Raw genomic sequence first — 54,991 nt, 5'->3', positions numbered from 1 at the left:
CGAGCGGATCGGGCGGATCGCCGGGCCGGACGCGTACTACGTCGCGGGCGTCGGCCAGCACCAGATGTGGGCCGCGCAGTTCATCAAGTACGAGCGGCCCGGCGCGTTCCTGAACTCCGGGGGCGCCGGGACGATGGGGTACTCCGTCCCGGCCGCGATGGGCGCCAAGGTCGGCGCGCCCGACTCGACGGTCTGGGCGATCGACGGCGACGGCTGCTTCCAGATGACCAACCAGGAGCTCGCGACCTGCGCGATCGAGGGCATCCCGGTCAAGGTCGCCGTGATCAACAACGGCAACCTCGGGATGGTCCGGCAGTGGCAGACGCTCTTCTACAACGAGCGCTACTCCAACACCAATCTTCACTCGGCCAAGCGGATCCCCGACTTCGTGAAGCTCGCCGAGGCGTACGGTTGCGTCGGCCTGCGCTGCGAGAAGGCCGAGGACGTGGACGAGGTCATCGCCAAGGCCATGGAGATCAACGACGCCCCCGTCGTGATCGACTTCGTCGTGCACCAGGACGCCATGGTCTGGCCGATGGTCGCGGCCGGCACCGCCAACGACGACATCAAGATCGCCCGGGACATGGCGCCCGACTGGGAGAACGGAGACTGACCCCGATGAGCCTGCACACCCTCTCGGTGCTGGTGGAGAACAAGCCCGGCATCCTGGCTCGGGTCGCGGCGCTGTTCTCCCGGCGCGGCTTCAACATCGAGTCCCTCGCGGTGGGCACCACCGAGCATCCGGAGATCTCCCGGATGACGATCGTGGTGAACGTCGCCGACCTGCCGCTGGAGCAGGTCACCAAGCAGCTCAACAAGCTGGTCAACGTGCTGAAGATCGTCGAGCTTGACCCCTCGGCGTCCGTCCAGCGCGAGCTCATCCTGGTCAAGGTGCGCGCCGACGCCGAGACCCGCTCGCAGGTCCTGGAGACCGTGTCGCTGTTCCGCGCCAAGGTGGTGGACGTCGCGCCCGACGCCGTCACGATCGAGGCGACCGGCAACCGCGACAAGCTGGACGCGTTCATCAGGATCCTGGAGCCGTTCGGCATCAAGGAGCTGGTGCAGTCGGGCATGGTGGCCGTCGGCCGCGGCGCCCGGTCCATCACCGACCGCTCGCTGCGCGCCATCGAGCGCAGCGCCTGACCCGCGACCCGGGCCGTCCGCGCGGGCGGCACAACCACACCAACGAAAGGCAACAGCACTGTGGCTGAGATGTTCTACGACGACGCCGCCGACCTGAGCGTGATCCAGGGCCGGCACGTGGCGATCATCGGCTACGGCAGCCAGGGGCACGCGCACGCGCTCTCGCTGCGCGACTCCGGCGTCGACGTGCGGGTCGGGCTCCGCGAGGGGTCGGCCAGCCGGGAGAAGGCGGAGGCCGAGGGCCTGCGCGTGGTCACCCCGGCGGAGGCCGCCGAGGAGGCCGACCTGATCATGCTGCTGGCCCCGGACCACCACCACCGGGAGATCTTCGAGAAGGACATCAAGCCCGCCCTCGTCGAGGGCGACGCGCTGTTCTTCGGCCACGGCTTCAGCATCCGGTACGACCTCGTCCAGCCGCCGGAGGGCGTGGACGTGGCCATGGTCGCGCCGAAGGGCCCGGGGCACCTCGTGCGCCGCCAGTTCGTCGCCGGGCGCGGCGTGCCGGTGATCGTGGCCGTGGAGAAGGACCCGTCCGGCAACGCCTGGCCGCTGGTGCTGTCCTACGCCAAGGCCATCGGCGGCCTGCGCGCGGGCGGCATCAAGACGACCTTCACCGAGGAGACCGAGACCGACCTGTTCGGCGAGCAGTCGGTGCTGTGCGGCGGCGTCTCCGAGCTGATCAAGACCGGGTTCGAGGTGCTGACCGAGGCCGGCTACCAGCCGGAGGTCGCCTACTTCGAGGTCCTGCACGAGATGAAGCTGATCGTCGACCTCATGTACGAGGGCGGCATCTCGAAGATGTACTGGTCGGTGTCCGACAACGCCGAGTACGGCGGCTACAGCCGCGGCCCGCGCGTCATCACGCCGGAGACCAAGGCCGCGATGAAGAAGATCCTCGGCGAGATCCAGTCCGGCGAGTACGCCAAGGAGCTGGTGGACGAGTTCGAGGGCGGCCAGAAGCAGTTCACGCAGTACCGCGAGGAGCTGGCCCAGCACCCGATCGAGAAGACGGGCGCCGAGCTGCGCCCGATGATGAGCTGGCTCAACGACTGAGCCGTTCCGCGAAGGCGCGGGGAGCCGGTGGCCCCCGCGCCTTCGCATTTCCGAGGACGGCGCCGCCCTGGCCCTCCCCGAGGTATGTCCCGCTGGGACGCAGGGGCCTTTCGGATGCGATGCGCCTCCTCTCATCTGCGACTTCCTCCTGGATGCATACTCGGTATTGCCTTAACCATACTCCGTATGCATACTTGGTAGGTATGTCGATCCGTCATGGCCTGCTGGCACTTCTGTCCCAGGGGCCCCGCTACGGCTACCAGCTGCGCGCCGAGTTCGAGTCGTCCACCGGCGCCACCTGGCCGCTCAACATCGGCCAGGTCTACTCCACGCTCTCGCGCCTCGAACGCGACGAGCTCGTCACCCGCGTCGGCGCCGACGACGAGGGCCGGTTCGTCTACCGGATCACCCCGGCGGGCGAGGAGGACGTGCGGCGGTGGTTCGCCACCCCGATCGCCCGCACCGACCGGCCCCGCGACGAACTGGCGATCAAGCTGGCGATGGCCGTCACCACACCGGGCGTCGACGTCGCGCACGTCGTCCAGACCCAGCGCACCGCCACGCTGCGCGCCCTCCAGGACCTCACCCGCCTCAAGGCCGACGCCCCCGCCGTCCCGGCGGACCAGGGCGACCGCGCCTGGCGGCTGGTCCTGGAATCCATGATTTTCCAGGCGGAGGCCGAGGTGCGCTGGCTGGACCACTGCGAGGCCTTCGTCGCCCGCGCCGAGCCCGCCGCCCCGTCCGTCCCGCCGGCCGCCGCCGACCCGTCCGCCCCCGCCGAGGCGCCCGCTCCGGCCGACCGGAAGGCGCGCCGATGAGCCTGCTGGAGATGCGCGAGGTCTCCCGCGACCACGGCGCCGGGCCGTCCCTCGTCCACGCGCTGCGCGGGGTGACGCTGGACGTCGCGGCGGGCGAGTTCGTCGCCGTGATGGGCCCGTCCGGCTCCGGCAAGTCGACCCTGCTGGCGCTCGCCGGCGGGCTCGACAGCCCGACCTCGGGACGGATCCTGATGGACGGCGCCGACCTCGGCGGCCTCGGCCGGGCCGGGCGGGCGGCGCTGCGCCGCCGCGGCGTCGGCTACGTCTTCCAGGACCTCAACCTCATCCCGAGCCTCACCGCGGCCGAGAACGTCATGCTGCCGCGCGAGCTGGACGGCGTCCGCGCCCGCACGGCCCGCCGCGAGGCGCGGGAGGCGCTCGAGGAGGTCGGCGTCGCCGAGCTGGCCGACCGGTTCCCCGACGAGATGTCCGGCGGCCAGCAGCAGCGCGTCGCGATCGCCCGCGCGCTGGTCGGCGAGCGGCGCCTGGTCCTCACCGACGAGCCCACGGGGGCGCTCGACAGCCACACCGGCGAGGACGTCCTGCGCGTCCTGCGGGGCCGCTGCGACGCCGGCGCGTCCTGCCTCATGGTCACCCACGAGTCCCGGCACGCCGCCTGGGCCGACCGGGTCGTGTTCCTGCGCGACGGCCGGATCGTGGACGCCACGCCCCGTACGCCCGGCCCCGAGAGCCTCCTCCAGGAGAAACTGTGAACCGCTACGCCTTCGCGCTGCGCATGGCCCGCCAGGACGCGCTGCGCTCCAAGGGCCGCACGGCGCTCGTACTGTCCATGATCGGCCTGCCGATCGGCGCCGTCGTCGCGCTGGCCGTGCTGTACCGGACCGCCGACGCGAGGTTCGAGGGGGAGCCCGGCGGCGCGAGCGGCGCCGAGTCGGCCGTACTGTCGATGATCTTCGCGATGGTCGTGCTGGAGGTCGTCCTGCTCGCCGGGCCGGCGTTCCTGGTGGACGTCCGGCGGCGGCGCCGCGACCTCGCGCTCGTCGCCGCGTCGGGTGGCGCCGGCCGGCACCTGCGCGCCGTCGTCCTGGCGAGCGGCCTGCTCCTCGGCGGGATCGCCGCGGTGGCCGGGGCCGGGCTCGGCCTCGCCGCGGCCGCCGTCGTGCGCGCCGCCTCAGGCGACGGCGACTTCGGCCCGTACACCGTGCCGTGGGCCGTGGTCGCCGCGACGATGCTGCTCGGCGCGGGCAGCGGGGTGCTCGCCGCGCTGGTGCCCGCGCGCCAGGCCGGCCGGATGGACGTGGTCGCCGCCCTCGCCGGACGCCGCGAACCGCCGGGACCGGCGCGGCGCGGCCTGCCGATCGCCGGCGGCGTCCTCGTCCTCGCGGGCGTGACGGCGTCCCTGGAGGGCGTCCGGCAGCTGCGCGAGTTCGGCGCCGCGCTCGGCGCCGCGGCGATCATCGTCGGCCTCGTGCTCGCCTGCCCGTGGATCGTCGGGGCCACCGGGCGGCTCGCGCCCCGGCTCCCGCTGCCGCTGCGCCTCGCCGTCCGGGACGGCGCCCGCAACCGGGCCCGCACCGCACCGGCGGTCGCCGCGATCATGGCGGCCGTGGCGGCGGTCACCGCGCTGGCCATCGGGGGCGCCAGCGACTACCGGCAGCGGCAGGTGGAGTACCAGGCCGAGCTGCCCCGCGGCTCGGCGCTGATCCGGATGCCGCAGGGCCACAACGAGGAGGCCGCCGCGGCCGCCGTCCAGCGCACCCTGCCGGGCGTGCCCGTCGTCCCGATGAGCACTCTTCCGGGGCCGGACGGATACTGCCTGTCCGGGACCGACTGCCGAGGCCTGTCCTTCGCAGCCGAGCGGAACGGCAGGGGCTCCGACGAGATCCTGCAGATCGTGGTCGGCGGCTCCCGGGAGGCGCGGCTGCTGCTCGGGCGCGACGATCCGGCGGTGGCGTCGGCGCTGGACGCCGGGAAGATCGCCCTGTTCGGGGTGCGCCCGCTCGCCGGCGGGTCCACCACCGCCAAGGTGACCTACTGGCAGGACGACCAGGAGCGCACGTCCGCGACGATCAAGGACCTGCCCGCCGTGGCCGCCCCGGGCGACCCCCACGTGCGGGCCATCGTCCCCCCGAAGATCGCGGAACGGCTGGTCGCGAAGACCGGCGTCCCCGCCCGGATCGAGGCGATGGGGGTGGACCGCGCCGACCACCGGGTCACCAAGGCGGAGGAGGCGCGGCTGAAAAGGACGCTGGCGGGCTTCACCGACGACTCCAGCGCCGTCTACGTTGAGCGGGGCTTCACCGAGTCGTTCGGCGGCATCACGCTGCTGCTGGGTGCGGTCGCGGCCGTCCTGGCGCTCGGCGCCACGCTGATCGCCACCGGGCTCGCCGCCGCCGACGCCCGCCCCGACCTCGCGACCCTGCGCGCCGTCGGCGCCCGGCCCCGCACCGGCCGGCTGCTGACGATGGGCCGGGGCGCCTACATCGCCGTGCTCGGCTGCTGGCTCGGCATCGCCGGCGGCCTCGTCCCCGGCCTCGCGGTGACGCGTCCGCTCACCGACAGCCTGGACGAGGCCGGCGCGCCCCCGCACGGGACGATCACCGACGTCCCGTGGCTGCTCCTGCTGGCGATCGGGATCGGCGTCCCGCTCGTCGCGGCGTGCGCCGCCGCGGTGGTGACCGGGGGTCGCCCCACGCCGCCCCGGCGCGAAGCGGGGTAGCGGACACCCGTAGGGCCGCTCGGCCACGCGCCGGCGCTGGTGGTAGCGTCCGGCGCGTGGTCGAGGCGGTTGCGGTGGAGGGACCGGCCGGGGGCTCCTCCGCAGGCCGCGGGGGCGCCGCCCGGCGTCGGCGTGCCGCCCTGGCGGCGCTGGTGGCGGCGAGCGCGCTGCTGTACGCGGTGTACTCGCTGATGCGGCTGCGCGCGTTCCGGGCGGGGAGCTACGACCTGGTGATCTTCGACCAGGCGATCCGCTCCTACAGCCGGTTCGGCCTGCCGGTCGCGATCGTCAAGGGCGTCCACAACGACTTCGGTCCCGGCTTCTCGATCCTCGGCGACCACTTCTCGCCGATCCTCGCGCTCCTCGCGCCGCTCTACTGGATCCACGACGGCCCGGCGACGCTGCTGGTGGCGCAGGCCGTCCTCCTCGCGCTGGCGATCCTCCCGATCTGGCGGTACACCGAGCGGAGGCTCGGCGCCGGCGCCGCCTACTGCGCGGCGGGCGCCTACGCGCTGTCCTGGCCGATCGCCGAGGCGCTGGCCTTCGACTTCCACGAGGTCGCCTTCGTCCCGCTGCTGTCGGCGCTGATGATCGAGCGGTACGACGCGGGACGCCGCGGCCAGGCGGCCGCCGCCGCGTTCGCCCTCCTGCTGGTCAAGGAGGACATGGGCCTGCTCCTCGCCGGCTTCGGCCTCTACCTCCTAACCCGCCCCACCCCCCACACCCCACGCTCCCCGCGCGGCCCTGGCTTTCTGCGCGGCCCTGGCTTTCTGCGCGGGCTGCCGGCGCCGGGGGAGCGGCGTGCGGGGCTGGCGTACGTCGCGGTCGGGCTGGGCGCCACCTGGTTCTGCTCCCGCGTGGTCATCGCGGCGTTCGGCGGGGACAACGACTACTACTGGGCGTACGGCGACCTCGGCCCCGACCTTCCCCACGCGGCGGTGCACGCCGTCACCCACCCGTGGGACGTCGTGCGCGTCCTCGGCGACCCGCCGCGGAAGCTCCTCACGATGGCGCTGGTGCTGCTGCCGCTGCTCCTGCTGCCGCTGGCGTCCCCGCTGACCCTGACGGCCGTCCCGCTGCTCGCGGAGCGGATGCTCGCCAGCCGGTTCGGCAACTGGTGGGAGCCCCACTACCACTACAACGCCTTCATCGTCGCCGTGCTCGTCCTGGCGGCGGCGGACGGCGCGGCGCGGCTGCGCGGGCGGGCCCGGTTCGCGAGCGGGCGGTTCGGACGGCTGCCGTCCGCGGCGCCGATGGCCGGGATCCTCGCGGCCATGGTCGCGTGCGCGCCGTTCTTCGCCTACCGGCACCTCGCCGATCCCGCGCTGTGGCGGCAGAACGAGCGGGCGAGGGCGGCGTCCGCGGCGGCCGCGCGCATCCCGGACGGCGCGCTCGTCGAGGCCGCCAACGGCGTCGGCCCGGCGCTGACGTCCCGCGCCCGCGTGCTGCTGTGGGACGACCGGTCGCACGGCGCGCCCTGGGTGGTCGCGCAGGTGAGGCGGCTGGAGTTCCCCTTCGCCTCGCCCGCCGAGCAGCGGCGGCGGGTCGAGGAGCTGAAGGCGGAGGGGTACCGGGAGGTCTTCCGGCGGAACGGCTACATCGTGCTGTACCGGGACGTCCCCGACCCCTGGTGAGGCGGCCCCCGGCAGGCTGCCCTCGGTAAGGCGGGTCCCTGGTAAGGCAAAACGCGGCTTTTGGACGGATTGTCCGCTGACCGATCATCGTCGCACGCGTCAGAATGCCGGTGAAGGCACCGATCCGCCAATCATCCCTATCCTTTCCGGGTACTTTGCCAGATACTTGAAGGGAGCCGTGACGGCCGCGGCCGGCGCGGGAGAACCTGCGCGAACACCCCGTGACCTCGGCCGGTGCGGGCCTTTGGGGCGTGTGCATGAGCGGTGTGAGGCGGAACGGCGGCGAGGCGATGGCACCGGCGGGTGGTGCACCGGAATTCCCCGCCCGGCGGGCAATGCGAGGTGCGGGCGAATCCCCGATCCGCGCGGCGGGCCGGCGCGCGGGCAGCGGCGAGGAGCCGTGACATGCCGGGGCGGGAGGACAACGACGTCCGGCGCTTCGAGACGTGCGGGCAAGCGTGGATCGGGGTCCTGCGGCACGTGTGGGCGGCCGGGGAGGCGGGGCTGGAGGACGGCGGCCCCATCATCGAGGGGCCGCCGCTGCTGTTCGAGATCTGCTCGCTGAGCTGGGAGGACCCGATTCTGCGCGAGTACGGCGACCGGGAGCGGCTCGTCCGGCGGGCGCAGGAGCGCACCCGCCGGGCCGTCCGCGGGCGGCTCTGGCCGCGGCTGCACGACCTGCAGGGCCACGACCAGATCCGGTGGGTGGTCGACCTGCTGCGCGCGCGGCCGTGGACGACCAGCGCGTGGATCTCGCTGACGATCCCGGGCGAGCCGGCCGACGGGCTGCCGGCGCTGACCGCGCTGTCCTTCCGCATCCGCGGCTACCGGCTGATCATGACGGCGATGTTCCGGTCGCAGAACGTCCACCGCGCCTACCTGGCCTACATCCCGCTGCGCGAGGTGCAGCTCCAGGTCGCCGACGAGCTGGGCCTGCCGCCCGGGCCGCTGCGGGTGTTCGTGGACGTCCCGCACGTGCACGTGGCCGACGCGGAGCGGGTCGCGTCCGTGCTCGTCTCGGTGCCGGAGCCGAACGCCGCCTGACGAACCCGGCGCGGCGGGACGAACCGGAGTTACCGGTGGGTCTTTCCCTGCCGCGAACCGGTGCCGCCCCCGGGTTATAGACTCGCCGGCGGGGGCGAGGGCACGACGAGGTGACTCGCGACTTCACCTGCACACAGCACACGAACATCCACTTTTCGAAGGACTGTTTCCTCTTGAGCAAGCCCGTCGTCCTCGTCGCAGAAGAACTCTCCCCGGCCGGCATCGCCGTGCTGGAGGCCGACTTCGACGTCCGGCACGTCGACGGCAGCGACAAAGAACAGCTGCTGCCCGCCGTCGCGGACGTGGACGCCCTGATCGTCCGCAGCGCCACCAAGGTCACCGCCGAGGTGTTCCGCCACGCCAAGAAGCTCCGGGTCGTCGCCCGGGCCGGCGTCGGCCTCGACAACGTCGACGTGGAGGCCGCCACCAAGGCCGGCGTCATGGTCGTCAACGCGCCGACGTCCAACATCGTCACCGCCGCCGAGCACGCGATCGCGCTGCTCCTCGCCACCGCCCGGAACGTGCCGCAGGGCCACTCCGCGCTCAAGCAGGGCGAGTGGAAGCGCTCCAAGTACACCGGCGTCGAGCTCCAGGGCAAGACCGTCGGCGTGCTCGGCCTCGGCCGCATCGGCGTCCTCGTCGCGCAGCGCCTCGCCGCCTTCGACATGAACGTGATCGCGTTCGACCCCTACGTCCAGGCCGCCCGCGCCGCCCAGCTCGGTGTGAAGCTCGTCACCATCGACGAGCTGCTCCGCGAGAGCGACTTCATCACCGTCCACCTGCCGAAGACGCCCGAGACCCTCGGCCTCATCGGCGACCGCGAGCTCCAGCAGGTCAAGCCGTCCGTCCGCATCGTCAACGCCGCCCGCGGCGGCATCGTCGACGAGGCGGCCCTCGACCTCGCGCTCAAGGACGGCCGGGTCGCCGGCGCCGGCATCGACGTGTTCAGCACCGAGCCGTGCACCGAGAGCCCGCTGTTCCACCACGACAGCGTCGTCGTCACCCCGCACCTCGGCGCCAGCACCCACGAGGCGCAGGAGAAGGCGGGCACCCAGGTCGCCCGCTCGGTGAAGCTCGCGCTGTCCGGCGAGTTCGTCCCGGACGCCGTGAACGTCCAGGGCGGCGCCGTCGCCGAGGACGTCAAGCCCGGCCTGCCGCTCGCCGAGAAGCTCGGCCGCATCTTCACCGCCCTCGCCGGCGGCGTCCCCGTCCGGCTGGACGTGGTGGTCCGCGGCGAGATCGCCGAGCACGACGTCAAGGTGCTGGAGCTGGCCGCCCTCAAGGGCGTCTTCGTGGACGTCATCGAGGAGGCCGTGACCTTCGTCAACGCGCCGCTGCTGGCCCGCGACCGCGGTGTCGAGGTCACCCTCACCACCAGCGAGGACAGCCCCGACTGGCGCAACGTCGTCCAGGTCCGCGGCACGATGTCCGACGGCTCCGTGGTGTCGGTCTCCGGGACCCTCACCGGCCCCAAGCACGCCGAGCGGATCATCGAGATCAACGGCTACAACATGGAGCTCGTCCCGACCGAGCACATGGCGTTCTTCTCCTACGTCGACCGCCCCGGCATCGTCGGCGCGGTCGGCAAGCTGCTCGGCGACGAGCAGGTCAACATCGCCGGCATGCAGGTCGGCCGGGACGCCAAGGGCGGCAAGGCGCTGATCGCCCTCACCGTCGACTCGGCGATCTCGCCGCAGCTCGTCGACGCCATCACCCGCGAGGTGGGCGCCGACATGGGCCGCCGCGTCGACCTGGAAGGTTGATCCGGGGCTTCCCCAGGAGAATGCGCAGGCCGATCGTCGGTCCGGGATCGCCCCCAGACCGACGCGGACGCTGAGCTCCGGGCGGGTGTCCGGCCAGGTGCCGGACACCCGCCCGTCTCATATGCCGAGATTTTGGGCCACGGGTCGGGAAAACCCGCCGGACCGCGGGTAACCTCGCAGTAGTCATGCGGCGTTACGTGGTAATCCTTCGCTGCCGCAGCGGGGCCTGATCATCGGCAGGCCGGCACCCGCTGCGGAGGCTCTGCCTGGCCATGAGTCCGATATCGCGCCGGACCGTGCGAACCACGGTCTCCCCGGCGGCCCCTCTGGCCACCAGCTCAGCGATCGGAGCAACCCATCATGAACGAGACCCAGAACAACGCCCCAGCCGAAGACGCCCAGGAAGAAGCCGCCCGCGCCCTGCAGACGGCCCTGGATAGAAGAGCGGACTGATGGCTTTTCTCTCCTCCTTCAGGCCTAGCGGCCTTCCATCGTCGAGAAACGCGGGCGATCGCTAGCATCGCTCCGGCTCGCCTGGCGGCTCGCTGCTGTGCCTATTGCAGTGCCCTCCTCGTTCGGGCCTGGCGGCCCTCCATCGTCGGGCACTGCGGCGATCGCTGGCATCGCTTCGTCTCGCCTTGGCGGCTCGCTGCGCGATCAGGTTCTCGCAGGCTCGAACCTGCCTTCGGACGCGATCGCGACCACTGAGGTCGTCGCGTGGTTGCGGCGCGGGCTGAGGTCAGTGGGCCCGCTCTTTCCTCCTCGGTTGTCCCTGGGATGGTCTGAGGTGTGTTTTGGGTCACTGCTGTTCATGGGGGGTGGGGGGCTTTTCGTCTTCTGTTCGAGCGCGACTTGGGAGCGCAACGAACGGAGGCGTTATGAAGATCTTCATCGCGGGAGCGTCGGGGGCCATTGGTGGCCCCCTTGTCTCCCAGTTGGTGGCGCGGGGGCATGCGGTGGTCGGTACGACTCGGTCGCCCGCCAAGACGGCTGGGCTTCGGAAGCTGGGCGCGGAACCGGTGGTCGTCGACGCGCTCGACCCCGACTCGGTGGCCGACGCGGTGGCGCGGGCCGAGCCGGAGGTGATCGTCCATCAGCTCACCGCGTTGAGCGGGCCGGTGGACTTCCGGCGTGTGAAGCGGATGGCGGCCGCCACCGACCGGCTGCGCACCGAAGGCACCGACCACCTGCTGGCCGCCGCGCGCGCCGCCGGTGTCGGCCGGTTCGTGGCGCAGAGCCACTCCATGTGGATGGAACGCACCGGCGGGCCGCTCGCCGACGAGAACGACCGGATCGAGCCGAACCCGCCCGCGGACGTCGCGGGGTCGGTGGCCGCGCTGCGTCACCTGGAGGAGGCGGTGACCGGCATCACCTGGGGCGACGGGATCGCGCTTCGCTACGGTGGCTTCTACGGCCCCGGGACCGGCATCAGCGCCGAGCCGGACGCCGTCATGGCCGAGCAGATCGGCAAGCGGAAGTTCCCGATCGTCGGCGGAGGTCGCGGGGTGTGGTCGCTGGTGCACATCGCCGATGCCGCGTCCGCCACCGTCGCGGCCATCGAACGCGGCAAGCCCGGGATCTACCACGTCGCCGACGACGAGCCGGCGCCCGTGCGCGTCTGGTTGCCGGAGCTGGCCCGCGCGCTCGGCGCCCCGCCGCCGCGCCGCGTCCCCGCCTGGCTCGTGCGCGTGCTGGCCGGCAAGGGCCCCGTGGACATGATGACGCGGGCCCGCGGGGTCTCCAGCGAGAAGATCAAGCGCGAGCTGGGCTGGACGCCGCGGTACCCCACCTGGCGTACGGGTTTCACCGACGGGTTGAGGTAGTCCGGCTTGTCCGCCAACGATCTCTACGACGAGCTGCGGCCGCGGGCGTTCGCCATCGCCTACCGGATGCTCGGCAGCGTCAGCGAAGCCGAGGACGTCGTGCAGGAAGCGCTCCTGCGGCTGCACCAGACCCTGCAGCGCGGCGAGCGGATCCTGTCGCCGCGGGCGTACATCGCCACGCTGGTCACCCGCTTGGCCATCGACCAGTTGCGCTCCGCACGGGCACGGCGGGAGCAGTACGTGGGCGAATGGCTGCCGGAACCGCTGGCGCTCGAACCGTCCCCGGCAGACCACGCGGAGACCGCCGACTCGCTGTCGCTGGCCTTCCTGGTGCTGCTGGAGAGCCTGTCGCCGCGGCAGCGGGCCGCGTTCCTGCTGCGGGAGGTGTTCCAGTATCCGTATGGCGAGGTCGCCGAGATCATCGGTAGCGATGTGGACGGCACGCGGCACCTCGTGGCGCGGGCGCGGCGCCACGTCCAGGAACAGCGGCCTCGCTACCACGCCTCCCGGGGGCAGCGGCGGCAACTGGCTCAGCGCTTCTTCGCCGCCGTCGAGCAGGGCGACCTGCGGGCGCTCGAAGAACTGCTGGCGGAGGACGTGGCGCTGCACGGTGACGGTGGCGGCAAGGTGCCCGCACTGGGGCGGCCGGTCAACGGACGGCGGCGCGTGGCCCATGTCCTGACGGCGGTGCGGCCCGCGCTGGCCCATGCCGGTGGCGTGCGCTTCCGCGTCACCGAGGTCAACGGGCAGCCGGGAGCGCTGGTGTTCGACGCCCGGGACCTGTTGGTCGCGGTGGTGGGACTGGAGATCGCCGACGGGCGGGTCCAGACGATCCACTCCATCGTCAACCCCGACAAGCTTCAGCACTTCGATCGGGTCGGCGACCTCGGTGCCCTGGTGCGTGCGGGTCGCCGAGGCGACGACGAGGGCTGAAGTGGTTCCTGCCGTCCGGCGGGGCGGTGCGAGACTGGGGGAGTGGCGGGGCGGGTCGAGGGTGTTGAGGTCCGGGGCGTGTTGCGGCGCGTTGCGGGGATCGGGCCGTACTTCGAGCTCGTCACGGAGTCCTCGGACGGGCCTGGTTGGCGGGTGTTCCCCGGGGGCGTCGAGGTGCTGCGGGAGGCGGCCCGCGACTATGCCGGACGGCTCGGGACGGACGAGGTCCGTGTGGCCGCCTCGCTGCTCTTCCAGGGGCTCGCGGCGCGGGTGTGGTCGCCGGTCGTCGCGGCGGCGGCCCTCGGGGTCGTCCCCGATCTGTCGGGGCTGCGATGGCGGTGGGCGCCGGGAGAGCCGATCACGCTGGGGGTTCCCGATCCCCGGGGGTGGCGTGCGGAGGACGTGGCCGAGGCCGCTGAGCTGGTCTTCCCCATCGTCGTGGACGGGGTGCTGCGCCCTCTGCGGGAGGCGACGCTGGGCTTCGTCAGGCTCGCGGACGGGCTGGTGTGGGGCAACGCCGCGTCCGCCCTCGCCGGGAGCCTGAACGTCGGGCCGGACGATCCCGGGCGGGTCGCGATCGTGCGGGAGTTGCTCGCGCGCGAACCGCTGGCCGGAATGGGTGCCTTCGGGCCGCGCGGCTACGTCCGGAACAACTGCTGCCTGTACTACCGGGTCCCTGGTGGCGGCATGTGCGGTGATTGTGGGCTTGCGCGTTGAATGACCGAAATATGAGACGAAAGCCCAAGCACTGAGACGTTTGCAGTAGAGTGCGCGCATGGCTTCGCGCAGCATTCGTCTGGCCGTCATCCCGGGTGACGGGATCGGCCCCGAGGTGGTCGCCGAGGGGCTCAAGGTCCTCGACGCCGTGTCCGGCGACCTCACGTTCGAGCAGACGTCCTACGATCTGGGCGCCGCCCGCTGGCACCGCACGGGGGAGACGCTGCCCGACTCGGTCCTCGACGAGCTGCGCGAGCAGGAGGTCATCCTGCTCGGCGCCGTCGGCGACCCGAGCGTGCCGAGCGGGACGCTCGAGCGCGGGCTGCTGCTGCGGACCCGGTTCGAGCTGGACCACTACGTCAACCTGCGCCCGGTTAAGCTGTTCCCGGGCGTCAGCACGCCGCTGGCCGGGGTGACCCCCGACGACATCGACATGGTCGTCGTCCGGGAGGGCACCGAGGGCCCGTACACCGGCGTCGGGGGAGTCCTGCGCAAGGGCACCCCGCACGAGGTCGCCACGCAGGAGAGCGTCAACACGGCCTACGGAGTCGAGCGGGTCGTCCGGTACGCGTTCGAGGTCGCGGCGTCGCGGCCGCGGAAGAAGCTCACGCTCGTCCACAAGGACAACGTCCTCACCTTCGCCGGCGACCTCTACCAGCGGACCCTGAAGCGGGTCGCGGAGGAGTACCCGCAGGTCGCCACCGACTACTGCCACGTCGACGCCGCCACGATGTTCTTCGTGAGCCGGCCGCAGCGGTTCGACGTCGTGGTCACCGACAACCTGTTCGGCGACATCATCACCGACATCGGCGCCGCGATCGCGGGCGGCATCGGGCTCGCCGCGTCCGGCAACGTCAACCCCGACCGCACCGCGCCGTCGATGTTCGAGCCGGTGCACGGCAGCGCCCCCGACATCGCCGGGCAGGGCAAGGCCGACCCGACCGCCACGATCCTGTCGGTCGCCATGCTGCTCGACCACGTCGGCGAGGGCGACGCCGCCCGCCGCGTCGAGCAGGCCGTCTCGGACGACCTGGCCGAGCGCGCCGCTCTCGGCGCCCGGTCCACGTCCCAGATCGGCGACGCGATCGCCAAGCGAGTATCCGGCTAGGGGCACGCCGCCTCCGGCCAGACCGGGCGTGCCCTCGCGGCGCGCCCGGTTTTCGCATGTCCTGCCCGGGTGGCGCCGCATGGAGGAGCAGGTCTAGACGAAGTAGGACAATGGGGACTAGGAAGCCGATGCGGCGATGGGGCCGCCTGGGCGATCCGCGAGAGGACGAACCGCGATGAGCGACACCCTGGAATTCGAGATCACGCGCACCGAGCGGCCCGCGACCGCCGACGAACGCGCGCGGATCCTGGCCGATCCCGGTTTCGGCCGGTACTTCACCGACCACATGGTCACGATCCGGTACTCGGCCGAGCGCGGCTGGCACGACGCGAAGCTCGAACCCTACGGGCCCATCCCGATGGACCCGGCCTCGCAGGTGTTCCACTACGCCCAGGAGCTCTTCGAGGGCCTCAAGGCCTACAAGCAGCCGGACGGCTCGGTCGTCACCTTCCGGCCGTACATGAACGCGGCGCGGATGAACCGGTCCGCCAGGCGGATGGCGATGCCGGAGATCCCCGAGCAGCTGTTCGTGGACGCCGTCGAGCTGCTCGTCCGCACCGACAAGGACTGGGTGCCCGACACCGAGGGGCACAGCCTCTACCTGCGGCCCTTCATGTTCGCCACCACCCGCGCGCTCGGCGTCAACAGCCCGGCGAACGAGTTCCTCTTCATGGTCATCGCGTCCCCGTCCGGCCTCTACTACCCGCGCGGCATCAAGCCCGTCTCGGTCTGGCTGTCGCAGGACTACACGCGCGCGGCGCCCGGCGGCACCGGCGAGGCGAAGTTCGGCGGCAACTACGCCGCGTCCTTCGCCGGCCAGGCCGAGGCCGTCGCGCAGGGCTGCGACCAGGTCGTCTGGCTCGATGCGGTGGAGCACCGCTGGGTCGAGGAGGTCGGCTCGATGAACCTGATGTTCGTCTACGGCTCCGGCGCGCAGGCCCGGCTCCTCACCCCCGCGCTCACCGGCACCCTGCTGGCCGGGGTCACCCGCGACTCGATGCTCAAGCTGGCGCCCGACCTCGGCGTCCCCACCGAGGAAGGCAAGATCAGCATCGACGAGTGGGAGGAGGGCTGCCGGTCCGGCGAGATCACCGAGGTGTTCGGCTGCGGCACCGCCGCGATCATCAGCCCGGTCGGCCGGGTCAAGGGCCGGGACCGGGAGTGGACGATCGGCGACGGCGAGCCCGGCGAGGTCTCGATGCGGCTGCGCCAGGAGCTGGTCGGCATCCAGTACGGCACCCGTCCCGACCCGTACGGCTGGGTCCACAAGATCGTCTGATCGGCGCCGGCGGCGGCGCGCGCCCGTGGCGGTGCGCGCCGCCGGGCCGCGCCGCCGTGCCGTGTCCGCCGCCGACCTGCCGCTCGTCTCGGCATGTGAGACGGATGTCCCAGATCTTCGGACGGTGTGGCAGACTGGGCGCATCATGCGCCACAGCCTCGTGATTATCGGCTGGCGCGCCGGCAGCTAACGGGACACCGCCGGCGCGCAGACCTCTCACGTCCGTGAGGGGTCTTTTTTGTGCCCTGGCGCTGAGCCCTCTGGGGGTTCCTCACATGCAAGGCGACGCTTTCCACGTCTACGACACCACCCTGCGCGACGGGTCGCAGCAGGAGGGGCTCAACCTCTCCGTGCCCGACAAGCTCGCGATCGCGCGGCATCTGGACGACCTGGGCATCGGCTTCATCGAGGGCGGCTGGCCGGGCGCCAACCCCAAGGACACCGAGTTCTTCAGGCGGGCCCGAACAGAGCTCGACCTGAAGCACGCGCGGCTCACCGCGTTCGGCGCGACCCGCCGGGCCGGGGTGAAGGCGGCCGACGACCCCCAGGTCGCCGCTCTGCGCGACTCCGGCGCGTCCGTCGTGACCCTGGTCGCCAAGAGTCACGACAGGCACGTCGAACTGGCCCTCCGCACGACGCTGGAGGAGAACCTCGCGATGATCCGCGACACGGTCTCCCACCTGCGTGCGGAGGGCCAGCGGGTCTTCCTGGACGCCGAGCACTTCTTCGACGGCTACAAGGCCAACCGCGCCTACGCGCTGGAGGCCGTCCGCACCGCCGCCGAGGCCGGCGCCGACGTCGTCGCGCTCTGCGACACCAACGGCGGCATGCTCCCGGACGAGCTGGCCGAGGTCGTGCACGAGGTCGTCGGGCACGGCGTCCGGGTCGGCATCCACTGCCACGACGACTCCGGCTGCGCGGTCGCGAACACGCTCGCCGCCGTCAAGGCGGGCGCGACGCACGTCCAGGGCTGCGCGAACGGCTACGGCGAGCGCAGCGGCAACGCCAACCTGTTCACCGTCGTCGGGAACCTCCAGCTCAAGCGCGGCATGGACCTCGTCTCCGGCGACCAGCTCGCCGAGATGACGCGGATCGCGCACGCCGTCTCCGAGGTCACCAACGTCGCGCCGAGCTCGCAGCAGCCGTACGTGGGCGTGTCCGCGTTCGCGCACAAGGCCGGGCTGCACGCGTCCGCCGTCAAGATCGACCCAGACCTGTACCAGCACATCGACCCGGCCGCCGTCGGCAACGACATGCGGATGCTGGTGTCCAGCATGGCCGGGCGCGCGTCCGTCGAGCTGAAGGGCCGCGAGCTCGGCTACGACCTGTCCGGGGAGAAGGCCAAGGCCGTCGTGGACAGGGTGAAGGAGCTGGAGTCCACCGGCTACACCTTCGAGGCCGCGGACGCCTCGTTCGAGCTGCTGCTGCGCGAGGAGCTGACCGGCGTCCGGCAGCGGCACTTCGAGGTCGAGTCGTGGCGGTCGATCGTCGAGCGCCGCCCGGACGGGTCCATGGTCAGCGAGGCCACCGTCAAGCTGCACGCCAAGGGTGAGCGGATCATCGCGACCGGCGAGGGCAACGGCCCCGTCAACGCCCTCGACAACGCGCTGCGGATCGCGCTCGGCCGCCTCTACCCGGAGCTGGCGCGGCTGGAGCTCGTCGACTACAAGGTCCGCATCCTGGAGGGCGCGCACGGCACCGACGCGCGGACCCGGGTGCTGGTCGAGTCCAGCGACGGCGAGCGCGAGTGGGGGACCGTCGGCGTGGAGGACAACGTCATCGCCGCGTCCTGGCAGGCGCTCGAGGAGGCCGTCACCTACTGCCTGCTCCGGGCCGGCTACGAGGCGGGCTGACGGGAATCTCCCAGCGGCCGCGGGCATTATCGGAGCATGAGCACTGAGATCACCGACAACGCCGAGCAGAGCCGCTACGAGATCAGGCTGGACGGCGAGCTCGCCGGGTTCGTCGAGTACGAGCGGGGAGAGGGCGCCCTCGTCTTCATCCACACCGAGGTCGATCCCGCGTTCGGAGGCAAGGGCGTGGGAAGCTCGCTGGCCCGGGGCGCTCTGGACGACGTCCGTGCCAAGGGCCTGTCGGTCGTCCCGGTGTGCCCGTTCATCAAGAAGTGGATCGGCAAGCACCCGGACTACAAGGATCTGGTGCGCTAGCCGTGTCGCCGCGGTGCTCACGGATGACCAGGGAGTCACCTCGCCCGTTCGAAAACGAGTGACTTTCCGTGAGCACCGGTGCGGTCCCGCAGAAAGTCCGCCGATCCGGCGAAACCGGTGGCGGATTTCAGTTGAAGGATCCACTATAGAAGTCGCGCGGCACGCGTGCGGTATTCGCGTGCCGTGTTCGAACCGACGCTGTGTCCTGTGAAGCCGTGTCCCTGTGACACCGTGGCGCTGGAAGACGCTGTGTTATTTGAACCGTGTCCCCGTGAGGACGCCGTGTTCCCGCGAACCGACGTCAGTGACCCGACCTGCCGGAGTGATCGTATGCCCGTCCGACCCTGGAGCCCCGAGGACCTTGGGCGTCCTACGGACGGGACCTGGGCGGACGTGGCGTTCGGCCTCGGCGAGACGTTCGAGCGCGAGGGCCACCTGGAGCAGGCCGCCGACTGGTACCGGCGCGCCGCCGAGTCCGGGAGCGCCGACGCCGCGCTGCGCCTCGGCGCCGTCCTCGGGCGGATGGCCGACGCCGGAGCCGACGACGCGGCCGACGAGCTGCTGGCCGAGGCGACGCGGTGGCTCAGCGGCGCCCAGGACGCCACCACCCCCGACGCCATCGAGCTGATCACCGCCACGCTCAACCGGCAGATGCGGCAGGCCGCCCGCCGCGGCCTCGAACCGGCGCCGGCCGGCTGACGCGTTCGGGCCCCTGGATGTGAACCTATCCGCCATGCTCGTCGTCGGACTCCATGAGGTCGACGACAGCGGAAGGTGGACGAGTTGAGCGGCGAGGAGCCCGGGTACGTGCCCCCGGACCACAAGACCACCGCCGAGTTCCGCGTTCCCGGCAAGGGCGCGGCGCCCGAGGACCCGGCCCGGCCGGGCACGGCGGCCGATGCGACCGCCGTCGATGAGCCGGTGGACACCCTCTTCGACGCGGGCGCCACGTCCCAGGACGCCACTCGGATGGACGGCGTGACGTTCCAGGACCTTCCCTCCGGCGCCGCCGACGACCCGGAGGACGATCCCGAGGACGACCCCGAGACGACGTACCAGGACGGCCCTGCCGACGACCTGGCCGACGACCCTGAGGACGGACCGGCGGCGTTCGGGGACGGCCCGCCCGTCATCACCTTCCAGAAACCGCCGCCCCCGGACGCCGAGGACGAGGCGCCCGTGACCGTGGTCGAGCCGCCGGCAGCCGTGGTCGAGCCGCCCGCGACCGTGGTCGAGCCGCCCGCGACCGTGGTCGAGGCGTCGGTCACCGCCACCGACATCCCCATGAGGCAGCCCGCCGAGCCCGCTCCGTCCGTCCCGCCCCAGCCGGAGCCGGTGGCCTTCGAGCACGGCGCGATCCCGGCGCCGGTGTACGCCCAGGCACCCGTTCCCCTCCCGGCGCCCGTGCCCCAGCAGGAGCGCACTCCCGAGCAGGCGCCCCTTCCCGAGCCGGAGCCCCCTCAGCAGGTGCCCGCCTCGGAGCAGGCGCCGCCCGCGGAGGTGGCGGCACAGGCCGCCGCACCGGTGCCGCCGCCGGCGGTCCCCGAGGCGCCGTGGACGGAGCAGTTCGCCGCCGAGGGAGAGGCGGCGACCCCGGCGGAGGGCGGACCGGCGTTCGCCTACGCGATGCCCGCGACACCGCCTCCCGCCCAGGGCACGCCGCCCCCTCACCAGGGCGCGATGCCTCCGGCCCAGAGCACGATGCCGCCGCCGAACGAGTCCACCGTCCCGCCGGTGCCGCCCGCGGTCGCCTCGCCGTCCGGCGGGCTTCCCGGAGGGCCGCGTCCGTCCCGCTCGGGACGGCCGGTGATCCTCATCGGGCTGGTCGCCGCGGTGGTGGTCCTGGTCCTGGCCGGCGTCGCGGTGCTGATGCTCAGCGGCGGCTCCGACCCGAAGGGGAAGGACGGCAAGCAGGCGTCCCCGGCCGCGAGCACGCCCGGGACGGAGGGCGGCGGCGCGGGGCCCGCGTCCCCCGGCGCCCCCTCGCCCGGCGGGGCGCCCGCGACGCCCCCGCAGTCCGGAGGCCCGTCCGCCCAGCCGCCCGGAGGGCAGCAGCCGGGCGGGCAGCAGCCCGGCACGCCCCCTCCGGCGACCACCGCCCCGGTCGGGCCGCTGGTGCAGGGCAAGGGCGTCACGTACCAGCTCGTCCAGCAGGACGAGGGGTACTTCGAGGGCAAGTTGGTCATCACGAACCGCACCAAGAAGCCCATGAAGGCCTGGAAGCTGACGTTCAAGGCCCCGGGCGCGGACGTGAAGAACATCTGGGGCGCGCGGCTCGTGCACGGCGGCTCCACCGTCGAGATCAGGAACCTGGACGGCGCCCCCGCGATCCCGCCCGGCGAGACGTGGGACATCCAGTACGGCGCGGCCGGAACGGCGTCCACCCCGAAGTCCTGCCAGCTGAACGGCAGGGCATGCGGCTTCTGACCGGCGCGGCGGTCCGGACGGCCTGCTTGATCGGAGCGGCGTACTAGGCTCTTGACCATGCGTATCGCAAGGTTCTCCACCGACGAGGGCATGTCCTTCGGCGTGGTGGAGGAGAACACCGTCGCCGTCATCGCGGCCCACCCGTTCGGTGAGCTGACCTTCACCGGGCAGCGCCTCCCGCTCGCCGACGTCCGGCTGCTCGCGCCGATCCTGCCCAGCAAGATCATCGCGATCGGGAAGAACTACGCCGACCACGTCCGCGAGATGGGCGGGGACGAGCCGCCCGCCGAGCCGGTGCTGTTCTCCAAGCCGTCCACCGCCGTGATCGGCCCGGGGGAGGCGATCGCCTACCCGCAGAAGCTGTCCGAGCGCGTCGACCACGAGGGCGAGCTCGCCGTCGTCATCGGCCGGATGTGCCGCGAGGTCCCGGCGTCCCGCGCCGCCGAGGTCATCCTCGGCTACACCTGCGCCAACGACGTCACCGCCCGCGACCTCCAGGCCAAGGACGGGCAGTGGACGCGGGCCAAGGGCTTCGACACGTTCTGCCCGATCGGCCCGTGGATCGAGACCGAGGTCGACCCGGCCGACCTCGCGATCTCCACGACCGTCAACGGCGAGGTCCGGCAGGAGGCCCGCACGTCCCTGCTGCTGCACGACATCCCCACGCTGGTCGAGTACGTCAGCCAGGTCATGACGCTGCTGCCCGGCGACGTCATCCTGACCGGCACCCCCGCCGGCGTCGGCCCGCTGGAGATCGGGGACGAGGTCACCGTCACCGTCGAGAACATCGGCAGCCTCACCAACCGCGTCATCGCCCGCGACTGAGGAGCGCTGGTGTTCACCGGCTTCAGCGACGAGGCCTTCGCCTTCTACGAGGGCCTGCAGGCCGACAACAGCAAGACCTACTGGACGTCCCACAAGGACGCCTACGAGCGCCACGTGCGCGAACCCTTGACCGAGCTGTGCGCCGAACTCGAAGACGAGTTCGGCGCGGTCAAGCTCTTCCGCCCCTACCGCGACGTCCGGTTCAGCAAGGACAAGTCGCCCTACAAGACGCACCAGGGCGGCCACACCAGCGAGGGCTTCTACATCCAGGTCGACGCGGACGGCCTCATGGTCGCGGGCGGCATGTACGCCCCCACCCCCGACCAGCTCCGCCGCTACCGTGAAGCCGTCGCCTCCGGCACGTACGGCGCCGAACTGCAGGCCGTCGTGGACGACCTCCGCGCCGCGGGCCTGGAGATCGCCGGCGACCGCCTCAAGACCCGCCCGCGCGGGACGGACCCCGACCACCCCCGGCTGGACCTCCTGCGCCACCGCTCCCTCTACGCCCGCGAGGGCTGGCCCGCCGACCCGTGGATGTCCGAGCCCGACGAGGTCCTGGCACGGGTCAGCGCCTCGTGGCGGCGCCTCCGGCCCCTCGTCGCCTGGGGCCGCGAGCACATCGGGCCGCCCGACTTCACCCGCTGACCCACCGGTCGGCCAATCGTTTTGGCCCTACTCCCGCTGTCCTGTATTCTCATCGAGGCGCGAGCGACCAGCCGGAAACGGCTCGGGAGCCCGTACCTCACTGGGGTATGGTGTAATCGGCAGCACGAGTGATTCTGGTTCACTTAGTCTAGGTTCGAGTCCTGGTACCCCAGCTGCGTCCGTCCAGGCGGACACACGCCCCCGTCGTCTAGTGGCCTAGGACGCCGCCCTCTCAAGGCGGTAACGGCGGTTCGAATCCGCTCGGGGGTACGTGGCGGGCCTCCCTGCTCGTTGGCCATTTGGGCCAACTTCGCCGGGGCCCGCAGTGTCTTCCCAGGGGGGCGACCCCCTGGAACCCCCGGTGTTCGGGCTTCGCCCTCACTTTGGCTGGGGCGTACGCGTAGAGCGTTTTTTCTTGTGCGACGTCCAAGAGGGTTTTGCGCCTTCCTGTGGTTCCTTCTGGACCGGTGGCCGAATTCGTGTCTTTGATGATGTGAGCCGTTGCGTCTGTGGGGTGCTGAGAAGGCGTTCTCGGCAGACCTCGCCTCCGCCCTCACCCGGCGAACACCTCGCTGGCCACATGGGCGGCGTCCGCGGTTCTTTCGAGGTCCTCGTCGGGGGCGGCGGCTTCTGCTGGGTGGCCGCTGGGGATTCGGGGGGAAACCGGTTCGAGGTGGGGGGCGGGGTCCGGTAAGCTGGGCGAGGCCCGCGCGGGAGATCGCGTCAGGGTCATGGTCCTGCCCCCGTCGTCTAGTGGCCTAGGACGCCGCCCTCTCAAGGCGGTAACGGCGGTTCGAATCCGCTCGGGGGTACCAGCACTTCTTTCGGACGCGGTTCTGGGCGTCTTCTTCCTTTCTCTGTGTGCTCGGTGACGAGTTCGTCTCGCGCTGCACGGGTGGGGAGCATGTGATCCTGACGTCCTGATGAGGTGGTTCCCGCTCGCGCCGGGGAATGCTCCCGCCGTGAGGTGGGGGTCCAGGAGCTGGTACGCGCTGCTGGTGGCGGTCATGGTGGCCGTCACGGTGGACGTCCTGCTGGACGGTCCGCTCCGCCGCCTCGACTGGATCGTCCACGAGTGGAGCGACGCGCACATCCAGGGCCGGCGGCTCACGGCGGTGGACGTCTTCGCATGGCTCGGGCAGCGCGGCTACCTGGCCCGGGTCATCGTCCCGCTCGCGATCATCGCCGCGATCCGGGGGCGTTCTCTGCGGTACCCGCTGGTGAGCGTGCTGATCGTGGGAGTCCTCTCGGGGCTGCAGCTGCTGCTGAAGGCCGCGATCCCCCGGACGTTCCCGATCAGCGGAACCGACGTGCTGTTCGTCCGCGGCGACGCCTACCCGTCCGGCCACACGCTCAACGGGTTCGTGCTCATCTGGGTCATCCTCGAACTGGCGGTCGTCGCCTTTCCCCGGTGCGCAGCGGCACTGCCGCCGCGCCGCCGCCGCGACATCGCGGTGGTGACGGGAACGGTCACGGCGGTGGCCCTTACCGTGGTCGACAAGCACTGGCTCACCGACTGCCTGTTCAGCCTCGCCCTCGGGCCCGTCCTGCTGCAGGCCCTGATCACCCTGGATCCCTTCGCCCCCTGGCGCGGTCGAGCACGTCCAGGTAACGGCTCACCTGAGCCGACGCGTCGAGCATCGCGCGACCCCGCGCGGTGAGCCTGCGGCGCCAGCCGTCGAGGGCCTCGGCCAGGGGTTCGGTGCCGCCCGCCGTCCGGACCTGCCGGACCACGGTCGCGATGTGCTCCAGCGGGTAGCCGCCGCGCCTGAGGAGGTGGGCGAGCTCCGCGTCGCGGACGTCGCCCGCCTGGAAGGCGCGGTACCCGGTGGACGGATCGCGCGCCGGCGCGAGGATGCCGGCGCCTTCCCAGTTGCGCAGGGTCGCGGGGGTGACGCCGAGCCGGTGGGCGAGTTCGCCGATGGTCCGGGGACCGGGGACGGCCGAGCGGTCCGGGACGGGGCCGGGCTCCTCCAGCAGGTGGTCCACCGCGCTCCTCACCGCGGCCAGGGTCTCCCGGTCGCGGAGCACCTGGTCGTGGCCGCGGTCGATGACCAGCAGGGCGTCGTCGAGGTCGCCGTCGTTGACCGCGTTCATGATCCGGCCGCCGGCCGCGTGCCCGAACGCCGGGACGAGGGCGAGGAAGGCGCGCAGGGCGGCCGCGTGCACCTCGGTGTAGATCCGGTAGCCGCTGGGCGTGCGCTCCGCGGGCGGGAGGAACCCGTCGCGCTCGTAGTTGCGCACCGCCTGCGCCGAGATGCCGTGCTCCCGCGCGAGGTCGGACGGCCGCAGGGTGATCACCGCTTTGAGGGTTTCCCGGGAGTTCTTCCGGTCATGGGCAGGAAAGTATCAACCGTTTTTTCAACGATACGATTTCACCACATGAGTCAGGACATGCGCGACTTCGCGCCCCCGTCATGCGACCTGCTGGCGTTCGGCGAGCCGACGCACCTCGAACCGGCCTTCGGCCGCGTCCGCAACGAACTGCTCCCGCGGCTGGCCGACCACGGCTTCCGGTCGGTCGCCATGGAGACCGACCGGGTGGCCGCCCTCGCCGTCGACGACTTCGTCCGGGAGGGGAAGGGAAGCCTCGACGCCGTGATGAGCGACGGCTTCTCGCACGGCTTCGGAGACCTGGACGCCAACCGGCGGCTGGTCGCCTGGATGCGGGAGTACAACGAGGACCGTCCTCCGCACGAGCGCCTGGCCTTCCACGGCTTCGACGCTCCGATGGAGACCATCAGCGCCCCCAGCCCCCGCGCCTACCTCGAACACGCCCGCGACTACATGGGTCTCGACCTCGACATCGCGGCCCTCACCGGCGACGACCACCGGTGGAGCCGCTCGGAGGCGGTCATGGACCCGGCCATGTCGATCGGCGCGACGGCCGAGGCAGAGAAGCTGCGGACGATCGCCGACGACATGCTCACCGCCCTGTACGAGCGCGCTCCGAAACTGATCGCGGGGACGTCGCGCACCGAGTGGATCCGGGCCCGGATCCACCTCACCGCCGGGCTCGGCCTGCTGCGCTACCACAAGCGGGCGGCGCAGCGGATCGCGCAGGACGCCCGCATCTCGCGCCTGGGCGCCACCCGGGACGCGCTCATGGCCCAGAACCTCCTGGACATCAGGGACGAGGAGGCCCGCCGCGGCCCGACCCTCGTCTTCGCGCACAACGCCCACCTCCAGCGGAACCCGGGCCGCCTGCGCATGTGGGAGATGGACCTCACCTGGTTCGGCGCCGGCGCCATCATCGCGTCGCTGCTGGACGAGCGGTACGTCTTCGTCGCGGGCAGCCTGGGCCGCAGCGAAACGATCAAGCTGGCGGAGCCCGAGCCGGGCAGCTTCGAGGGCATCCTGCAGAGTCGCGTCACCACCTGGGACCTGACGCCGGCCGCCGCGGTCCCGTCCGCCCGCGTCCGCACCGACACCACCCCCGCCCAGGGCTACTTCCCGCTCGACCAGGCGATCCTCGACACGGCCGACGCGGTCCTGCACATCAGCGACGGCGCCACCGTCTGAGTCCGCGATCCGCCGGACGTCCCGATGGGCCCATCCCGCCGTGCCGGTCTTGTCCGCGGCGGGATGCGCTCGGCGGCCTTCGGGGTTGCATCCGGTAGCGAGGTACAGGCTTACCGTCGGATCGTGGCCGCCGCCGGGTACGAGGAGCAGGGATGACCGAGGTGCCGATCAGGAGCACGCCGTCGCCGGACGTCGCGAGCACCGGGTACGAGGGCCTGCGCTCCGGCCAGGTCGCGGCGGCGGCCGGGGTGAACCCGCAGACGCTGCGCTACTACGAGCGGCGGGGGCTGCTGGCCGAACCCGCCCGGACGCTGGGCGGGCACCGGCTCTACCCGGCCGAGGCCGTCACGGTGCTGCGGGTGATCAAGACGGCGCAGCGGCTCGGGTTCACCCTGGACGAGGTAGCCGGGCTGCTGGAGGCCGCACGGCACCGGCACGGCCGGCGCGACGCCGGGCTGGCCGTGCGGGCCCGCGCGAAGCTGGCGGAGGTGGAGCGGCGCATCGCCGACCTGGAGGTCATCCGGTCCACGCTCCGCGAGGCCCTCGACGCCGGCTGCGACGACCTGCTCGCCTGCGCGGGGGAGCCGTGCTGCCCCCTGCCGTTCGCCGAACTCGCGGACCCCGGCACGCCGCCGCAGCGTTCGGGCGCATGAGTACGGTTCCGATATGACGATCGCGCGGTCGCTGGTCCTGTTCGTCCTTGCCGCGGTGGCGGAGATCGGCGGCGCCTGGATGATCTGGCAGGGCGTGCGGGAGCACCGGGGCGGCTGGTGGATCGGCGCGGGGCTCGTCGCCCTCGGCCTGTACGGGTTCGTCGCGACCTTCCAGCCCGACGCCCACTTCGGCCGCGTCCTGGCCGCCTACGGGGGCGTGTTCGTCGCCGGCTCCCTGGCCTGGGGCATGGTCATGGACGGTTTCCGCCCCGACCGCTGGGACGTGGCCGGGGCCGCCGTCTGCGTCCTCGGCGTCCTGATCATCATGTACGCCCCGCGCGGCTGAGGTCACTCCCACGTCGCGGACTGCGGGTCCACACCGCGGGCCCGCGCGTTCGCGAAGATCACCTCGCGCAGCCAGGCGCCCAGACCGGGCGCGGACGCGTCGTAGTGCTCGGCGAAGCGGGGATCGGCGCCGAACGACCGGCCGATGCAGACCTGCATCGAGTGCGTGCAGTCGAAATACCGCGAGAGCAGGGCGCGGTGCCGTTCCGCGAGGACGTTCGCCCCGGCGGACCCGGGTTCGACGCCGGCCCCCATCGCCGCGGCGAGGTCGGCCTCCAGCGCGGCCGTCTCCGCCGCGAGCTCCTTCCAGTCGGCGGGCGTCATCCCGGCCGCCCGCTCGGCGTACTGCGCCCACTGCGCGCTGCCGCCCCAGCGCTCCCCGGCCTCCTCGACCAGGGAGGGCCGCCAGTCGTCACCGAAGATCGCGATCTGCTCCTCCGGTGGCAGCGGCATCCCGGTGTCCAGCGCCTCCATCAGGCGGTCGACCGACGACGCCATCGCCTGCAGGCGGGCGATGCGCTCCGCGAGCTGCACCCGCCGGCGGCGCAGATGGTCGCGCGCGTCCGTGCCCGGGTCGTCGAGCAGCCGGCCGATCTCGGCGAGCGGCAGCCCCAGCTCCCGGTAGACGAGGACCCGGTGCATCCGGGCGACGTCCTCGCCCGAATACACCCGGTACCCGGCCGCCGTGCGCCCGCTCGGACGCACGAGGCCGACCGCGTCCCAGTGGTGCAGCGTCTTCACGGTCACCCCGACGAGCGCGGCGGCCCGCCCGACGGTGAGGTCCTCGGGGACGTCGATCCTCAAGCGCGCGGCACCTCGATTCCTCCCGCCCGCAGGTAGGCGGCCTGCGGGCCGTCCGGATCGATCGGCATGGCGGCCGTCATCACGACCCGCGCGTTCTCCGGGGTGCTGATCGTCAGCTCCCTGGAGTTCCACGGCATGTCCACGGGGCCGCCGGTGCAACCCGGCACCAGCTCCTCGCACCGAGCGATGATCTCATCGAGCTGGCCCGGGACGCACGCGAAGCTGACGCTCATCGGGCCCTCTCCGCCCTCTTCGCCCGGGACGAGGAGGACGTCCTGGAACGCCCAGCGTCGCAGATGGACCACCTGATCCGGGATGGAGAACAGGTCGACGAACCCGAGCCCCCGGATCCAGAAGTCCTTCGAGGCGGCGAGGTCCCGCGTGGGCACGCGGACGAACATCGGCATGCCGTAGATCTCCCGGCAGATGTCGGCCGGCGCCGCGTCGTACGCCGGCAGGGGAACGGGGCTGACGTATTCGCTCATGCCCCGATCCTCAAGCCTCCCGCGACGTCAGGGTCAACCCGCTCCGGCCGTCGGCGGAGGGCCGAGGATCTCGATGCGGTGGCGTGCGGCGGCATGGCCGAGCGCCGCGGGGTCGACCGGCTCGGGTTCGGGGAGCCGGCGCTCGCGGGCCGGGACGCCGGCCTCCGCGGCGAACTCCTCGAAGCCGGACGGCGTGGTGATCTGCAGACAGCGCAGGGGCTCGTCGGAGCCGACGACGAACGTGTGGGGCAGTCCGACCGGCAGGAGGACGAAGTCCCCCGGGCCGGCGGTGAACTCCTCCCCGTCGCACGTGAAGCGGGCCGTCCCGGAAAGGACGTGGAACATCTCGTCCTCCTCCAGGTGCCGGTGCAGCGGCGGGGCGAAGCCGGCCGGTTGGAGGAACTCCGCGACGGTGAGCCGGCCCCGGGTCTGCGCGCCCGCGGCCTTGACGGTGACGAGGTTGCCGAGGAACCACAGCGCCTGCCCTTCGGCGCTCCCGAGGACGTAGGGACGGACGACGGACGCCATGGCCGCCTCCAATTTGACGAGACAACGTCTATTGAATAACACGCTAGTATGCCGCGTGATGGGCGTCAACGACGGCACGGCGGCCCGCGGGCGGCGCCGGTACGACTCGCCGCTGCGTGATCAGCGGGCCAGGCAGACCCGGCAGGCGATCGTCGCGGCGGCGGCGCGGCTCTTCGTCGACCGCGGTTACGCGGCCGCGTCCCTCGCCGACATCGCCAGGGAGGCCGCGGTGGCGCGACCGACCGCCTTCGCCGCGTTCGGTTCCAAGGCCGCGCTGCTGCGCGAGGTGGTGGACCAGGCGCTGGCGGGCGACGACGAGCCCGTGCCGGTCGCCGAGCGACCCTGGTTCCGTCCGGTGATGGAAGGGCCGACGCCGGTCGCGGTCCTGACCGCCTACGCCGAGGTCTGCCGCATCATCGGCGCGCGCGCCGCGGAGATCTTCGAGGTGGCGCGCCGGGCCGCGGACGAAGGCCCCGAGCCGGCCGGCCTGTGGGAGACGATGCAGCGCAACCGGCGCGCCGGGGCCGCCATGGTGATCGACCGCATCGAGGCGGTCGACCCGGGGCGGCTCCGCCTCGATCGTGAGCGCGCCGTGGACGTCGTGTGGATGTTCAACGATCCGTCCCACTACCGCTCCCTGGTCCGGACGCGGGGCTGGAGCGAGCAGGAGTACACCGCCTGGATGGCCGACCAGATGCACCACGCCCTCGGCCTCGACGCCCCCGAACCCCGCGAACCGTCCGCGAATTGACCCGGATGGCCGTTGTGGGGCGGGCGGGTCAGAGGCCGGTTCCCAGGTGGGAGACCGGCCTCTTCGTGCCCGGACAGCAGATCCGCGTTGCACGCGTCCACGGCTGACGGGACGTTAGGACGATGCCGTGCCTACCTCCAGCACGACTTCGAGTTCCAGCGGCATCCCGGCGGGCAGCGCCGTCGAGCCGAAGACGAGCCGGCTGTGGCGGGTGGGGGCGAAGGCGGTGTCGAAGACCTCCGACGCCCCGTCCGCCACGGCCGCGTGGTGGCGGAACCCGGGATCGCAGGCGATGTGCACGGCGAGCCGCACCACGCGCGTCACCGAGTCCAGGCCCGTTTCGGCGTCGGCCACGGCGAGGGCGTTGAGGGCCGCCACCCGGGCGGCCTCACGGCCGGCCGCCGTGTCGAGCTCCTGTCCGAGGTGTCCCGACATGACGGGCTCTCCGTCGCGTAGCGGCAGCATCCCGCTGAGGAACAGCAGGCCGGAGGCCGCCACGGCGGGGACGTATCGTCCGAGCGGCCTGGGCGGTTCGGGAAGGCGCAGTCCGGCCGCCCGCAGGCGCTCGGCCACGGCGCTCACTCGGCGCCGCCCTCGGCTCGGGCGATCAGCGCACCGACGGTGTCGTCCGCCTGGCCGGGCCGCCATGGCCGCCCGAGCAGCGTGTAGTTCATCCGGGGGAAGAAGCCGAGGCGGGTGCCCAGCTCACCGCTGAGCAGCGTCATCCGCTCGACGGTGCGGGCGTTGCTCAGCCGGCCCGCGTCGACGTAGCGGAACGGCGTCCCCTCGCCGAGCGCGATGACCTGCTTCTTGGCGTCCTCGTCGTCGGAGACGACATAGACGTCGCTGGTGAGCCCGTCGAAGTCCGGCGCGTCGAAGACCTCCCACCACACGTTCTTGAAGGCGCCGACGACGCGGGTGCCGGGCAGCGTCGCGGCGATCTGCTCGGCGCCGCTGGTGTTCCAGGGGGTGATGAAGTCGCTGTAGTCGGCGTTGAACGGGTTGGTGATGTCGATGAGGATCTTGTCCGCGAGTGCCGCGCGCAACGGTTCCAGCCGGGTCAGCAGGCCGTCGCGCAGGAAGATGGCGGGCAGGACGACGGGCGCGTCCAAGGCCTGGTCGTAGTCGCCGCCGGCGAGGCCCGGGAGGGCGAGGCCCGCGGCGATGCGCCGGGCGCGGGCGGTGTCGCGGGATCCGAGCACGACCTGGTGGCCCGCGCGGGCGTACATCGCCGCCAGCCTCGTCCCCATGCGCCCGGTGCCCAGAATTCCGATCTTCATCGGCGTGCTCCCTGCTGTCGATGGCCGCCGGTCCGGGGCCGGACCGCGGTGCGGTGCGTGCGCCACCCCGCAGGAGGACGCCCGGAGGAAGTTACATCGTCATATAGCTAAATTCAAATATGACTCGGCGTGTGGCCGCCGGGGCGCCGTCCCGCGCGTGCCGGCGCCCCCTGGGGCTGCGGCTACCCTGGCCTCATGAGCGACGTGGTGCAGGGGATCGAGGTCGATGTGCTGCGTGCCCTCTCCAACCGCGCACGGCTGGAGATCCTCCAGTGGCTCAGGGACCCCGCCGCGAACTTCGGCCACCAGGCGGTCGGCGACTTCGACGTCGAAGGCGTGTGCGTGTCGACCATCCAGGAGCGGGCGGGCATGTCGCAGCCGACCGTCTCGGCGCATCTGAAGATCCTGCATCAGGCCGGCCTCGTCACCCGGCAGAAGATGGGCGCCTGGCACTTCTACAAGCGGGACGAGGGCGCCATCCGCCGGTTCGCCGAGACCCTGGTCACCAGTCTCTAGCCCGCCCGGTGCGGCCCGGGTGCTCGTCTCGGCCGGCGCCGGGCATGCGAGAGGGGCGGCCCCCCCGACCGCCCCTCCGCGTCCTTGAAAACCCCTTGGCCCGGCGGGGCATTCCCAGTCCCCGTGAGCGAGTGAACAACATGCTAGTGGAATAGGCGTTGCCGAAGAACTGGAATTGAGGATTCGGCCGCGCGTGGAGGGCAGTCGACCGGCTTCGCCCCGTCTGGCATCGCCGCCCCACTTGCCCAGTGTGCCGGAGAGGTCCCATCCGCGCAGGCGGCGGGGGTGGGAATCATTGACGATCAACGCTTCGCCGGTGGGGTATTTATGCGGGAATCCTCTCCTGACTTTGGGTGTTACCTGGCATCATGTGCCGTTGTAAGGCCGCGCCGGCGGAGTTGTCCGAGGCCATTGCCGGATGGTGGTTCACGCGAGAGGGTGTTGGCACTTTTGTCGTGAATGCCGGATTAAATAATGCGGTTCATATTGGATTTCTTGGCGTAATGAAAATGGATGTCCTTGGCGGTTCGCGGCGACGGGAAACGGAAGCGGACCCCTCGGCGGGTCGAAGGTCCGTGTGAATTTCAGGGCCAATTTCCCGTCGCCGGCTTCCGAGGACGACCCGCCGCGGCCGGGGGAGCCGGTGCCCGGCTCGGGGGCCCCGCCGTCCCGTCCGGACGCATGTCCTTGGCTGACGAACGAGGATGTGGTCAACTTAAATCGCTGGCGATGGGGGGAGTGGGAGCCGAATGCAGCGTCATGCGGATGAGGTGCCGCCGGGAGCGTCGCTCGCCGAGAAGGTCGAGTGGCTGATCCAGAATCTCTGGCCGGCGGACGCGGACCCGCCGCGCAACAACGTGGAGACGGCCGCCGCCATCGCGCGCGCCACCGGTGAGGACATCTCCTCCACCACCGTGTGGAAGCTGCGCACCGGGCGGCAGGAGAACCCGCAGCTGAAGACGCTGACGGCGCTCGCCACGTTCTTCGGCGTGCCGATCGGCTACTTCGGCTTCGCCGGCGAGTCCGAGCCCATCGGCGAGGACCTCACGCTCAAGGCCCTGCGCCGGGACGTCGAGCAGGGCATCATCCGGCCCGAGGTGCTGCGAGCCCTGGTCGACCTGTCCCCGGAGGCCCGCTGGGTCGTGGACGAGATGATCCTCGCCGCCGCCGAGGCCGACCGCGTCCGCCACGCCTGACCCGGGGCCCCGGCCGTTCCGGCGGCGGAACGGCCGGGCCGGACGATGTTTCACCGGGGGACCGATCAGGTAAAGGGCGACTAGCAGGTGACCCGTACCCCGGAGGGGCAATGCCGCCGTTCGCCGCCGTCCTCTCGGTTCTCGGGCTGGTGGCGGCCCTGGTCGCCGGGGTCTACGCCGTCTCGTCCGCGGCGGCGCCCCGCGCGTTCGAGAGCGGGCCGTTCCTGTCGGGGGCGCGCCCGGCCGAGCACGCGGTGTCGCGCTACCACGTGCGCTGGTACACGGTGTCGATGGTCTTCCTCGCCTTCGACATGGAGATGGTCTTCATGTACCCGTGGGCGCTCGTCGTCGCGTCGATCGGCGTCAAGGCGGTCGTGGAGATGTTCGCCTTCCTGGCGCTCCTGCTGGTCGGCGTCCTCTACGCGTGGCGGGAGGGGGTGTTCCGATGGGCCTGACACGGTCCCCCGGCCTGAGGCGGTTCGCGGTGCCGCGCCCGTTCGTCGTCTCGGCTGCGGACGGCGCGCGCGACCGCCTCGCGGTCGAACGCGCGCTGCGAGGCCGCCGGTGGCGTCCCGCCCTGTCGCCCGCCGAGACCGGGATGCTGGTGGTGTGCGGGAACCCCGGGCCCGCGCTGACCGAGGCCATCGACGTGGTCTGGCGCGACATGCCCGAGCCGCGCGTCCGCGCCGCGGCCCCCGACCTGGACGGGGAACCCGGGGACCCGCGCCCCGCCCTGGACCTGGAGGCCGACATGGCCGACCGCGCCGACGACCGGGACGGCCTGAAGCTGGACGTCCTGCACGTGCCGCTCGGCCCCGTCCTGTCGTACTGGCCCGCGGGGTTGCGCGTGGACCTGACGTTGCAGGGGGACCTCGTCCAGGCGGCCGAGGTCACCGCGGTCGACACCGGCGGCGGAACGTTCTGGACGGAGGAGCGCCAGGCCGCGTCCCGTCTCGACAGCCTCTCCCGGCTCCTGCGCGTGGCGGGCTGGGAGGCGGCCGGAGAGCGCGCGGCCGTGCTGCGGGACGAGGCGCTGGAGCGTGCTTCCGACGACGTGCTGGTGCGGCGGTTCGCGTCGTTCGCCCGGATGGTCGGGCGATCGCGCGCGCTGGCCTGGATGACGCGGGGCTTCGTGAAGGACCGGATGGACGGCTGGCTGCGCGACATCGGCGCGGCCCTGGAGGGACGCCCCGTCCGGCCGCGCCAGAGCTGGGACGAGACGGCCGCCGTCCTGCCGGTGCTCCTCCAGGGGGCGGAACTGGCCCGGGCCCGGTTGATCGTCGCGAGCCTGGATCCCGATCTCGGGGCGGTCGCCGATGGTTGAGGTGCTGGTCCTCGGCGTCCTCGCGGTGGCGGCGGCGTCGCTCGGCGGCGCGTTCGCCGGGCGCCCGGCCGAGCCGTTCCGCGAGGCCGCGCGGCTGCTGACGACGCAGCGGCGCGTCACGGCGAGGGCCGACGTGCTGCTCACCAGGATCGGGGTCGTGTCGCTGCCGGTCGCGGCGGCGCTGGCGGCGCTGGTGGTGCCGCTCGGCGACCGCGTCGCGGTCGGGACGCGGATCGGCGTGGTCTGGTTCAACGCGATGGAGGTCGCCGCCTGGGGGTCGGTGTGGCTCGCGGGCTGGGGCGTCAACTCGGCGTTCGGCCTGGTCGGCGGCTACCGGTTCCTCGCGCAGGGGCTCGCCTACGAGCTGCCGCACATGTTCGCGCTCATCACCGCCGGGCTCGCCGCGCACTCGCTCGACCTGCGCGCCATCGGGCAGGCGCAGGACGGTCTGTGGTTCGCGGTCTGGATGCCGGTCGCGTTCGCCGTCTACCTGGTCTCGGCGGCGGCGATGGCGTTCTGGGGTCCGTTCGACCATCCGTTGGGCGACGACGTCGCCGGCGGCGTGCTGGCCGAGTTGTCCGGGCCCGACCGGCTCGTCTTCCTGGCGGGACGCTACGGGCTGCTGGCGGTGGCCTCGGCCGTCGCGGTCCCGCTTTTCCTCGGCGGCGGTGCGGGGCCGCTCCTGCCGGCGTGGCTGTGGTCGCTGCTGAAGACGTGCGCCGTCCTGGCCCTGCTGGTCTGGACGCGGCAGCGCCTGCCGGTGCTGCGCATGGACCGCGCCATGACCGTGGCGTGGACGGTCCTGATCCCGGCCTCTGTGCTGCAAATGCTCGTCGTCGCGATCGTCGTCGTATGAGGGGGTGTGCGGGAGGGGCGCGTGTGGGGAGTCGCGCATGGACCGCGTGAGGAGGGAGCGCTGTGGAGGCCGTCGCGTTCTGGGTGCTGGCCATCGCCGCCGTCGGGGCGGGCGTCACCGTGTTCGTCGTCGACTCGATGGCGCGGGCGACGTTCGCGCTGCTGGCGTCGTTCCTGTGCGTCGGCGGCGAGCTGCTCCTGATCGACCTGCACTACCTCGGCGTGCTGGTCGTCCTCATGATGATCATGGAGATGCTGGTGATGGCGGTCTTCATGGTCATGTACATGATGAACCCGGGCGGGCTGATGCCGATGACGATGCTGCACAACAAGCGCGGCGCGCTCGCCATCTCCGGCGCCGCGTTCGCGGCCCTGGCCGCGGGAGTCCTCACCGTCCCCTGGCCGGAGCGGGCGGGCCGCGCGCCGCGCGATCCCACGGTGGCGCTCGGTGAGGCGATCATGGGGCCGAAGATGCCGGTCATGATGGTGATCGGCGTCGCCATCCTGGCCACCATGATCGCGTCGGTGGTGCTGGCGGCGCACCGGGGCCGCTACGACCCGCGCGACGACGGGCACGGTGCGCGATGACGCTGGAGGCGTTCCTGCTGCTCGCGGCCGCGCTGTTCTGCGTCGGGCTGTTCGGGGCGCTGTCGCAGCAGTCGATCGTGATGCTGATGATGGGCCTCGAACTCATGATCAACGGGATCGTGGTCGCCGCGGCCGCGTTCTGGTTCTGGGTGTCGCCCGGCATGGCGGACGGGCAGGTGCTCGTCCTCGTCGCGATCACGGTGATGGCGCTGGAGATGGCGATGGGGTTCGCCGTCGTCACCGCCCTGTTCCGGGCCCGCGACGTGGACATGACCGACGACGCGGGAGATCTCAAGGGATGAGCGGACCGGGCCAGGGCGCGTTCCTTCCCGGGTGGCCGGGCGGGCTGGCGGTCGACGGGCTGTCCGCCGTCCTCCTCGTGACGCTCGCCGCGGTCCTGGCGGCGGTCCTCGCCTTCGCGGCGGCGGAAGGGTACGGCGCCCGCTTCCACGGCCTGATGCTGCTGTTCGCGGCGGCGATGGCCGTCACGGTGACGGCGACCGACCTGGTGCTGCTGCTGATGGGCTGGGAGGTCATGGGCGCGATGTCGTACGCGCTCATCGGTTACGAGTGGTCGGACGCGCGGCGGGTCCGGTCGGCCGGCGTCGCGTTCCTGACCACCCGCGCCGCCGACATGGGCCTCTACGCGGCGGCGGGCTTCGCGGTCGCCGGCGCCCACTCCCTGCGCCTGGACGACCTCGCCGCGGCCGGCGCCCCCTGGCGGGACCTGATCGCCGCCGGGCTCGTGGTGTCGGCTCTCGGGAAGTCGGCGCAGCTCCCGTTCTCGTTCTGGCTGTCGCGCGCCATGGACGGCCCGAGCCCGGTGTCGGCGCTCCTGCACTCGGCCACGATGGTCGCCGCCGGGGCGTACCTGCTGATGCGCGTCCATCCGCTGCTGGCCGCGACCGGTTGGGCGGCCACGCTCGTGTGCTGGGCCGGGGCGGTGACCGCGCTGGTCCTCGGTGCCGTCGCGCTTGCGCAGCGCGACCTGAAACAGCTTCTCGCCGCGTCCACGTGCTCGCAGATCGGGTTCATGGTTCTCGGTGCGGGCGCCGGTGCGGTGGGCGGCGGGACGGCGCAGCTCGTCGCGCACGCCGCGGTGAAGAGCCTCCTGTTCCTCTGCGCGGGCGTGTGGCTGGGCGTGCTCGGAACGCGGCGATTGGACGCGCTGCAAGGCGCGGCGCGGCGCCACCGGACGGTCGGCGCGGCGTTCGGCGCCGGGGCGCTCGCGCTGGCCGGTGTCCCGCCGCTGTCGTTGTGGGTCACCAAGGACGAGGTCCTCGCCGGCGTCGGCGGCTCGCCCGCACTCCTCGCGGTGGGGCTCGCCGCCTCCGTCCTGTCGGCCGCCTATGCCGCGAAAGCGCTGCTCGCCGCGTTCCGCCCGGCCGGAGGCGGCGCCTTCCGGGTGCCGTTCCCGCAGCAGGCGCCGCTGGTCGTGCTGGCCTTCGCGGCGGCCGTGCTCGGAGTTCTCGGCGTCCCCCCGGTCGCGGACGCCTGGCGGCGGATGCTCGGCGTGCCGGACGAGAGCGGGCCCGACCCGTGGCTGGTCGCGCTCTCCGGTGTCCTCGCCGTGGTCACCGTGGGCTCGGTCATGGCCGTCCGGCGGATCCCGGAACCCGGGTGGGCGGTGAACTGGCTCTGGCTGGAGAGCGCCGCGTCGGCCGTGGCGGTCCGTCCGGCGTTCGCCGCCGCGCGGGCGCTGGCCCGCTTCGACGACCGGGTGGTCGGCCGCGCCGCGGAGGCCGTGGCGGTCCGTCCGGCGTTCGCCGCCGCGCGGGCGCTGGCCCGCTTCGACGACCGGGTCGTCCACGGCGCGGTCCAGGGCGTCGCACGCGGCGGCCAGGCGGTCGCCGGGCTGGCCGGGCGGCGCGTCGAGCTCCGGGTGGACGGCCTCGTCGCCGCGGTCGGGCGCGCGGCCCGGGGGCTGGGCGCCCTCGCGCGTCGCCCGCAGACCGGACAGGTCCACATGTACTACGCCCAGGCCGCGGTGGTGCTCGCGGTGCTCGTCGTCGTCGCCGTCCTGGTCGGGTGAGCCCTTGCTGAATCTGGTGATCTTCCTTCCGCTGGCGGTCGCGCTCGTGCTGCCCGCCGTCCCGCGCCGCGCCGTCCCGTACACGTGGATCGGCGTCACCGTCCTGGACCTCGCCCTCGTCATCGGGATGTGGGTCGCGCACGGCACCGGCGGCGGGATCGCGTACGAGACGAACGTGCGGTGGATCCCGTCCGTCCGGGCCGGTTACCACGTCGGCGTGGACGGCCTGTCGCTGCCGCTGCTGGCACTGACCGTCGTCCTGTTCGCGGCGTGCGCCGTGTACTCGCTGCGGCACACGCACCGGGTGCGGGCCTTCGCGATCCTGTTCCTCTTCCTGGAGACCGTGTGCCTGGGGCTGTTCGCGGCCCTCGACCTGCTGCTGTTCTTCGTCTTCTTCGACCTGTCGATCGTCGGCATGTACTTCGTGATCCTGCTGTGGGGGCACGGGGACCGGTCGCGGTCGGCGCTGACGTTCTTCCTCTACACGTTCCTGGGGTCGCTCGTCCTGCTGCTCGGGTTCATCGGCCTCTACCTGGGAGCCGACCCCCACACGTTCGACATGGTCGAGCTGACCCGCACCCCGCCGCTGGCCGGACGGAGCGGGCCGGCGGCACTGACGCTCCTCGCCGTCGGGATCGGCCTCGGCATCAAGACGCCGGTCGTGCCGTTCCACTCCTGGCTGCCGCCCGCGCACGTCGACGCGCCCGCCGCCGGGTCGGCGATCCTCGCCGGGGTCATGCTGAAGATGGGCACCTACGGGCTCGTCCGGATCGCCATGCCGATGCTCCCGGACGCCTGGCGCCGCTACGCCCTCGTGTTCCTCATCGTGGGACTGGTCGGCGTCCTCTACGGGGCCTTGGTCGCGCTGGCGCAGGACGACGTCAAGCGTCTCGTCGCGTACACGTCCGTCAACCACATGGGCTACATCGTCCTCGCGTTGGGCGCGGCCGGGTACGCCGCCGGCGACGCCGACGCGCGGCGGCTCGCCGTCACCGGCGCGGTCACGCAGATGGTCAGCCACGGCCTCGTCACCGGCGCGCTGTTCCTGCTGTGCGGCGTCCTGTACGACCGGGCGGGCAGCTACGACCTCGGGCGGTTCGGCGGGATCGCGCGCGGCGCGCCCGTCTTCGCCGCGCTGACCTCGGTGGCCGCGTTCGCCTCGCTCGGGCTGCCGGGCCTGTCCGGGTTCGTCGCCGAGTTCCAGATCTTCGCCGGGACGATCGGGAGCGGCACGGCGGCGACGGCCGTCATCGGCTCCCTGGCCGTCACCGGCATCCTGGTCACGGCCGCCCTTTTCCTGCGCGTCCTGCACCGCGCCGTGGTCGGGCCGCCCGGCGAGCTGACCCCGCTGGTCACCGACCTGCGGCACCCCGAACTGGCCGCGCTCGTCCCGCTGCTGGCGCTGTCGCTGCTCATCGGCGTCGCGCCGCGCGTGCTGCTCGACACGATCGAGCCGCTGTCGGCGGCCGTCGTCGGGCTGGTCGGCCGCTGATGAACGAGAACCCCGCCGACCTCGCCCCCGAACTGTGCGTGCTGGCCGCGGCCGTCGCGGGGCTGGTCGCCGGGATGTTCCTGCCCCGGGTGCGGCAGTGGCCGGTCGCGGCGGTCTGCTCGGCCGGGCTCGTCGCGGGGCTGGCCTTCGCGGGGGCCGCGGCGGACCGTCCCGCCCTCATGGCCTTCGACTCCTTCTCCGTCGACGCGATCACGCACGTCACCCGGATCACCGTGCTCGGCTCGACGCTCGCCGTCGTCCTGCTGGCGGCCGGGCAGGTCCGCGACCACCCGCGCGAGAGCGAGCACTACGTCCTGCTTCTGCTGTCCGCGCTCGGGACCATCATGCTCGGCGCCTCGTCCGACCTGCTGGTCCTGGTCGCCGCCTACCTGCTGGTGAGCATCCCCGCCTACGCGCTCGCCGGGTTCGGCAAGGACGCGCCCGGGACCGAGGCCGCGCTGAAGTACTACCTGATGGGCGCGCTGCTGGGCGTGCTCATGCTCGGCGGCGTGGCGCTGCTGTCCGGAGTGGGGCGCGGCACCGCGTACCCGGTGCTGCGGGCCGGGCTCGCGGACGCGCCCGCGGCGGCGGTCGCGGCGGGCCTCGTCGCGCTCCTCGCCGGGCTGCTGTTCAAGGCGGGCGCCGTCCCGGGCCACTACTGGGTGCCGGACGTGACCGAGGGCGCCCCGCCCGCCGTCGCGGCGTTCGTCACCACCGTCCCCAAGATCGGCGCGTTCGCCGCCCTCTACCGGTTCGGCGCCGAGACCGCCCCGGCCGGCTGGCCCGCCCTCCTCGCCGTGATCGCGGCGGCGACGATGACGCTCGGCAACCTCGCCGCGTTCGGGCAGGACAACGTCCGGCGCCTGCTGGCGTACTCGACCGTGAGCCAGGCGGGCTACCTGCTCGTCCCGGTCGCGATGGCGGGGCGCACCGACCTGGCCCGCCCCGCGCTCCTGTACTTCCTCGCCGCCTACGCGGTGACGAACCTCGGCGCCTTCGCGGTCGTGCTCGCCGCCGGCCGCGACGACCTGGCCGGGTACGCCGGGCTGCTGCGCGCCTCCCCGCCCCTCGGGCTGTCCCTCGTCGTCTGCCTGCTCGGCTTCGTCGGGACGCCGCCGACCGCCGTGTTCGTCGGGAAGGTCCTGATGTTCGGCGCCGCGCTGGACGGCGGCTACACGTGGCTCGCGGTGGTCGCCGCCGTGAACAGCGTCGCCAGCGTCTTCTACTACCTGCGCTGGATCGTCCCGCTGTTCCGCCGCCCGTCCGGCGCGCCGCGCCGGGCGTCCGGCGCCACCGCGGCGGCCACCGCGGTCGCCACCGCCGCCGCGCTGCTCTCCCTGGCCCTTGGCATCGCCGGCGGCGCCGCCCTCGCCGCCTCCTGACCCGGCCGCTGCCAGGCGTTCCGGCACCGTCAGTCCTGGAACCGGGGAGCCCGCATGTTGACCAGGCTGTCGAGCTTGTGGACCCGCTCGTCGTGGCCGATCTGGCGGAGCAGGTCGGCCAGCGACGCGTGGTGCCCGTACTGGGCGGCGTAGGTCGTGGGCGCGGGGGCGTGCTCCAGTTCGGGGTGCTCGGCGACGTACGCCATGTACTCGTGCTCCGCGTGGTCCTCGAAGTCCGCGTTGAGCCGGTAGCTCATCTCGGGCCGCAGCAGGAACAGCAGCCACGACACGTGGTAGTAGAAGAACGCCACGAGCCACGGCGCCAGCCGGTGCAGCACGAACGACTGCTTCAGGCCGTCCCGCTGGACGATGTCCTGCAGGATCAGCAGGTGCCACTGCTCGTTGTCCTGCTCCTCGCGGGTCTCGACGATCCGCTCGTACACCCGCGTGGCGAGCGCGGAGCGCCGGCGGTGCCGCGACAGCGACAGGTAGCCCATCCGCTCCCACGCCTGGTAGGGGACGCGGGCGATGAACTCCAGCATCGTGAACTTCACGAGCGTGCGCTCGCGGCCGTAGACCAGGTCCATCTGCTTGAACAGCATCCGGGCCAGGAGGCCGTGCTTCAGGCGCGGGCCTTGCAGGGTCTCGGTCTGCGCGGCGCGCAGCTCCGCGGGCGAGAGCTTCGGCGGACCGCCGTGGGGATGGACGGGGGCGTCGGGGCGAGTGATGGTCTGCGTCGTGTTCGTCATGTCCATGATGCTGCGGGTACGGCACGCGGCCGGGCATCGGCCGTACAGCGGCACCTGTGCTACGACTCGCCGATCACAGCCGCCCTGGCCGCGTACCGCCCCCGGCGTAGGGGAGCCCCCCGAGAACGCCTAAGGGGCGTAGCGGCGGGCGAGGGTGCGGAACGCGAGCTTCGGCTCGAAGTGGCCGGTCTTCTCGTAGCCGAGGCCCGTCTCGGGAGGGAGCACCTTGACCAGGGAGAACCCGGCCATGTCGAGGTCCCTGGCGGGGTCGGGGGAGTAGGGGCCGTCGGGCTCGATGAAGTCGTAGACGAACGCGCCGTGCACGCCCTCGGCCTCGTAGACGTCCAGCAGCTCGGAGATGTAGCGGGCCTGCGTCCGCTCGTCCCGGACGAACCCGGGCGGGATGGCGGGCGGGTCCTGCGACCAGTCGACGATGTCGAACCCGTCGCCGCCGCGCTTGTCCGCGCCCCGGTACGTGCAGCACCCGAACTCGGTGATGACGACGGGCTTGCCGAACCGGTGCAGGGCCCGGACCTCCTGGGCGTAGGTCGCCTCGTTCGTCTCGTCCCGGTACAGGTCGACGCCCACGACGTCGAAGCCGCGCCAGGCGACCTCCTCCCAGACGCCGGAGGTGTAGGTGAGGCGGCCTCCGAACAGGGGCCGGACCGTCTTGAGCGCCCGTGCGAGGAACGCGTTCAGCCGCTCGTTGCAACCCTCGCCCGCCGGGGTTCCGAGGTTGGCGGCCCGCTCCCTCCAGTCCTTGCCGGGCACCAGCCCGGCCATGAAGATCGTCAGCTCGCAGCCCACCGAGATGCCGACGCCGGGGTGGGTGCGGCGGAGCCCTTCGGCCGCCTTCGCGACGGCGGCGAGGAACTTCAGCGTGGTCCGCGCGTCCCGGTCGAACTGGCGGGCCTCGAACCACACGAACATGCCCTCCCGTGCCGCGCAGCGCGCCGCGAGCATGAGGCGCCGCAGGTCGGAGCCGAGCAGGATGATCGCGTTGCAGTGCAGGTCGCGGCGGATCGCCCGGATCTCGCGCCGCACGTACGCGGGCTTCCACACCTCGCGTTCGGTGTCGTAGTTGACGCCGTGCTGCGGCAGCCGCCGCCCGCGCGCGAGTGCCGCGTCCGCGGTGCCGGTCATCGCGTCCCAGGCGACGACGGCCGCCCCGGACACGGCGGCCGCGGCCGTCCCGGCGAGCACCGCCCTGCGGCTGATCCGCGCCGTGATCATCTGGGCCCCGGTCTTCTGTGGCCCGGTCTTGTCTGACATGTCTGCCCCTCGCTGGTCGAGCCGCCCGTCCCCGAGCCTTCCCGGGACGGGCCGCCAGGGCAGCGGCCACCGGACCATGCCGCGGCGACCAAAGTCGCGGGACGCGGGATCCGAAGGTCGATCAGGCGAGCAGGCCGTGCTCCTCGGCGAGGTCGAGGGCCGCCTGCGCGGCCGGCGCGAGCAGGTGCCGTTCGCCGCGCCCCACGTAGACGTACTCGTCCACCTCGCCCGCCGCGGCCATCGCGCCCCGGTAGGCGGCGGTGAAGCACGCCATGCGGACGTGGGCGAAGTCGGGCTGGTCGTGGGCCGGCGCCCGGATGACGCCCAGCTCCCGGAAGGACGTCCGGTCCAGTTCGAGGTCCAGCTCCTCGCGGACCTCACGGGACAGGGCCGACCAGTCGTCCTCTCCCGGCTCACGCTTCCCGCCGGGCAGGTACAGCAGGTCGCGGCCCCGGGAGCGGACGGCGAGCATCCGGCCGTCCGAGACCTGGATCCACGCGACGACGTCGAGATCTTCCACGCCGATCAGTCTTCCGCAATCCGGTCGGCGGCGGTGCGGAGGGTGAGGGACCGCACGTCCGCCAACCCGAAGGTCTCCCGCGCGGAACCCTGGTTCACCGCCAGGCCCAGCCAGCCGGACGAGTCGATCCACAGCAGCGGGGCCCCGACCGCGACGCCGCCGAAGGTCTCCTCGAACGTCACGCGCAGCGTGCCGGAGGCGGTCCCGGACCACGTGACCTCCAGCGGGGTGCCCGGGGCGAGCTCGCCGAACGCCGCCGCCAGGTCCGTGCGCTCGGCGCCGAGGACGAGGCTGCCGAAGCGGTCGGTGTACAGCACGGGGGCCGTCAACTCCCCGCCGCTCACCGAGGGCGGCGGGACGTCCAGCGGCTGCGGCTCCACCGGCGCGCCGAGGTCGGCCACGGCGACCCCGGAGGCGATGTGGGCGGCGGCGGGGGAGAAGACGTCGCGGCCGTGGAACGAGGTCGACACCTCGGGCAGCCGGTAGGCGGGGTTCTCCAGCGCATGCGCCCGGACGGCGCCGCCCAGCTTCGCCGCGGCCGGGACGAGCAGGCCGTTGTCGGGCCCGACCAGCACGTCCCCCCGCCCGGTCTCGATCGCGACGGGCAGCCGGGGGGTGCCGACCCCCGGGTCGACGATGCCGACGTGCACGCCGACCGGCAGGTACGGCAGCGCCTGGCGCAGCAGCATCGCGCCCTCGCGGACGCCGTACGGGGTGATCTCGTCGCTGAGCACGAGCACGTTCGCCGCCGGGGCGATCGAGTAGACGACCCCCGCGCAGATCGCGGTGTAGGCGGCACCGAAATCGGTCGCCAGACTGACGAACGGACGGCTCTCGACCATGCGGCGATGCTATCCGCGCTCCCCCTCGCGGCGGTGCCCGTATGCTCCGGGGAGTGCGTGCCGAAGCCCTCGACCCCGTCCTGCTGCGGACCTTCGTGGCCGTCGCCGACCTGGGCTCCTTCACCGCCGCCGCGGCCGCGGAAGGCTATACCCAGTCCGCCGTTTCGCGGCAGATCGCGACCCTGGAGGACGTCTGCGGGGTGGAGTTGTTCGCGCGGGGCGCCCGGGGCGTGCGGCCGACGCCCGCCGGGGAGTACCTGCTCCCGCACGCGCGCGGACTCCTCGAGCGGCTCGCCGACACCGCCCGCGCGCTCGACGGGCTGCGCCGGCTCGACACCGGGACCCTGCGGCTCGGCGCGTTCGCCACCGCCAACGCCGCGCTCGTCCCCCGCGCGCTCGCCCGGTTCCGGGCCCGGCACCCCGGCGTCCAGCCGCTGCTCCGCGAGGGCACCACCGACCGCCTGCTGCCGATGCTGGAGGCGGGCGACCTCGACATCGCGCTGGTCAGCACGCACAAGGTCCCCTCGATCGCCGCCGACGGCCTGGTGGCGCTGCTGGACGACGCGCTGCTCGTCGCACTGCCGAGCGGCCACCGGCTCGCCGGTCGCGAGCGCGTCCCGTTCGCCGAGCTGGCGGACGAGCCGTGGATCGTCGCCGACGACCCGGAGGCGATCGCGGCGCTGCGCACCCGGTGCGAGGCCGCCGGGTTCGTGCCGCGGACGCCGCTGCGGGTCGCGGAGTGGATCTCCAAGCTGGGGCTGGTCGCCGAGGGCTTCGGCGTCACGCTCGTCCCGGCGCTGGCGGCGTCCGCCCTGGCGCGGGACGGTGTCGTGCTGCGCGCCGTGGCGTCCGACCAGCCGCGCCGCGCCGTCTACGCCGCGGTCGGCCGCCACGCGCGCAGGTCCCCGGCCGTCACCGCGTTCCTTGCGGACCTGCGCGAAGTGGCCGAGGACCTGCGCCCCGGCGACGGGGCCGGGGAGCCGAGGCCCTAGGGCACCGCTGCGACGATCTCCACCTCCAGCAGGGCGTCGGGGTGGAACAGGCGGGACACCTCGACGGTCGTGCTGGTCGGCGGCGGGCCGGTGAAGTACCGCCTGCGGACGGCGCCGTACTCCCGCAGCCGGTCCATGTCGGTGATGAACGTCCGGATGTTGACCACGTCGCCGAAGCCCGCCCCGTGCGCGGCGAGGATCCGCTCCAGCAGCGAGAGGATCACCTCCGACTGGCGGGTCATGTCGCCGGGCTTGTCCACCTGGCCGTCCTCGCCCAGGGCGATCTGCCCCGACACGTACAGCATCGGGCCCTGGGTCACGTACGCGGTGTGGGAGTAGGCGGGGTTCGGCGGAGCCGGAACGGTTTCGGGGTTGCCGAGCGTGAGGCGCATCGCTGGGGTCCTTCTGATGTGGTCGGTGAGTGCGACGAGGTCGTGGCCGCCCAGCCCGGCGGCGAGCGCTGCGTCCGTCCGCGCCCTGACGGCGGAGAGGACGCCCGCGGGCGGGGAGCCGTCCAGGGCCAGGCCGATGTCCTTGGCCGCCAGCGCGAGCGTGAAGCGCGGCGGCTCGCCGCCGGTGTGCTCCTTGAGGCGGCGGGCCTGGGGGCTGATGCGCGCCAGCGCGTCGAGGGCGAGACCGGAGTCGACGCCGAGCCGGTCGGCCACGGCCAGCGCCTCGCCGAGGACGGCGAAGCTCCCGACGAGGGCTCCGTTCACCACCAGCTTGAGCGCCGCGCCCGAGCCGGGCGGGCCGACGTGCCGGACCTCCCCGAGGGCCGCCAGCGCGCCGGCGCAGCGGGCGAGATCGTCCTGCGCGGCGCCGGCGAGGATCACCAGCTCGCCCGCCTCCGCGTGCGGGACGCTCCCGGAGACGGGCGCGTCGACGTACCCGATCCCGTCGGGCAGCCGGCTCCGGACGCGGTGGACGGCGTCCGGCCCGATCGTCGACATGTCGGCGATCACGGCGCCGGGCGGCAGGGCGGGGACGGCGCCGTCCGGGCCGAACAGCACGTCCTCGACGGCGGCCGCGTCGGTGAGCATCGTGACGACCAGCTCGCGGTCCCGGACCGCCTCGGCGGGCGTGCCGCGGACGGCGGCGCCGGACCCGGCGAGCGGCGCGGCCCGGGCGGGCGTGCGGTTCCAGACGGTCAGGTCGTGCCCGGCGGCGGCGAGCCGGCGGGCCATCGGGACGCCCATGCGTCCCAGTCCGAGAAAGGCGATTCGTGTCATGGCGCGATCGACGCTAGGCGCCGAACGGTCATGTCACCAGCGAAGACTTCGCACCTCAGCCATGCGGGGAACGCATGCCTCAGAACGCGAAGGCGGCGGCGACCGCCGCCAGCAGCACCGCCAGACCCGTCGTCATCAGGATCGAGGCGGGGTCGGCGGCGCCCGTCCGGGACGGGAGGCGCCGGTGGTGGAAGCTCATCCGGGTGCGGCGGAACATCAGCGCGGCCCCGCCGCACACGACCGCCGCCGCGAGGACCGTGCCCGTCGCCGACGGGGCGAGCCGCACGCACAGCAGCCCCGCGCCGATCAGCGACAGCGTGGTGCGCGACCACGCCAGCGCCGTCCGCTCCGGCTGCGCGCCCGGGTCCTGGAGCCTCACCGGGTCACCAGGACGACGACCAGCAGGACGACCGCGCAGACCGCCAGCCCGTAGGAGATGACCGGGGCCAGCGCGGGCGGCGGCAGCGTCTCGGCGCGGCGCAGGGCGCGCTCGATGCGCAGCCACCGGCGGAACGCGAGCACCGCGACCAGGGCGCCGCTCCCGGCGAAGGCGACCGCGAGGCCCTGCCGGAGCGGCGAGTCGATCAGCTCGCGGGCCAGCGCGAGGGCGATCCCGCCCGCGACCAGCGCCAGTGCCGTGCGGATCCAGGCCAGGAACGTGCGCTCGTTGGCCATGGTGAAGCGCGGGTCGGGGTCACTGCCCTCGGCGAGAAGGCGGTCGGTCCACCTGCCGGAGGACTTCGGAGATCGTGTCGCGGTCATCGCCTTTCATATTAGGCGAGGACGTGAATTTCCTAATTTCGGGGCTTCAGTCGGGGCATGAATGGTAATTCCGACTGACTATCCCGGAAATGCCTGGTGGGAGGGGCGGTCACGGTCGCGGCGGCGTGCCGAACCGGCGTGCCGAGGCGTCCTCCTGGGCCAGCCTGTGCAGGGCCGTGAGGACCTGCTCGTAGAGGATGGTGGAGACGAGCAGGGAATGGACGGTCCGGGCCCGCGGGGCGCCCTCGCCGACCCGCCCGATCTCGTGCTCGGCGACCTCGGCGGCCGCCTTCACGTAGGGGCGCAGGTCCTTGAGGGTGATCGGGAAGCCGAGCCGGCGCAGCGCCACGAACGCGTGCGCCAGCAGGTCGCGGGCGGGGGCGCGGTCGCCGACGTGCCAGTCGAGTTCGCGGACGAGGGCGTCGACGTCCTCGCGGGCGGCCCGCCAGTGCGGGTCGTGCGGGGCGGCGACGTGCGGGCCGACCGCGTGCTGCGTGGTGGCGAACAGCTCGTGCATGCCGACGCGGTCGTCGTCGACGGCGCCGATGATCTCCTGGATCGCCGAGATCGGCAGGTCGCCCACCTCGCGCAGCGCGCTGATCAGCCGGAGCCGCTCCAGGTGCCGCACGTCGTACTCCGACCGCGTCGCGCTCACCATCGAGCCCTTCGGCAGCAGGCCCTCCCGGATGTAGAACTTGATCGTCTGGACCGTGAGGCCGCTCCGGTCGCTGAGCTCGGAGATCTGCACGTTGCACCCCCTTGACCGGAGGCCAACGCTAGCGAGGTCGGACGGGCGGAGACGGGCACACGCCGATGTCCGTCCGGCTTGTGGTGATTCGCGACACGGCCGGATCAGGACGGGCGATCAGGACGGGCGATCAGGACGCCGTGCGGCGCATGCCCTCGGAGATCTTCTCGGCGGCGGCGGCGACCGGCGCGGCGTGCAGCCGTCCGGGGGAGCGGGTGAGCCGCTCCAGGGGACCGGACACCGAGACGGCGGCGATCACCCGTCCGCCGGCGCCGCGGATCGGGGCCGAGACCGACCCGACGCCCTGCTCGCGCTCGCCGACGCTCTGCGCCCAGCCCCTGCGCCGCACGGACGCCAGCGTCGTGGCCTCGAACTTGGCGCCGCGCAGCCCGCGGTGCAGCCGGTCGGGCTCCTCCCAGGCGAGCAGGATCTGCGCGGCCGACCCCGCCGTCATCGGCAGCGCCGCGCCGACCGGGATGGTGTCGCGCAGGCCGCTGGTGCGCTCGGCGGCGGCCACGCAGACCCGGACGTCCCCCTGGCGGCGGAACAGCGACGCGCTCTCGCCGGTGTGGTCGCGGAGTTGCGCCAGGATGGGCTGTGCGATCGCGAGCAGGCGGTCTTCCCCTGCCGCGACCGCGAGCTCGGCCAGCCGCGGACCGAGGATGAAGCGCCCCTGCGTGTCGCGGTGGACGAGGCGGTGGTGCTCCAGCGCGACGGCCAGCCGGTGGGCGGTGGGGCGGGCCAGCCCCGTCGTCTGGACGAGCTGGGCGAGCGAGGCCGGGCCGGCCTCCAGCGCGTTCAGTACGAGCACCGCTTTGTCAAGTACGCCGACTCCGCTAGAGTTGTCCATGTCTTGATATTGCCGTCTCGTAATTTGAGATGCAAGTCGAGGTGACCGGGACCACGGCGCGCCGACGCGCCGACGACCAGCACAGGTGAGGTGGAGTGATGGGCCGAACACTGGCCGAGAAGGTGTACGACGCGCACGTCGTACGGCGCGCCGAGGGCGAACCCGACCTCCTCTACATCGACCTGCACCTCGTCCACGAGGTCACGAGCCCGCAGGCGTTCGACGGGCTGCGGATGGCGGGCCGCCAGGTCCGCCGCCCCGACCTGACGATCGCCACCGAGGACCACAACGTCCCGACCACCGACCTGCTCAAGCCGATCGCCGACCCGGTGTCGCGCACCCAGGTCGAGACGCTGCGCAAGAACTGCTCCGACTTCGGCATCCGGCTGCACCCGATGGGCGACGACGGCCAGGGCATCGTGCACGTCATCGGCCCGCAGCTCGGCCTGACCCAGCCCGGCATGACCGTCGTGTGCGGCGACTCGCACACCTCCACGCACGGCGCGTTCGGCGCCCTCGCGTTCGGGATCGGCACCAGCGAGGTCGAGCACGTCCTCGCCACGCAGACGCTGCCGCAGATCCGCCCGAAGACGATGGCCGTCACGGTCGAGGGCGCGCTGCCCGAGGGCGTGACCGCCAAGGACCTGATTCTCGCGATCATCGCCCGGATCGGCACCGGCGGCGGCCAGGGCCACATCGTCGAGTACCGCGGCGAGGCCGTCCGGTCGCTGTCGATGGAGGGCCGCATGACGGTCTGCAACATGTCCATCGAGGCCGGCGCCCGCGCCGGGATGATCGCCCCCGACGAGACCACCTTCGCCTACCTCAAGGGCCGCCCGCACGCCCCGCAGGGCGAGGACTGGGACCGGGCCGTCGAGTACTGGACGTCCCTGCGCACCGACGACGACGCGGTCTTCGACCGGGAGGTCGTGATCGACGCGGCCGGGTTGACGCCGTTCGTGACCTGGGGGACGAACCCGGGCCAGGGCCTGCCGCTCGGCGAGTCGGTGCCCGACCCCGCGTCCTTCGACGACCCGGTCCAGCGCCAGTCGGCCGAGCGCGCGCTGGAGTACATGGGCCTGACCGCCGGGACGCCGCTGCGCGACATCGCGGTCGACACCGTCTTCGTCGGCTCCTGCACCAACGGCCGCATCGAGGACCTGCGCGCCGTCGCGGCCGTGCTGGAGGGCCGCAAGGTCGCCGACGGCGTCCGGATGCTGGTCGTCCCCGGCTCCATGGAGGTCAAGAAGCAGGCGGAGAAGGAGGGCCTGGACGCGGTCATCTCCGCCTCCGGCGCCGAGTGGCGCGAGGCCGGCTGCTCGATGTGCCTGGCGATGAACCCCGACAAGCTCACGCCCGGCGAGCGCAGCGCCTCCACGTCCAACCGCAACTTCGAGGGCCGGCAGGGGCCGGGCGGGCGCACGCACCTGGTGTCGCCCGCCGTCGCCGCCGCGACCGCCGTCACCGGCCATCTGGCCGCGCCCAGTGACCTCGGCGAAGCCGCCGGGGGGCCTGGGGGGTCGTCCCCCCAGAATGACACTGACCTGTAGAAGGAGCCACGATGGAAGCGTTCACCACCTACACCGGGCGCGCGGTGCCGCTGCGCCGCAGCAACGTCGACACCGACCAGATCATCCCCGCCGTGTGGCTCAAGCAGGTCAGCCGCACCGGCTTCGACAAGGGCCTGTTCTCGGCGTGGCGCGAGGACCCGGAGTTCGTCCTCAACCAGCCGCAGTACGAGGGCGCGGGCATCCTGGTGGCCGGGCCCGACTTCGGCACCGGCTCGTCCCGCGAGCACGCCGTCTGGGCGCTGCAGCAGTACGGCTTCCGCGTCGTGATCGCGCCGCGCTTCGGCGACATCTTCCGCAACAACTCCACGAAGATGGGGCTGCTGCCGGTCGTCCTCACCGGCGAGCAGGTCGAGACGCTGCAGGACGCGGTCGAGAAGGACCCCGCCCTGGAGATCACCGTCGACCTGCGCGAGCGCGAGGTCCGCTGGGGCGCGGACACCGCGTCCTTCGAGATCGACGACTACACCCGCTGGCGCCTCATGGAGGGCTTGGACGACATCGGCCTCACGCTGCGCCACGCCGACGCCATCGGCGACTTCGAGAACGCCCGCAACCCGCTGCTCCCCACCACGCTGTAGCGCGGAGCGGATCCGCGACACGCCGTCCGCGGCGCCGGCCGTCCGGCGCCGCGACGCGCCGAACCTGCCCCGAACGCGCCGAACGCACCCCGGACGCGCCGGCCGGCGGGGGCACGAGGGAGAATTCTCCCAGTGTCCGAAGACCGCCGACCGTTTGGGGATACCAGATGAGCACGGCCCCGTGGACCGGGCCACAGTGGGACGATCCGGCGTTGACGCAGCTAGCACGCCAGTTGCGTGACGCTCATCGGGCCGTGGCCCCGCTCCCGCCGCAGGACCGGCAGCGGCTCATCCGGCACCTGCTGGCGATCACCGATCTGGCGAAACGGGACGCCGAACTGGCCGCTCGCAGGCTGGACGCGTTCCTCGCCGATTTCCAAGACGGCCCCGACGTCGGTTAGCGTGCGCAGTGGCCGGATCCGGTCCGGTCACCGGGCGAGACGGGGGCGAGACCGACAAAAACGCCAGCGACACGCCATCGTTTGCGTGCAGGTGATTGTGTCCATGGTGGAGGTCCCTTAGTTTCGTTCGGGCAAGGGGGGAACTAGAGGAGTAACCCATGAACAAGCGTGAGCTGGTCGACGCCATCTCTGACCGGCTGGGCAGCAAGAAGGCCGCAGCCGAGGCCGTCGACGCCATCCTGGAGGCGATCCAGACCGCCGTCGCCAAGGGCGACAAGGTCGCGATCACCGGGTTCGGTTCGTTCGAGAAGGCCGACCGGCCTGCCCGCACGGCCCGCAACCCCGCAACGGGCAAGACCATCGAGGTTCCCGCGACGTCCGTGCCGAAGTTCAAGGCGGGCGCCGACTTCAAGAACCTGGTGGCCGGCAAGAAGTAAGTGCTTCACCGTCTCAGCGCCCGGGTCCGCACGGCCCCGGGCGCTGATGCGTTTCCGGACCCCGCCGACCGGCGCGAGGGGCGGACGCTCAGGCGGGCGGGGCGGGCAGCGGGAAGGTCGACAGCGTCACCACCGAGATCCGGTCGCCGGCCAGCGCGAGGTTCACCCGCTGGCCGAAGCGCAGCAGCCGCAGGCCGCCCGCCGCGAACGCCTCGGCGTCGAAGGGCAGCTCCGTCCCGTCGTCGAGGAGCACGCTCCCCGAGCGGGTCTCCGCGTCGAACGCCTTCACCGTCGCCTGCATGCCCCAGACTCTAGGCCAACGAGGGCAGCCGGGACGCGACGGCCGTGGTGCGCGGACCGGCGCCGAGGGCGAGCGCCGCGCGGAGGTCGTCCGGGGTGTCGACGTCGCGGCGTACGCTGTCGGTACCCGGGAGGAGGATCTCCCGGGCGCCGCGGGCGCGGTGGGCGGCCCGCGAGTCGCCGCCGAACGCGGGGGAGAACGGGACGCCCGGGCGGGCCGTGTAGAGCGTCGTGCCGACTCCGGCGGCGTCCGGTACGAACGCCTCGGGCGCGGCGCCGGCGGCGTCCAGGACGCGAGCGAGTTCAAGGGGTCGCAAAGCGGGCAAGTCGGCTGAAATCGCTCCGACGCCCGCGTCGGCGGCCAGCTCGCGGCCCCGGTCGGCCCCATAGACCAGGGCCGGGTTCAGACCGGCGTCCGGCACGTCCGGAACGATCCGGGCGCCGAGGGCGGCGAGCTCCGCCGCCGGAAGGGGATCGTCGGTGACTACGATCACGTCGCGGACCCGGTCGCAGCGCAGCGCGGCGGCGACCGTGTCGGCCGCGACGGCGAGCGCGAGGGCCTCCCGGTGCGGCCCGGCCGCGGCCGACATCCGGGTCTTGGCCTTGGCGAGGACCTTCACGGGGACGACGAGCGACCACCGGAGCAGCGGCGTTCCGGGCGCTTCCGCGGAGGGTGCAGGTGTAGACATGGCAACTCGACACTATGCGCCCGCAACCGCGACACTTGAGGACACCCCAGGTTCACCTGGGGGACGGATCGAGGGAGGGGCGAGATGAGCGCAGCGAAGCAGGGGGTCGCCCCCTCGCAGGAGGGACGCCCGGGCCACCGCTACTCCCCGGGGTGGCGCATGCTCACGATCGTCATCCTGCGACCGCTGCTGTTCGGGCTGCTCAAGCGCGACTGGCGCGGCCGGGGCAACGTCCCGCGCAAGGGCGGCGTCATCATCGCCGCCAACCACATCTCCGAGTCCGACCCCCTCGCGCTCGCCCACTTCGTCTACGAGTCGGGCCGCTACCCCGTCTACCTGGCCAAGTCCACGCTGTTCGACGTGAGGTTCATCGGGGCGGTGCTGCGCGGCACCGGCCAGATCCCGGTCTACCGCGACAGCGCCGACGCCGCCCTCGCCCTCAGGGACGCCGCGCAGGCCCTGCGGGACGGCGAGTGTCTGATGTTCTACCCGGAGGGCAGCTGCACCCGCGACCCCGAGCTGTGGCCGATGACGGGGCAGACCGGCGCCGCGCGGATGGCGCTGACGACCGGCGCCAAGGTCGTCCCGGTCGCGAGCTGGGGCGCGCACGAGCTGATGCCCTACAAGAAGGGCGAGCAGACGGGCCTCCGGGGCAGCCTGAAGAAGGGCTTCCACCCGCTGCCCCGCAAGAGGATGCAGGTGATCGCCGGGCCGCCCGTGGACCTGTCGAAGTACGACGGGCTCCCGCTCGACCGCGACACCCTGCGCGCCGCCACCGACGACATCATGGCCGCGATCACCGCCCTGCTCGGCGAGCTGCGCGGTGAGGAGCCGCCCGCCGTGCCGTACGACCACCACAAGGTGCTGGAGGAGCGCCGCCACGCCGCCGAAGCCGCCGAGGCGGGCAGAGCCGCCGGGGCCGCGGAGGCGGGCAGAGCCGCTGGGGCCGCGGAGGCGGGCAGAGCCGCCGGGGCCGCGGGCGCGGCCAAGGGCGCGGTTCCCGAGCAGGCGAGACCCGCCGGGCCGGAGGCCGCCGGGCAGCGCGCCGCAGAGCCGAAGGCGGCCGACTCGTGACCTTCCGTACCGCGGTGATGGGCTCCGGATCCTGGGGCACGACGTTCGCGATGATGCTGCACGACGCCGGCGGCGAGGTCACCCTGTGGGGGCGCCGCCCGGAGGTCGTCGAGGGCATCAACGAACGCCACGAGAACACCGACTACCTGCCGGGCATCCCGCTCCCCGAGGCGATCCGCGCGACCCTGGATCCGGCGGAGGCCCTCCGCGGCGCCGACTTCGTGGCGCTCGCCGTCCCGGCGCAGACGCTCCGGCAGAACCTCGGCGGCTGGGTGCCGCTGCTTCCGCGCGAGGCGGTCCTGGTCAGCCTGATGAAGGGCGTCGAGCTCGGCACCACCCGCCGCATGTCGGAGGTGATCCGCGAGGTCGCCGACGTCCCCGAGGAGCGGGTCGCGGTGTTCAGCGGCCCGAACGTGGCGCGCGAGATCGCCACCGGCGAGCCCAGCGCCGCCGTCGCCGCGTGCGTGGACGAGGACGCCGCGCGGGGCCTCCAGGCCGCCACCATGACGTCCTACTTCCGCGTCTACACCTCCACGGACGTGATCGGCGTCGAGCTGGGCGGCGCGGTGAAGAACGTCGTCGCCCTGTGCGTCGGGATGTCGGTGGGGCTCGGGTTCGGCTCCAACACCCAGGCCCTGCTGATGACCCGCGGGCTGGCCGAGATCGCCCGGCTGGGCGCCGCCCTCGGCGCCGACGAGCACACCTTCGCGGGCCTCGCCGGGATGGGCGACCTCGTCGCCTCCTGCGTCTCGCCCCTCGCGCGGAACCGGACGTTCGGCGAGAACCTCGGCCGCGGCATGACCCTGGACGAGGTCATCGCCGTCACCAAGCAGACCGCGGAGGGCGTGAAGTCGGCCGAGGCGGTGCTGGAGCTGGCGCGCAAGCACAACGTGGAGATGCCGATCACCGAGGCGGTCACCGCCGTCCTGCACCGCGGCATGCCGATCAAGGAGGCGGCGATCTCGCTGATATCGCGGTCTCCGAAGCCCGAGCGGTACGGGGTGTGACGGCGTGACCGCGCCCCGCACCCGGTTCGCTCGTGGCCGACCCGTGCTGATCACCGGTAGGGTCGGGCGTCATGTCCCAGGTTTCTAGGATCCGCGTGGCCGTGGTGTTCGGCGGGCGCAGCTCCGAGCACGCGATCTCCTGCGTCACCGCGGGCGCCGTCATGGCCGCCATCGACCGGGACCGGTACGACGTGGTGCCGATCGGCATCGCCCGCGACGGGCGCTGGGTGCTCCCGCCCGGGGACCTGAGCCTCGCGATCGAGGGCGGCCGGCTGCCCGAGGTGACCGGGGAGGGCGGCGTCCTCGCGCTGCCGTTCGACCCCGACAGCCGCGGCCTGATGGTGATCGAGCCGGGCGCGGTGCCCGCGACTCTCGGCGACGTCGACGTGGTGCTGCCGCTCCTGCACGGCCCCTACGGCGAGGACGGCACGATCCAGGGCCTGCTCGACCTCGCCGGCATCCGCTACGTCGGCGCCGGCGTGCTGGCCAGCGCGGTCGGCATGGACAAGGGGTTCATGAAGCTCGTCTGGCAGGCGCGCGGCCTGCCCGTCGGCCCGTACGTGCTGGTCGGCGACCGGGAGTGGCGGCGCGAGCGCAAGCGCAAGCTCGACGAGATCATCAGGGAGCTCGGCCTCGCCGAGGGGACGCCGGTGTTCGTCAAGCCGGCCCGCGCCGGGTCGAGCATGGGCATCACCCGCGTCACCGACGAGTCCGACCTGGAGGCCGCGGTCGAGGCGGCCCGCGAGCACGACCCGAAGGTCATCGTGGAGGCCGCCGTCGAGGGCCGCGAGATCGAGTGCGGCGTGCTGCAGGGCGTGGACGACGGCCCCGCCGAGGCCAGCCTGCCCGCCGAGGTGCTGATGGCGGGCGACCACGACTTCTACGACTTCGAGACCAAGTACCTCGACGGCTCCACCACCATGGCGATCCCGCCGGACCTGCCGCCCGCGGCGATCGAGGAGGTCCGCCGCATCGCCGTGCAGGCGTTCGACGCGCTCGACTGCGAGGGCCTCGCCCGGGTCGACTTCTTCCACACCCCGGACGGCCGCTGGATCCTCAACGAGATCAACACGATGCCGGGCTTCACCCCCGCGTCGGCGTTCCCGCAGATGTGGGCGGCGACGGGGCTGGACTACCCCGCCCTGGTCGACCGGCTC

Annotated in this window: 60 protein-coding genes and 3 tRNA genes (2 of these 63 only partly in view); 46 read left to right on the top strand and 17 right to left on the bottom strand. The window is 72.8% G+C overall.

What is annotated here, in order from left to right:
* From AB0C21_RS02610 to AB0C21_RS02495, 24 genes are all read left to right on the top strand, one after another.
* On the top strand, positions 1-613 hold the 3' portion of the coding sequence (locus AB0C21_RS02610) for an acetolactate synthase large subunit (protein ID WP_268843212.1). Its footprint begins 1,259 nt before the window's first position; the window shows 613 of its 1,872 coding nt (coding positions 1,260-1,872); its start codon lies beyond the left edge, outside the window; its stop codon occupies positions 611-613.
* 5 nt (positions 614-618) lie between these two features.
* On the top strand, positions 619-1,143 hold the full coding sequence (gene ilvN, locus AB0C21_RS02605) for an acetolactate synthase small subunit (protein ID WP_141577682.1): 525 nt from the start codon (positions 619-621) through the stop codon (positions 1,141-1,143).
* 69 nt (positions 1,144-1,212) lie between these two features.
* On the top strand, positions 1,213-2,196 hold the full coding sequence (gene ilvC, locus AB0C21_RS02600; protein ID WP_500202305.1) for a ketol-acid reductoisomerase: 984 nt from the start codon (positions 1,213-1,215) through the stop codon (positions 2,194-2,196).
* A 203-nt stretch (positions 2,197-2,399) separates the two neighbouring features.
* Complete coding sequence (locus AB0C21_RS02595) at positions 2,400-3,014, top strand: PadR family transcriptional regulator (protein WP_500202304.1); 615 nt, start codon at positions 2,400-2,402, stop codon at positions 3,012-3,014.
* Positions 3,011-3,727: an ABC transporter ATP-binding protein gene (locus tag AB0C21_RS02590; protein ID WP_500202303.1), complete on the top strand. Its 717-nt coding sequence runs from the start codon at positions 3,011-3,013 to the stop codon at positions 3,725-3,727. Before AB0C21_RS02595 ends, AB0C21_RS02590 begins: the two co-directional genes overlap by 4 nt.
* Positions 3,724-5,694, top strand: coding sequence for an FtsX-like permease family protein (locus tag AB0C21_RS02585; protein WP_500202302.1), 1,971 nt, complete (start codon positions 3,724-3,726; stop codon positions 5,692-5,694). Before AB0C21_RS02590 ends, AB0C21_RS02585 begins: the two co-directional genes overlap by 4 nt.
* Positions 5,695-5,750: 56 nt before the next feature.
* Positions 5,751-7,328 carry a DUF2079 domain-containing protein gene (locus tag AB0C21_RS02580; RefSeq protein ID WP_500202301.1) on the top strand — a complete coding sequence of 526 codons (1,578 nt, stop codon included), beginning with the start codon at positions 5,751-5,753 and terminating at the stop codon, positions 7,326-7,328.
* Between the two features lie 405 nt (positions 7,329-7,733).
* Entirely contained in the window at positions 7,734-8,372 is a 639-nt protein-coding gene (locus tag AB0C21_RS02575) for a thymidylate synthase family protein (protein WP_235036615.1), read from the top strand.
* A 173-nt stretch (positions 8,373-8,545) separates the two neighbouring features.
* Positions 8,546-10,135: a phosphoglycerate dehydrogenase gene (serA, locus tag AB0C21_RS02570; RefSeq protein ID WP_149257888.1), complete on the top strand. Its 1,590-nt coding sequence runs from the start codon at positions 8,546-8,548 to the stop codon at positions 10,133-10,135.
* Positions 10,136-11,013: 878 nt separating this feature from the next.
* Complete coding sequence (locus AB0C21_RS02565; RefSeq protein WP_500202300.1) at positions 11,014-11,958, top strand: NAD-dependent epimerase/dehydratase family protein; 945 nt, start codon at positions 11,014-11,016, stop codon at positions 11,956-11,958.
* Positions 11,959-11,964: 6 nt separating this feature from the next.
* Entirely contained in the window at positions 11,965-12,891 is a 927-nt protein-coding gene (locus AB0C21_RS02560; protein WP_500202299.1) for an RNA polymerase sigma-70 factor, read from the top strand.
* Between the two features lie 78 nt (positions 12,892-12,969).
* Positions 12,970-13,608, top strand: coding sequence for a (2Fe-2S)-binding protein (locus AB0C21_RS02555; protein WP_500202298.1), 639 nt, complete (start codon positions 12,970-12,972; stop codon positions 13,606-13,608).
* Between the two features lie 58 nt (positions 13,609-13,666).
* Positions 13,667-14,716, top strand: a complete 1,050-nt coding sequence (locus AB0C21_RS02550; RefSeq protein ID WP_149257884.1) for a 3-isopropylmalate dehydrogenase — start codon at positions 13,667-13,669, stop codon at positions 14,714-14,716.
* A 175-nt stretch (positions 14,717-14,891) separates the two neighbouring features.
* Positions 14,892-15,995, top strand: a complete 1,104-nt coding sequence (locus AB0C21_RS02545) for a branched-chain amino acid aminotransferase (protein WP_149257883.1) — start codon at positions 14,892-14,894, stop codon at positions 15,993-15,995.
* A gap of 275 nt (positions 15,996-16,270) precedes the next feature.
* Positions 16,271-17,848, top strand: a complete 1,578-nt coding sequence (cimA, locus tag AB0C21_RS02540) for a citramalate synthase (protein ID WP_149257881.1) — start codon at positions 16,271-16,273, stop codon at positions 17,846-17,848.
* 36 nt (positions 17,849-17,884) lie between these two features.
* Positions 17,885-18,163, top strand: coding sequence for a GNAT family N-acetyltransferase (locus tag AB0C21_RS02535; protein WP_500202297.1), 279 nt, complete (start codon positions 17,885-17,887; stop codon positions 18,161-18,163).
* A gap of 330 nt (positions 18,164-18,493) precedes the next feature.
* Entirely contained in the window at positions 18,494-18,862 is a 369-nt protein-coding gene (locus AB0C21_RS02530; RefSeq protein WP_149257879.1) for a tetratricopeptide repeat protein, read from the top strand.
* Between the two features lie 84 nt (positions 18,863-18,946).
* Positions 18,947-20,590, top strand: coding sequence for a cellulose binding domain-containing protein (locus AB0C21_RS02525; protein WP_500202296.1), 1,644 nt, complete (start codon positions 18,947-18,949; stop codon positions 20,588-20,590).
* A gap of 57 nt (positions 20,591-20,647) precedes the next feature.
* A complete protein-coding gene (locus AB0C21_RS02520; RefSeq protein WP_149257877.1) occupies positions 20,648-21,415 on the top strand; it encodes a fumarylacetoacetate hydrolase family protein in 768 nt (255 codons plus the stop codon).
* Positions 21,416-21,424: 9 nt separating this feature from the next.
* Positions 21,425-22,060, top strand: coding sequence for a DUF2461 domain-containing protein (locus tag AB0C21_RS02515; RefSeq protein WP_500202295.1), 636 nt, complete (start codon positions 21,425-21,427; stop codon positions 22,058-22,060).
* Positions 22,061-22,161: 101 nt separating this feature from the next.
* Positions 22,162-22,233 (top strand) — tRNA-Gln (locus AB0C21_RS02510).
* A 24-nt stretch (positions 22,234-22,257) separates the two neighbouring features.
* Positions 22,258-22,330: transfer RNA gene (locus tag AB0C21_RS02505), tRNA-Glu, on the top strand.
* Between the two features lie 469 nt (positions 22,331-22,799).
* Positions 22,800-22,875 (top strand) — tRNA-Glu (locus AB0C21_RS02500).
* Positions 22,876-23,022: 147 nt separating this feature from the next.
* The gene (locus tag AB0C21_RS02495; protein ID WP_500202294.1) at positions 23,023-23,721 is read left to right on the top strand and encodes a phosphatase PAP2 family protein; all 699 of its coding nucleotides are present in this window, start codon (positions 23,023-23,025) and stop codon (positions 23,719-23,721) included.
* Here AB0C21_RS02495 and AB0C21_RS02490 read toward each other — a convergent pair.
* Positions 23,624-24,361: a TioE family transcriptional regulator gene (locus tag AB0C21_RS02490; RefSeq protein ID WP_500202293.1), complete on the bottom strand. Its 738-nt coding sequence runs from the start codon at positions 24,359-24,361 to the stop codon at positions 23,624-23,626. The two genes, AB0C21_RS02495 and AB0C21_RS02490, sit on opposite strands and share 98 nt — an antisense overlap.
* An 81-nt stretch (positions 24,362-24,442) precedes the next feature.
* On the opposite strand from AB0C21_RS02490, the gene AB0C21_RS02485 reads away from it, so the two are divergent.
* The 3 genes from AB0C21_RS02485 (at position 24,443) to AB0C21_RS02475 (ending at position 26,581) form a co-directional block, all read left to right on the top strand.
* Positions 24,443-25,582, top strand: a complete 1,140-nt coding sequence (locus AB0C21_RS02485; protein ID WP_500202292.1) for an erythromycin esterase family protein — start codon at positions 24,443-24,445, stop codon at positions 25,580-25,582.
* A 152-nt stretch (positions 25,583-25,734) separates the two neighbouring features.
* Complete coding sequence (locus AB0C21_RS02480; RefSeq protein WP_500202291.1) at positions 25,735-26,235, top strand: MerR family transcriptional regulator; 501 nt, start codon at positions 25,735-25,737, stop codon at positions 26,233-26,235.
* A 13-nt stretch (positions 26,236-26,248) separates the two neighbouring features.
* Complete coding sequence (locus AB0C21_RS02475; RefSeq protein ID WP_500202290.1) at positions 26,249-26,581, top strand: YnfA family protein; 333 nt, start codon at positions 26,249-26,251, stop codon at positions 26,579-26,581.
* Between the two features lie 2 nt (positions 26,582-26,583).
* On the opposite strand, the gene AB0C21_RS02470 is transcribed toward AB0C21_RS02475, so the two are convergent.
* Genes AB0C21_RS02470 through AB0C21_RS02460 form a run of 3 tightly spaced genes read right to left on the bottom strand, consistent with a single transcriptional unit; the run spans position 26,584 to position 28,397 of the window.
* Complete coding sequence (locus tag AB0C21_RS02470) at positions 26,584-27,384, bottom strand: MerR family transcriptional regulator (RefSeq protein ID WP_500202289.1); 801 nt, start codon at positions 27,382-27,384, stop codon at positions 26,584-26,586.
* Positions 27,381-27,869 carry a VOC family protein gene (locus AB0C21_RS02465; protein ID WP_500202288.1) on the bottom strand — a complete coding sequence of 163 codons (489 nt, stop codon included), beginning with the start codon at positions 27,867-27,869 and terminating at the stop codon, positions 27,381-27,383. The genes AB0C21_RS02470 and AB0C21_RS02465 overlap by 4 nt, the downstream gene beginning before the upstream one ends.
* A gap of 33 nt (positions 27,870-27,902) precedes the next feature.
* A complete protein-coding gene (locus AB0C21_RS02460) occupies positions 27,903-28,397 on the bottom strand; it encodes a cupin domain-containing protein (protein WP_500202287.1) in 495 nt (164 codons plus the stop codon).
* A 58-nt stretch (positions 28,398-28,455) separates the two neighbouring features.
* On the opposite strand from AB0C21_RS02460, the gene AB0C21_RS02455 reads away from it, so the two are divergent.
* Positions 28,456-29,148: a TetR/AcrR family transcriptional regulator gene (locus tag AB0C21_RS02455; protein WP_500202286.1), complete on the top strand. Its 693-nt coding sequence runs from the start codon at positions 28,456-28,458 to the stop codon at positions 29,146-29,148.
* Between the two features lie 114 nt (positions 29,149-29,262).
* On the opposite strand, the gene AB0C21_RS02450 is transcribed toward AB0C21_RS02455, so the two are convergent.
* Both AB0C21_RS02450 and AB0C21_RS02445 read right to left on the bottom strand, forming a co-directional pair.
* Complete coding sequence (locus tag AB0C21_RS02450; protein ID WP_500202285.1) at positions 29,263-29,730, bottom strand: RidA family protein; 468 nt, start codon at positions 29,728-29,730, stop codon at positions 29,263-29,265.
* Positions 29,727-30,428: an NADPH-dependent F420 reductase gene (locus AB0C21_RS02445; protein WP_500202284.1), complete on the bottom strand. Its 702-nt coding sequence runs from the start codon at positions 30,426-30,428 to the stop codon at positions 29,727-29,729. Before AB0C21_RS02445 ends, AB0C21_RS02450 begins: the two co-directional genes overlap by 4 nt.
* Positions 30,429-30,623: 195 nt before the next feature.
* Here AB0C21_RS02445 and AB0C21_RS02440 point away from each other — a divergent pair, with 195 nt between their 5' ends.
* The 10 genes from AB0C21_RS02440 (at position 30,624) to AB0C21_RS02395 (ending at position 39,813) form a co-directional block, all read left to right on the top strand.
* Entirely contained in the window at positions 30,624-30,944 is a 321-nt protein-coding gene (locus AB0C21_RS02440; protein WP_149257864.1) for an ArsR/SmtB family transcription factor, read from the top strand.
* A gap of 749 nt (positions 30,945-31,693) precedes the next feature.
* On the top strand, positions 31,694-32,140 hold the full coding sequence (locus tag AB0C21_RS02435; protein WP_500202283.1) for a hypothetical protein: 447 nt from the start codon (positions 31,694-31,696) through the stop codon (positions 32,138-32,140).
* 110 nt (positions 32,141-32,250) lie between these two features.
* Entirely contained in the window at positions 32,251-32,595 is a 345-nt protein-coding gene (locus AB0C21_RS02430) for an NADH-quinone oxidoreductase subunit A (protein ID WP_149257863.1), read from the top strand.
* A complete protein-coding gene (locus AB0C21_RS02425) occupies positions 32,586-33,464 on the top strand; it encodes a hypothetical protein (protein WP_500202282.1) in 879 nt (292 codons plus the stop codon). Before AB0C21_RS02430 ends, AB0C21_RS02425 begins: the two co-directional genes overlap by 10 nt.
* Complete coding sequence (locus AB0C21_RS02420; protein ID WP_500202281.1) at positions 33,457-34,320, top strand: complex I subunit 1 family protein; 864 nt, start codon at positions 33,457-33,459, stop codon at positions 34,318-34,320. The genes AB0C21_RS02425 and AB0C21_RS02420 overlap by 8 nt, the downstream gene beginning before the upstream one ends.
* Before the next feature lie 62 nt (positions 34,321-34,382).
* The gene (locus tag AB0C21_RS02415; protein WP_500202280.1) at positions 34,383-34,907 is read left to right on the top strand and encodes an NADH-quinone oxidoreductase subunit J family protein; all 525 of its coding nucleotides are present in this window, start codon (positions 34,383-34,385) and stop codon (positions 34,905-34,907) included.
* Positions 34,904-35,209, top strand: coding sequence for an NADH-quinone oxidoreductase subunit NuoK (gene nuoK, locus AB0C21_RS02410; RefSeq protein ID WP_353821325.1), 306 nt, complete (start codon positions 34,904-34,906; stop codon positions 35,207-35,209). Before AB0C21_RS02415 ends, nuoK begins: the two co-directional genes overlap by 4 nt.
* A complete protein-coding gene (locus AB0C21_RS02405; protein ID WP_500202279.1) occupies positions 35,206-36,939 on the top strand; it encodes a proton-conducting transporter transmembrane domain-containing protein in 1,734 nt (577 codons plus the stop codon). The genes nuoK and AB0C21_RS02405 overlap by 4 nt, the downstream gene beginning before the upstream one ends.
* A gap of 4 nt (positions 36,940-36,943) precedes the next feature.
* Complete coding sequence (locus AB0C21_RS02400; RefSeq protein ID WP_500202278.1) at positions 36,944-38,431, top strand: complex I subunit 4 family protein; 1,488 nt, start codon at positions 36,944-36,946, stop codon at positions 38,429-38,431.
* Positions 38,431-39,813, top strand: a complete 1,383-nt coding sequence (locus AB0C21_RS02395; protein ID WP_500202277.1) for an NADH-quinone oxidoreductase subunit N — start codon at positions 38,431-38,433, stop codon at positions 39,811-39,813. Before AB0C21_RS02400 ends, AB0C21_RS02395 begins: the two co-directional genes overlap by 1 nt.
* A 29-nt stretch (positions 39,814-39,842) precedes the next feature.
* Here the strand turns inward: AB0C21_RS02395 and AB0C21_RS02390 are convergent, their stop codons facing one another.
* From AB0C21_RS02390 to AB0C21_RS02375, 4 genes are all read right to left on the bottom strand, one after another.
* Positions 39,843-40,562, bottom strand: coding sequence for an alternative oxidase (locus AB0C21_RS02390; protein WP_500202276.1), 720 nt, complete (start codon positions 40,560-40,562; stop codon positions 39,843-39,845).
* A 129-nt stretch (positions 40,563-40,691) separates the two neighbouring features.
* Positions 40,692-41,834, bottom strand: a complete 1,143-nt coding sequence (locus AB0C21_RS02385; protein ID WP_500202275.1) for a glycoside hydrolase family 113 protein — start codon at positions 41,832-41,834, stop codon at positions 40,692-40,694.
* Positions 41,835-41,955: 121 nt separating this feature from the next.
* Positions 41,956-42,354, bottom strand: coding sequence for an NUDIX hydrolase (locus AB0C21_RS02380; RefSeq protein ID WP_149257854.1), 399 nt, complete (start codon positions 42,352-42,354; stop codon positions 41,956-41,958).
* Positions 42,355-42,359: 5 nt separating this feature from the next.
* Positions 42,360-43,196: an SAM hydrolase/SAM-dependent halogenase family protein gene (locus tag AB0C21_RS02375; protein WP_500202273.1), complete on the bottom strand. Its 837-nt coding sequence runs from the start codon at positions 43,194-43,196 to the stop codon at positions 42,360-42,362.
* A 53-nt stretch (positions 43,197-43,249) separates the two neighbouring features.
* Between AB0C21_RS02375 and AB0C21_RS02370 the strand changes: the two genes are divergently transcribed.
* On the top strand, positions 43,250-44,188 hold the full coding sequence (locus AB0C21_RS02370) for a LysR family transcriptional regulator (protein ID WP_500202272.1): 939 nt from the start codon (positions 43,250-43,252) through the stop codon (positions 44,186-44,188).
* On the opposite strand, the gene AB0C21_RS02365 is transcribed toward AB0C21_RS02370, so the two are convergent.
* The 5 genes from AB0C21_RS02365 to AB0C21_RS02345 form a co-directional block, all read right to left on the bottom strand.
* On the bottom strand, positions 44,185-45,417 hold the full coding sequence (locus AB0C21_RS02365) for an NAD(P)-binding domain-containing protein (RefSeq protein WP_500202271.1): 1,233 nt from the start codon (positions 45,415-45,417) through the stop codon (positions 44,185-44,187). The genes AB0C21_RS02370 and AB0C21_RS02365 overlap by 4 nt on opposite strands.
* Before the next feature lie 79 nt (positions 45,418-45,496).
* Entirely contained in the window at positions 45,497-45,796 is a 300-nt protein-coding gene (locus tag AB0C21_RS02360; protein ID WP_149257850.1) for a DUF202 domain-containing protein, read from the bottom strand.
* A complete protein-coding gene (locus tag AB0C21_RS02355) occupies positions 45,793-46,179 on the bottom strand; it encodes a YidH family protein (RefSeq protein ID WP_149257849.1) in 387 nt (128 codons plus the stop codon). The genes AB0C21_RS02360 and AB0C21_RS02355 overlap by 4 nt, the downstream gene beginning before the upstream one ends.
* 109 nt (positions 46,180-46,288) lie before the next feature.
* Positions 46,289-46,927 carry a MerR family transcriptional regulator gene (locus AB0C21_RS02350; protein ID WP_500202270.1) on the bottom strand — a complete coding sequence of 213 codons (639 nt, stop codon included), beginning with the start codon at positions 46,925-46,927 and terminating at the stop codon, positions 46,289-46,291.
* Between the two features lie 130 nt (positions 46,928-47,057).
* Positions 47,058-47,777: an IclR family transcriptional regulator gene (locus tag AB0C21_RS02345; protein ID WP_141577631.1), complete on the bottom strand. Its 720-nt coding sequence runs from the start codon at positions 47,775-47,777 to the stop codon at positions 47,058-47,060.
* A 98-nt stretch (positions 47,778-47,875) separates the two neighbouring features.
* On the opposite strand from AB0C21_RS02345, the gene leuC reads away from it, so the two are divergent.
* The 4 genes from leuC (at position 47,876) to AB0C21_RS02325 (ending at position 50,764) form a co-directional block, all read left to right on the top strand.
* Positions 47,876-49,327 (top strand): 3-isopropylmalate dehydratase large subunit, encoded by a 1,452-nt coding sequence (leuC, locus tag AB0C21_RS02340; protein ID WP_500202269.1) that lies wholly within the window; start codon positions 47,876-47,878, stop codon positions 49,325-49,327.
* Positions 49,328-49,338: 11 nt separating this feature from the next.
* A complete protein-coding gene (leuD, locus tag AB0C21_RS02335) occupies positions 49,339-49,926 on the top strand; it encodes a 3-isopropylmalate dehydratase small subunit (protein ID WP_500202268.1) in 588 nt (195 codons plus the stop codon).
* A 167-nt stretch (positions 49,927-50,093) separates the two neighbouring features.
* Positions 50,094-50,327, top strand: coding sequence for an SCO5555 family protein (locus tag AB0C21_RS02330; RefSeq protein WP_500202267.1), 234 nt, complete (start codon positions 50,094-50,096; stop codon positions 50,325-50,327).
* Between the two features lie 158 nt (positions 50,328-50,485).
* The gene (locus AB0C21_RS02325) at positions 50,486-50,764 is read left to right on the top strand and encodes an HU family DNA-binding protein (protein WP_026403810.1); all 279 of its coding nucleotides are present in this window, start codon (positions 50,486-50,488) and stop codon (positions 50,762-50,764) included.
* An 88-nt stretch (positions 50,765-50,852) separates the two neighbouring features.
* Here AB0C21_RS02325 and AB0C21_RS02320 read toward each other — a convergent pair whose 3' ends face one another.
* Together AB0C21_RS02320 and cofC are read right to left on the bottom strand one after the other, a co-directional pair.
* Positions 50,853-51,065 carry a cold-shock protein gene (locus AB0C21_RS02320; protein ID WP_500202266.1) on the bottom strand — a complete coding sequence of 71 codons (213 nt, stop codon included), beginning with the start codon at positions 51,063-51,065 and terminating at the stop codon, positions 50,853-50,855.
* Positions 51,066-51,075: 10 nt separating this feature from the next.
* The gene (cofC, locus tag AB0C21_RS02315; RefSeq protein ID WP_500202265.1) at positions 51,076-51,753 is read right to left on the bottom strand and encodes a 2-phospho-L-lactate guanylyltransferase; all 678 of its coding nucleotides are present in this window, start codon (positions 51,751-51,753) and stop codon (positions 51,076-51,078) included.
* Between the two features lie 84 nt (positions 51,754-51,837).
* On the opposite strand from cofC, the gene AB0C21_RS02310 reads away from it, so the two are divergent.
* The 3 genes from AB0C21_RS02310 to AB0C21_RS02300 form a co-directional block, all read left to right on the top strand.
* The gene (locus AB0C21_RS02310) at positions 51,838-52,827 is read left to right on the top strand and encodes a lysophospholipid acyltransferase family protein (protein ID WP_500202264.1); all 990 of its coding nucleotides are present in this window, start codon (positions 51,838-51,840) and stop codon (positions 52,825-52,827) included.
* Positions 52,828-52,844: 17 nt separating this feature from the next.
* On the top strand, positions 52,845-53,834 hold the full coding sequence (locus AB0C21_RS02305) for an NAD(P)H-dependent glycerol-3-phosphate dehydrogenase (RefSeq protein ID WP_149258085.1): 990 nt from the start codon (positions 52,845-52,847) through the stop codon (positions 53,832-53,834).
* 71 nt (positions 53,835-53,905) lie between these two features.
* Positions 53,906-54,991 carry the 5' portion of a D-alanine--D-alanine ligase family protein gene (locus tag AB0C21_RS02300; RefSeq protein WP_500202263.1) on the top strand. 39 nt of this gene lie beyond the right edge of the window, so 1,086 of the gene's 1,125 nt are visible here — the first part of the coding sequence; the start codon lies at positions 53,906-53,908; its stop codon lies off the right edge, out of view.

Origin of the sequence: Spirillospora sp. NPDC049024 (assembly GCF_040649235.1) — a bacterium.
Lineage (GTDB): Bacteria > Actinomycetota > Actinomycetes > Streptosporangiales > Streptosporangiaceae > Spirillospora.
The sequence above is the reverse complement of the archived record's forward strand: the minus strand, read 5'-3'. Positions and strand labels throughout refer to the sequence as shown.

Coding starts and splice junctions, on each gene's coding strand:
- AB0C21_RS02440 (WP_149257864.1), top strand. CDS start 30,624: ATGAGCGACGTGGTGCAGGGGATCGAGGTCGATGTGCTGCGTGCCCTC.
- AB0C21_RS02535 (WP_500202297.1), top strand. CDS start 17,885: ATGAGCACTGAGATCACCGACAACGCCGAGCAGAGCCGCTACGAGATC.
- AB0C21_RS02305 (WP_149258085.1), top strand. CDS start 52,845: ATGGGCTCCGGATCCTGGGGCACGACGTTCGCGATGATGCTGCACGAC.
- AB0C21_RS02385 (WP_500202275.1), bottom strand. CDS start 41,834: ATGTCAGACAAGACCGGGCCACAGAAGACCGGGGCCCAGATGATCACG.
- AB0C21_RS02445 (WP_500202284.1), bottom strand. CDS start 30,428: ATGAAGATCGGAATTCTGGGCACCGGGCGCATGGGGACGAGGCTGGCG.
- AB0C21_RS02550 (WP_149257884.1), top strand. CDS start 13,667: ATGGCTTCGCGCAGCATTCGTCTGGCCGTCATCCCGGGTGACGGGATC.
- AB0C21_RS02545 (WP_149257883.1), top strand. CDS start 14,892: ATGAGCGACACCCTGGAATTCGAGATCACGCGCACCGAGCGGCCCGCG.
- AB0C21_RS02390 (WP_500202276.1), bottom strand. CDS start 40,562: ATGACGAACACGACGCAGACCATCACTCGCCCCGACGCCCCCGTCCAT.
- AB0C21_RS02590 (WP_500202303.1), top strand. CDS start 3,011: ATGAGCCTGCTGGAGATGCGCGAGGTCTCCCGCGACCACGGCGCCGGG.
- AB0C21_RS02345 (WP_141577631.1), bottom strand. CDS start 47,777: ATGGACAACTCTAGCGGAGTCGGCGTACTTGACAAAGCGGTGCTCGTA.
- AB0C21_RS02575 (WP_235036615.1), top strand. CDS start 7,734: ATGCCGGGGCGGGAGGACAACGACGTCCGGCGCTTCGAGACGTGCGGG.
- cimA (WP_149257881.1), top strand. CDS start 16,271: ATGCAAGGCGACGCTTTCCACGTCTACGACACCACCCTGCGCGACGGG.
- cofC (WP_500202265.1), bottom strand. CDS start 51,753: ATGTCTACACCTGCACCCTCCGCGGAAGCGCCCGGAACGCCGCTGCTC.
- AB0C21_RS02420 (WP_500202281.1), top strand. CDS start 33,457: ATGGTTGAGGTGCTGGTCCTCGGCGTCCTCGCGGTGGCGGCGGCGTCG.
- AB0C21_RS02565 (WP_500202300.1), top strand. CDS start 11,014: ATGAAGATCTTCATCGCGGGAGCGTCGGGGGCCATTGGTGGCCCCCTT.
- AB0C21_RS02355 (WP_149257849.1), bottom strand. CDS start 46,179: ATGACCGCGACACGATCTCCGAAGTCCTCCGGCAGGTGGACCGACCGC.
- AB0C21_RS02485 (WP_500202292.1), top strand. CDS start 24,443: ATGAGTCAGGACATGCGCGACTTCGCGCCCCCGTCATGCGACCTGCTG.
- nuoK (WP_353821325.1), top strand. CDS start 34,904: ATGACGCTGGAGGCGTTCCTGCTGCTCGCGGCCGCGCTGTTCTGCGTC.
- ilvN (WP_141577682.1), top strand. CDS start 619: ATGAGCCTGCACACCCTCTCGGTGCTGGTGGAGAACAAGCCCGGCATC.
- AB0C21_RS02375 (WP_500202273.1), bottom strand. CDS start 43,196: ATGGTCGAGAGCCGTCCGTTCGTCAGTCTGGCGACCGATTTCGGTGCC.
- leuC (WP_500202269.1), top strand. CDS start 47,876: ATGGGCCGAACACTGGCCGAGAAGGTGTACGACGCGCACGTCGTACGG.
- AB0C21_RS02460 (WP_500202287.1), bottom strand. CDS start 28,397: ATGGCGTCCGTCGTCCGTCCCTACGTCCTCGGGAGCGCCGAAGGGCAG.
- AB0C21_RS02465 (WP_500202288.1), bottom strand. CDS start 27,869: ATGAGCGAATACGTCAGCCCCGTTCCCCTGCCGGCGTACGACGCGGCG.
- AB0C21_RS02395 (WP_500202277.1), top strand. CDS start 38,431: ATGAACGAGAACCCCGCCGACCTCGCCCCCGAACTGTGCGTGCTGGCC.
- AB0C21_RS02325 (WP_026403810.1), top strand. CDS start 50,486: ATGAACAAGCGTGAGCTGGTCGACGCCATCTCTGACCGGCTGGGCAGC.
- AB0C21_RS02595 (WP_500202304.1), top strand. CDS start 2,400: ATGTCGATCCGTCATGGCCTGCTGGCACTTCTGTCCCAGGGGCCCCGC.
- AB0C21_RS02480 (WP_500202291.1), top strand. CDS start 25,735: ATGACCGAGGTGCCGATCAGGAGCACGCCGTCGCCGGACGTCGCGAGC.
- AB0C21_RS02430 (WP_149257863.1), top strand. CDS start 32,251: ATGCCGCCGTTCGCCGCCGTCCTCTCGGTTCTCGGGCTGGTGGCGGCC.
- AB0C21_RS02435 (WP_500202283.1), top strand. CDS start 31,694: ATGCAGCGTCATGCGGATGAGGTGCCGCCGGGAGCGTCGCTCGCCGAG.
- AB0C21_RS02320 (WP_500202266.1), bottom strand. CDS start 51,065: ATGCAGGCGACGGTGAAGGCGTTCGACGCGGAGACCCGCTCGGGGAGC.
- ilvC (WP_500202305.1), top strand. CDS start 1,213: ATGTTCTACGACGACGCCGCCGACCTGAGCGTGATCCAGGGCCGGCAC.
- AB0C21_RS02475 (WP_500202290.1), top strand. CDS start 26,249: ATGACGATCGCGCGGTCGCTGGTCCTGTTCGTCCTTGCCGCGGTGGCG.
- AB0C21_RS02520 (WP_149257877.1), top strand. CDS start 20,648: ATGCGTATCGCAAGGTTCTCCACCGACGAGGGCATGTCCTTCGGCGTG.
- AB0C21_RS02530 (WP_149257879.1), top strand. CDS start 18,494: ATGCCCGTCCGACCCTGGAGCCCCGAGGACCTTGGGCGTCCTACGGAC.
- AB0C21_RS02310 (WP_500202264.1), top strand. CDS start 51,838: ATGAGCGCAGCGAAGCAGGGGGTCGCCCCCTCGCAGGAGGGACGCCCG.
- AB0C21_RS02365 (WP_500202271.1), bottom strand. CDS start 45,417: ATGACACGAATCGCCTTTCTCGGACTGGGACGCATGGGCGTCCCGATG.
- leuD (WP_500202268.1), top strand. CDS start 49,339: ATGGAAGCGTTCACCACCTACACCGGGCGCGCGGTGCCGCTGCGCCGC.
- AB0C21_RS02330 (WP_500202267.1), top strand. CDS start 50,094: ATGAGCACGGCCCCGTGGACCGGGCCACAGTGGGACGATCCGGCGTTG.
- AB0C21_RS02425 (WP_500202282.1), top strand. CDS start 32,586: ATGGGCCTGACACGGTCCCCCGGCCTGAGGCGGTTCGCGGTGCCGCGC.
- AB0C21_RS02455 (WP_500202286.1), top strand. CDS start 28,456: ATGGGCGTCAACGACGGCACGGCGGCCCGCGGGCGGCGCCGGTACGAC.
- AB0C21_RS02405 (WP_500202279.1), top strand. CDS start 35,206: ATGAGCGGACCGGGCCAGGGCGCGTTCCTTCCCGGGTGGCCGGGCGGG.